Source organism: Kitasatospora sp. NPDC059648, assembly GCF_042734825.1.
GTDB lineage: Bacteria > Actinomycetota > Actinomycetes > Streptomycetales > Streptomycetaceae > Kitasatospora.
This window is the reverse complement of record NZ_JBHWDU010000069.1, coordinates 1-43,719: the sequence shown is the minus strand read 5'-3', so window position 1 is coordinate 43,719 and position 43,719 is coordinate 1. Positions and strand designations below refer to the sequence as shown.

The 43,719-nt window shown below is 71.8% G+C and carries 42 protein-coding genes; 20 read left to right on the top strand and 22 right to left on the bottom strand.

The annotated features are described in order from the left end of the window. Positions 1 to 498: 498 nt before the first annotated feature. The 5 genes from ACFV1W_RS30380 to ACFV1W_RS30360 all read right to left on the bottom strand — a co-directional run bounded on the left by ACFV1W_RS30380 (position 499) and on the right by ACFV1W_RS30360 (position 4,663). Positions 499 to 1,407 (bottom strand): hypothetical protein, encoded by a 909-nt coding sequence (locus ACFV1W_RS30380; RefSeq protein WP_380420467.1) that lies wholly within the window; start codon positions 1,405 to 1,407, stop codon positions 499 to 501. A gap of 128 nt (positions 1,408 to 1,535) precedes the next feature. Continuing rightward, positions 1,536 to 2,069, bottom strand: coding sequence for an ATPase (locus ACFV1W_RS30375; RefSeq protein ID WP_380420466.1), 534 nt, complete (start codon positions 2,067 to 2,069; stop codon positions 1,536 to 1,538). A 34-nt stretch (positions 2,070 to 2,103) separates the two neighbouring features. Beyond that, a complete protein-coding gene (locus tag ACFV1W_RS30370) occupies positions 2,104 to 2,619 on the bottom strand; it encodes a hypothetical protein (RefSeq protein WP_380420465.1) in 516 nt (171 codons plus the stop codon). After that, positions 2,616 to 3,446 carry a hypothetical protein gene (locus tag ACFV1W_RS30365; RefSeq protein ID WP_380420464.1) on the bottom strand — a complete coding sequence of 277 codons (831 nt, stop codon included), beginning with the start codon at positions 3,444 to 3,446 and terminating at the stop codon, positions 2,616 to 2,618. Before ACFV1W_RS30365 ends, ACFV1W_RS30370 begins: the two co-directional genes overlap by 4 nt. Continuing rightward, positions 3,443 to 4,663: a hypothetical protein gene (locus ACFV1W_RS30360; RefSeq protein ID WP_380420463.1), complete on the bottom strand. Its 1,221-nt coding sequence runs from the start codon at positions 4,661 to 4,663 to the stop codon at positions 3,443 to 3,445. The genes ACFV1W_RS30365 and ACFV1W_RS30360 overlap by 4 nt, the downstream gene beginning before the upstream one ends. Positions 4,664 to 4,839: 176 nt before the next feature. Between ACFV1W_RS30360 and ACFV1W_RS30355 the strand changes: the two genes are divergently transcribed. The 4 genes from ACFV1W_RS30355 to ACFV1W_RS30340 all read left to right on the top strand — a co-directional run bounded on the left by ACFV1W_RS30355 (position 4,840) and on the right by ACFV1W_RS30340 (position 8,106). Beyond that, positions 4,840 to 5,568, top strand: coding sequence for a hypothetical protein (locus ACFV1W_RS30355; RefSeq protein WP_380420462.1), 729 nt, complete (start codon positions 4,840 to 4,842; stop codon positions 5,566 to 5,568). A 545-nt stretch (positions 5,569 to 6,113) separates the two neighbouring features. Further along, complete coding sequence (locus ACFV1W_RS30350) at positions 6,114 to 7,337, top strand: helix-turn-helix domain-containing protein (protein ID WP_380420461.1); 1,224 nt, start codon at positions 6,114 to 6,116, stop codon at positions 7,335 to 7,337. Positions 7,338 to 7,408: 71 nt separating this feature from the next. Further along, positions 7,409 to 7,795: a hypothetical protein gene (locus ACFV1W_RS30345; protein ID WP_380420460.1), complete on the top strand. Its 387-nt coding sequence runs from the start codon at positions 7,409 to 7,411 to the stop codon at positions 7,793 to 7,795. A 56-nt stretch (positions 7,796 to 7,851) separates the two neighbouring features. After that, the gene (locus ACFV1W_RS30340) at positions 7,852 to 8,106 is read left to right on the top strand and encodes a hypothetical protein (protein WP_380420459.1); all 255 of its coding nucleotides are present in this window, start codon (positions 7,852 to 7,854) and stop codon (positions 8,104 to 8,106) included. 1,599 nt (positions 8,107 to 9,705) lie between these two features. Here the strand turns inward: ACFV1W_RS30340 and ACFV1W_RS30335 are convergent. Genes ACFV1W_RS30335 through ACFV1W_RS30325 form a run of 3 tightly spaced genes read right to left on the bottom strand, consistent with a single transcriptional unit; the run spans position 9,706 to position 12,700 of the window. After that, positions 9,706 to 10,290, bottom strand: a complete 585-nt coding sequence (locus ACFV1W_RS30335) for a hypothetical protein (protein ID WP_380420458.1) — start codon at positions 10,288 to 10,290, stop codon at positions 9,706 to 9,708. After that, positions 10,287 to 11,480, bottom strand: coding sequence for a hypothetical protein (locus tag ACFV1W_RS30330; protein ID WP_380420457.1), 1,194 nt, complete (start codon positions 11,478 to 11,480; stop codon positions 10,287 to 10,289). The genes ACFV1W_RS30335 and ACFV1W_RS30330 overlap by 4 nt, the downstream gene beginning before the upstream one ends. Before the next feature lie 32 nt (positions 11,481 to 11,512). Continuing rightward, a complete protein-coding gene (locus tag ACFV1W_RS30325) occupies positions 11,513 to 12,700 on the bottom strand; it encodes a DUF6884 domain-containing protein (protein ID WP_380420456.1) in 1,188 nt (395 codons plus the stop codon). A gap of 785 nt (positions 12,701 to 13,485) precedes the next feature. Here ACFV1W_RS30325 and ACFV1W_RS30320 point away from each other — a divergent pair. The 5 genes from ACFV1W_RS30320 (at position 13,486) to ACFV1W_RS30300 (ending at position 15,978) form a co-directional block, all read left to right on the top strand. Continuing rightward, positions 13,486 to 14,052 carry a hypothetical protein gene (locus ACFV1W_RS30320; protein ID WP_380420455.1) on the top strand — a complete coding sequence of 189 codons (567 nt, stop codon included), beginning with the start codon at positions 13,486 to 13,488 and terminating at the stop codon, positions 14,050 to 14,052. Between the two features lie 159 nt (positions 14,053 to 14,211). Further along, the gene (locus ACFV1W_RS30315) at positions 14,212 to 14,361 is read left to right on the top strand and encodes a hypothetical protein (protein WP_380420454.1); all 150 of its coding nucleotides are present in this window, start codon (positions 14,212 to 14,214) and stop codon (positions 14,359 to 14,361) included. Further along, the gene (locus ACFV1W_RS30310; RefSeq protein WP_380420453.1) at positions 14,349 to 14,873 is read left to right on the top strand and encodes an exonuclease domain-containing protein; all 525 of its coding nucleotides are present in this window, start codon (positions 14,349 to 14,351) and stop codon (positions 14,871 to 14,873) included. Before ACFV1W_RS30315 ends, ACFV1W_RS30310 begins: the two co-directional genes overlap by 13 nt. A gap of 35 nt (positions 14,874 to 14,908) precedes the next feature. After that, a complete protein-coding gene (locus ACFV1W_RS30305) occupies positions 14,909 to 15,454 on the top strand; it encodes a hypothetical protein (protein ID WP_380420452.1) in 546 nt (181 codons plus the stop codon). A 20-nt stretch (positions 15,455 to 15,474) separates the two neighbouring features. After that, a complete protein-coding gene (locus ACFV1W_RS30300) occupies positions 15,475 to 15,978 on the top strand; it encodes a hypothetical protein (RefSeq protein ID WP_380420451.1) in 504 nt (167 codons plus the stop codon). Positions 15,979 to 16,038: 60 nt separating this feature from the next. Here the strand turns inward: ACFV1W_RS30300 and ACFV1W_RS30295 are convergent, their stop codons facing one another. The 3 genes from ACFV1W_RS30295 to ACFV1W_RS30285 form a co-directional block, all read right to left on the bottom strand. Then, complete coding sequence (locus ACFV1W_RS30295; RefSeq protein ID WP_380420450.1) at positions 16,039 to 16,611, bottom strand: hypothetical protein; 573 nt, start codon at positions 16,609 to 16,611, stop codon at positions 16,039 to 16,041. Positions 16,612 to 16,971: 360 nt separating this feature from the next. Further along, entirely contained in the window at positions 16,972 to 17,553 is a 582-nt protein-coding gene (locus ACFV1W_RS30290) for a hypothetical protein (RefSeq protein ID WP_380420449.1), read from the bottom strand. Next, positions 17,550 to 18,569 carry an NlpC/P60 family protein gene (locus ACFV1W_RS30285; protein ID WP_380420448.1) on the bottom strand — a complete coding sequence of 340 codons (1,020 nt, stop codon included), beginning with the start codon at positions 18,567 to 18,569 and terminating at the stop codon, positions 17,550 to 17,552. Before ACFV1W_RS30285 ends, ACFV1W_RS30290 begins: the two co-directional genes overlap by 4 nt. A gap of 454 nt (positions 18,570 to 19,023) precedes the next feature. Here ACFV1W_RS30285 and ACFV1W_RS30280 point away from each other — a divergent pair, with 454 nt between their 5' ends. The 6 genes from ACFV1W_RS30280 to ACFV1W_RS30255 all read left to right on the top strand — a co-directional run bounded on the left by ACFV1W_RS30280 (position 19,024) and on the right by ACFV1W_RS30255 (position 26,099). Next, complete coding sequence (locus ACFV1W_RS30280; RefSeq protein WP_380420447.1) at positions 19,024 to 19,908, top strand: hypothetical protein; 885 nt, start codon at positions 19,024 to 19,026, stop codon at positions 19,906 to 19,908. Then, complete coding sequence (locus ACFV1W_RS30275) at positions 19,905 to 20,264, top strand: hypothetical protein (protein ID WP_380420446.1); 360 nt, start codon at positions 19,905 to 19,907, stop codon at positions 20,262 to 20,264. Before ACFV1W_RS30280 ends, ACFV1W_RS30275 begins: the two co-directional genes overlap by 4 nt. Before the next feature lies 1 nt (position 20,265). Continuing rightward, positions 20,266 to 21,039 (top strand): hypothetical protein, encoded by a 774-nt coding sequence (locus tag ACFV1W_RS30270; RefSeq protein WP_380420445.1) that lies wholly within the window; start codon positions 20,266 to 20,268, stop codon positions 21,037 to 21,039. Then, positions 21,032 to 23,029: a hypothetical protein gene (locus tag ACFV1W_RS30265; RefSeq protein WP_380420444.1), complete on the top strand. Its 1,998-nt coding sequence runs from the start codon at positions 21,032 to 21,034 to the stop codon at positions 23,027 to 23,029. Before ACFV1W_RS30270 ends, ACFV1W_RS30265 begins: the two co-directional genes overlap by 8 nt. A 2-nt stretch (positions 23,030 to 23,031) precedes the next feature. Continuing rightward, the gene (locus ACFV1W_RS30260; RefSeq protein WP_380420443.1) at positions 23,032 to 24,552 is read left to right on the top strand and encodes an SCO6880 family protein; all 1,521 of its coding nucleotides are present in this window, start codon (positions 23,032 to 23,034) and stop codon (positions 24,550 to 24,552) included. A gap of 152 nt (positions 24,553 to 24,704) precedes the next feature. Continuing rightward, positions 24,705 to 26,099, top strand: a complete 1,395-nt coding sequence (locus tag ACFV1W_RS30255; RefSeq protein ID WP_380420468.1) for a type VI secretion protein — start codon at positions 24,705 to 24,707, stop codon at positions 26,097 to 26,099. A gap of 64 nt (positions 26,100 to 26,163) precedes the next feature. Here ACFV1W_RS30255 and ACFV1W_RS30250 read toward each other — a convergent pair whose 3' ends face one another. From ACFV1W_RS30250 to ACFV1W_RS30210, 9 genes are read right to left on the bottom strand one after another with little or no spacing between them, the layout of a single operon-like run. Then, complete coding sequence (locus tag ACFV1W_RS30250; RefSeq protein ID WP_380420442.1) at positions 26,164 to 26,943, bottom strand: hypothetical protein; 780 nt, start codon at positions 26,941 to 26,943, stop codon at positions 26,164 to 26,166. Beyond that, positions 26,940 to 27,725 (bottom strand): hypothetical protein, encoded by a 786-nt coding sequence (locus ACFV1W_RS30245; protein ID WP_380420441.1) that lies wholly within the window; start codon positions 27,723 to 27,725, stop codon positions 26,940 to 26,942. The genes ACFV1W_RS30250 and ACFV1W_RS30245 overlap by 4 nt, the downstream gene beginning before the upstream one ends. Then, the gene (locus ACFV1W_RS30240; RefSeq protein ID WP_380420440.1) at positions 27,722 to 28,204 is read right to left on the bottom strand and encodes a hypothetical protein; all 483 of its coding nucleotides are present in this window, start codon (positions 28,202 to 28,204) and stop codon (positions 27,722 to 27,724) included. The genes ACFV1W_RS30245 and ACFV1W_RS30240 overlap by 4 nt, the downstream gene beginning before the upstream one ends. Positions 28,205 to 28,237: 33 nt before the next feature. Then, positions 28,238 to 28,933, bottom strand: a complete 696-nt coding sequence (locus ACFV1W_RS30235) for a hypothetical protein (RefSeq protein WP_380420439.1) — start codon at positions 28,931 to 28,933, stop codon at positions 28,238 to 28,240. After that, positions 28,930 to 29,394 (bottom strand): hypothetical protein, encoded by a 465-nt coding sequence (locus ACFV1W_RS30230; protein WP_380420438.1) that lies wholly within the window; start codon positions 29,392 to 29,394, stop codon positions 28,930 to 28,932. Before ACFV1W_RS30230 ends, ACFV1W_RS30235 begins: the two co-directional genes overlap by 4 nt. Before the next feature lie 41 nt (positions 29,395 to 29,435). After that, positions 29,436 to 29,624, bottom strand: coding sequence for a hypothetical protein (locus tag ACFV1W_RS30225; protein WP_380420437.1), 189 nt, complete (start codon positions 29,622 to 29,624; stop codon positions 29,436 to 29,438). Next, positions 29,621 to 29,932, bottom strand: a complete 312-nt coding sequence (locus tag ACFV1W_RS30220; protein ID WP_380420436.1) for a hypothetical protein — start codon at positions 29,930 to 29,932, stop codon at positions 29,621 to 29,623. Before ACFV1W_RS30220 ends, ACFV1W_RS30225 begins: the two co-directional genes overlap by 4 nt. Before the next feature lie 58 nt (positions 29,933 to 29,990). Then, on the bottom strand, positions 29,991 to 30,182 hold the full coding sequence (locus ACFV1W_RS30215) for a hypothetical protein (protein WP_380420435.1): 192 nt from the start codon (positions 30,180 to 30,182) through the stop codon (positions 29,991 to 29,993). After that, positions 30,179 to 30,418, bottom strand: coding sequence for a hypothetical protein (locus tag ACFV1W_RS30210; RefSeq protein ID WP_380420434.1), 240 nt, complete (start codon positions 30,416 to 30,418; stop codon positions 30,179 to 30,181). Before ACFV1W_RS30210 ends, ACFV1W_RS30215 begins: the two co-directional genes overlap by 4 nt. 254 nt (positions 30,419 to 30,672) lie before the next feature. Between ACFV1W_RS30210 and ACFV1W_RS30205 the strand changes: the two genes are divergently transcribed. The 5 genes from ACFV1W_RS30205 (at position 30,673) to ACFV1W_RS30185 (ending at position 37,207) form a co-directional block, all read left to right on the top strand. After that, a complete protein-coding gene (locus tag ACFV1W_RS30205; protein ID WP_380420433.1) occupies positions 30,673 to 31,377 on the top strand; it encodes a hypothetical protein in 705 nt (234 codons plus the stop codon). Next, a complete protein-coding gene (locus ACFV1W_RS30200; protein ID WP_380420432.1) occupies positions 31,374 to 31,832 on the top strand; it encodes a hypothetical protein in 459 nt (152 codons plus the stop codon). The genes ACFV1W_RS30205 and ACFV1W_RS30200 overlap by 4 nt, the downstream gene beginning before the upstream one ends. A gap of 158 nt (positions 31,833 to 31,990) precedes the next feature. Next, positions 31,991 to 34,060 carry a hypothetical protein gene (locus tag ACFV1W_RS30195; RefSeq protein ID WP_380420431.1) on the top strand — a complete coding sequence of 690 codons (2,070 nt, stop codon included), beginning with the start codon at positions 31,991 to 31,993 and terminating at the stop codon, positions 34,058 to 34,060. Between the two features lie 351 nt (positions 34,061 to 34,411). Then, a complete protein-coding gene (locus ACFV1W_RS30190) occupies positions 34,412 to 36,487 on the top strand; it encodes a type IV secretory system conjugative DNA transfer family protein (protein ID WP_380420430.1) in 2,076 nt (691 codons plus the stop codon). A 30-nt stretch (positions 36,488 to 36,517) separates the two neighbouring features. After that, on the top strand, positions 36,518 to 37,207 hold the full coding sequence (locus ACFV1W_RS30185) for a hypothetical protein (RefSeq protein ID WP_380420429.1): 690 nt from the start codon (positions 36,518 to 36,520) through the stop codon (positions 37,205 to 37,207). Positions 37,208 to 37,271: 64 nt separating this feature from the next. Here the strand turns inward: ACFV1W_RS30185 and ACFV1W_RS30180 are convergent, their stop codons facing one another. Next, positions 37,272 to 37,820, bottom strand: coding sequence for a hypothetical protein (locus ACFV1W_RS30180; RefSeq protein ID WP_380420428.1), 549 nt, complete (start codon positions 37,818 to 37,820; stop codon positions 37,272 to 37,274). Between the two features lie 82 nt (positions 37,821 to 37,902). Next, entirely contained in the window at positions 37,903 to 43,104 is a 5,202-nt protein-coding gene (gene mobF, locus ACFV1W_RS30175) for a MobF family relaxase (protein WP_380420427.1), read from the bottom strand. Positions 43,105 to 43,719 lie beyond the last annotated feature (615 nt).

Here is a 43,719-nt window from a genome sequence, read left to right as displayed (position 1 = left end):
CCGGCCGCCGACCCCGCCCTGCCCCCGCCCCCCCCCGATGGGCGGTTCCCCCGCTGAACCCACCGAAACCCCCCCCAACCCCGGTCGCGCCCGCCGGCCCCGCGACCACCCCAGCATGGACACGGTGAGAACGCGCCCGCCCGGCTGCGCCCCGCCTGCCGAGGCGCGCAATCAAGGTTGATTGTTGGCAGCGGGCTCGGCCACCGGCTTGCCCGCCACGGTCTCCAGCATGGACACGGTGAGAACGCGCCGGGGCCCCGCCCCCGCGCGGCCGCGGGAACGGGGCCCCAACCCCAGCATGGACACGCTGAGAAGGTGTCCACCCGGCTGCGCCCCGAGGCCTCTACAGGCTCAGCATGGACACAGTGGGACAGTGGTCGGCCTGGCTGCGCCCCGCCCGCCACGGTCTCCAGCATGGACACGGTGAGAACACACCGGGGCCCCGCCCCCGCGCGGCCGCGGGAACGGGGCCCCAACCCCAGCATGGACACGGTGAGACTAGTAGGGCTCGGCCCCCTCGGGCTCGGGCTCGGACATGTCCCACTCCGGCTCCACCTCGACCGGCGCCGAGGCCTCCGGCGCCCGGGCGGCCGGCACCGCCACGGGGACGTCCTGCTGCTCTCCCTCGGCGGCCGGCTGCGGCTCGTAGGAATCGAACGCCTCGGCGGCCTCGGGGGTGGCCGGCTCGAACTCCGACTCACAGAAGCTGCACCAAATCCCGCCGCGCTGATCCTTCTTCGGGCAGTACACCTTGGGCGTCACCTGCATCCGGCGGGGCTCCTCGCACCTGCACTGGATCGGGTACCGCTTCCCGCTGCTGCCCTTCTTCGGCTCCGTGGGCTCCTCCCCCTCGGCGGCCTCCTCCTCCCCGCCGGCGCCCTCGCCTTCGAGGTGCGGCAGGCGGGCGGCCTCCAGCTTCCGGATCGCGGCCCCGTACGCGGCCGCGGTCTGAGGCTTCAGCAGGGTCTCGCAGTACCCGATCGTCTTCGCCGCCTTCGCCGGGGGCTCCAGCCCCACCTCGCCGGCCAGCGCGGCAAACTTCCGGTTGTGCCACCGGCCCCCGTCGCTGCTGCGGTCCCGGATTCCGCGGGTCACCGCGATGCCGTGGGCGGCCTCGTGCAGCATCGTCTCCAGCACGGCGGCGCCGCCCTTGTCCAACAACTCCCCCGCCACGAACAGCTCGGGGCGGCGGCCGGCGGCCTCGGCGTCCACCCACCGGTCCGGATCGAGGTTCCCGAACTTCTGGTACGCCGCGCGGCGGGCCTTGCTGGTCTTCTTCGGCATGCCGCTGCCGGTGATCACCACCACGTCCGGCACGTCCGGGTGGCGGGCCTGGATGGCGGCCCACATGGTCTCCAGCGCGGTAACGATCCGCGCGCCCTCGCGGGTTCGTGAGTCTGTCGGCATGCTCAAAATCCTACCGTGTCCATGCTGTGATCCTGGGTCAAGTGCGCCGGTCTGCAGGCCTTCCGGGAGTAACAGTGCGACCCCCCGGCACTGCTCGCCGGGGGGTCGCACTGTTACAAGGGTGGCGGTTAGTACCCGGCGTTGACCAGCGCCATGGCGGCGTTCTCCGCGGCCACGCTGACGTCCAGCTCGTCCACGTCCCCGCCCATGTCGTCCAGCAGCTGGTCCAGCGCGTTCTCGATGACGTCGGCGTACGCCTCGGTGCGGCTGGCGTCCCGGCCGTCCTCCACCACGGGCTTGTCCAGGTCCCGGTGCTGAACGCGCGCCCGGAGTCCGTGCGGGGCCAGCGCCTCGGCCAGCGCCTCGGCGACGGCGGCGGCCCGGTGGCGGCCGCCGGCGCAACCCACCGCGACGCGGAACGGCGTCAGCTCGGCCTGCGGGCCCATCGCGTAGGCCTGGGCGACGGCGACGGCGGCGGCCACCAGCTCGGGGATGCCCGGGGTGCTCAGCACGGCCTCGCGGACCTCGGGGTCCTTGGCAGTCTTGTGCCGGAGTTCGGTGCGCACGTGGGGATCGCGGAAGTGCCGGCGCAAGTCCAGCACCACCTCGGCCTCCGGGACGGGGCCGTGCAGGTGTCCAAAGCTGGTGATCTCAACTCGCATGGTGTGTTCCCCTCCTGCGGCCTGATGGCCTGGGTTAGAAAAGGGTGTCTTGGGTTGCGCCGCCGGGCTGGCCCGCGAGGATCGCCCGGCGGATCGCCTCTTCGACGTCGGCCGGCGTCGCCTGCAGGATCGCCTCCCGGATCGCGACGGCTCGGCCGGCGGGCCCGCGGGTGTCGGCCAGCGGGTGCCCGGCCAGTCGGCTGCGGCTCGCGTAGTCCAGTACGTTGTCCTGCCGGGTGCCGAGCAGCCAGTGCCCGGGGTACTGGCAGCTCGGGCTGTCGCACGTGTGCCGGATCAACGTGTGCTCAATCAACTTGACCTCGGCCAGCGCCTGGGCGCCGTGCTCGATCCCGTACCCGAGCACGTGGGCGGTCACGATCCGGGAGGCCTCCCCGCTGCCCGCCCGGAGCTTGCCGTGGCCGCTGGAGCTGATCGCGCCGAGCCAGTACGCGCACTTCTCGGGGCCGCGCCGATGCACCTTCGCCTCGTACCGCTCGCGCGTCGGGGCGTGGTCGATCAACGCGGCCCACTCGTCCGGGGTAAGGCTCACGGTTCTTCCGAGCAGCTGCAGGCGGGGGTGAGCATCCGCACGCCCTGCTCGTCGCGCCTGAAGTGGGGGCCGTTGCCGGGGCGGCCGCTGCCTCCGCAGCTTGTGCACGAGGCGTCGGCGGCGGGGTCCAGCCCCCACTCCCGCCCGCACGCCCGGCACCGCGCGCAGTCGGCGTAGTCGTCGTGGGTGGTGGGGATCGGCTCGCCGTACTCCTCAACGTCCGTGCTGCTGCAGTACGGGCAGGTGATGGTGTACTGCCGGTGCCCGGCCACCAGCTGGGGCCGGCCGCGGTCGCACGCCATGCACGTCCGGTCGGTGATCGCGTTCACGGTCTCACACGCCACGCACCGCCAGTGCTGGCCGTCCGCGTGCCCGGGCTGCAGCTCTGAGCGGGCGCCGGCGTCGGCCTGCTCGGCGCCGTACGGGCCGGCCACCCGGTGCGCGCACCCCTCGCACACCCACCACCCCAACTCCTGGGCCTGGTCGGCGGGCAGATCCGGACTCTGCCACCAGCGCATCCGCTCCTGGCAGTTCGGGCACTCCCGGCTCTCGTCGGCCCGGCCCTGGCCGTGGCAGTGCGCGCAGATGCCCGGCTGGTCGGGGTGCTGCTGCTTGAAGTTCTGCCGGAGTCGGACGAGGGCCTGCCGGATGGCGGCGGACTCCTCCAGCCGGAGCTCCACGGTCAGCCGCGGGTGGCCGAGGCCACCGGTCAACGTCACCATGACGGCGCCCCTTCCGTCCCCACCCATCGGGTACTCGTCCACCAGCTGCTCCAACTCGGCGGCCAGCGCCTCAACCTCGTGCCGCTCGTCCTTGAAGAAGCTCATGCCGCGCTCGCCTTCTCGTCGTCGTCGTTGTCGTCCGCGTCAAACAGCTGGTCAACGGCCTGCCGGGACATCCTGGCGGCCCGCCCCAACTCCGCATTGTTGTCGTACCGGGGGTCACCCCACCCATTGATCTGCAGCAGCGTGGCCTTCACGAGGGCGCGCGCGGCCGCGGCCTGCTTGATCGCCTTCTCGCGCGCCTCGCCCTGCTCGGGCAGCAGTTGCTCCACGATCACCGCCCGGGCGCGGTCGCGCTCCGCGCGCAGAGCGTCCAGCGTGTTGCCGACCAGCGCCACGTCCTCCTCGGCGGCCGCCCGCTCCTCGGCCTCGGCCAGCTGCTGCAGCCCGGCCTCGTCCAGATCCGGACTCACCCGGCCCTCGATCGCACGGCCCGGCCGCTGGAACCACCGCGAGACGTCCGTCACGGTCCGCTCACGGGCCCGCCGCTGCCGGTACCCGTACAGCCACGCGCGGGTGCCCACCACCTCGAAGCGGTGCGACTCGGCCGGCGTGACGCCGAGCAGTGTCGGCAGAACCCCGTGGCTGTGGACACCGAGGCGGCGGGTCAGCCACCCGGCGTCCCAATCCAGATCCTCGTCCCCCTTGAACGCCCACCCGGGGTCCACGATCTCCGGCAGGGCGGCAACGGCGTCGCCCATGTCCACCGCGGTCTTGCCCCGGAAGTCCGAGGGATCGCGCTGCACCTGGCGCTCGATCTCGTACGCGGCCCGGACGGCGGCCGCGGTCCAATCCCACTCGTCGGTGCCCGGCACCGGCTGCAGGTTCGTGGCCAGCTGCTCGGCGAGCGGCAGCAGGCGCCGCGCCAGCGCGTTGCCCTGCGCGGCGTTCAGGTACGGCAGCTGGATCACTCCGGAGTCGATCACCCAATACAGCTGCGTGGGTACGAACTTCCAGTCGTTCCAGCTGGGGATGAGGGAGGCGGTCCCCCGCTCGCGGGTCCGGGTCGCCTCCTCCTGCGGCCAGTTCGCGCAGTAGAACCCGAACTCCCCGGTCACCAAGTCCAGCTGCAAGCGCTGGTAGTGGCCCGCGCCCATGCCGGGCGGCGGGGTGCTGCTCGCTGCCAGTCGGGGATTCCGGTCGGCGGCGTCCAGCCACGCCCGGATCGCGTCCTTGTCGGGGATCGGGGGCAGTTCCTCGTCCGTCGTCTCGGCCACCCACAACTCGGGGGCCGGCGAGTGCGTCAGCTGCTTCAGCTCCATGTCAACCAGCTTGACGTCACTCTGAGTTCGCGTCAAGCCACTTGACGCATCTCCCAAAAGTCGTACAAGCGGCTCCGCATCGGGAAACGGGAAACTCGCGGCTGCCCCTGCAGACCGGGTACGTCTAGGCCTACGGTGCGTCAGGAACCGGTGACGGCAGATGGAGGTATGGGCAGATGGTGGGCTGGCTCCGGCGGTGGCTGCGCTGGCCGACTCCGGCACCGGGCTCCCGCCGTGCGGCCCGCGCCCGGGCGGTCGCCTACCTACAGCAGCAAGGGATGGCCGGCCCTGGCTGGCGGGACGCGCTGCCCGGCGTCGCGCTGGTCCTGGCCCTGCTCGCACTGCCGTTGCTCGGGGTGTACCTGCTCGTCGTCGCGCTCGGCGTCGGCGGGCTCCTCGTCGTCCTGGCCGTCCTCGGCGCGCTCGCGGCCGCGGTGGTCCGCCGGCGGGCGGTGGTCGCCCGGCGGCGGGCCGGCCGCTACACCGAGGCAGAGCTGCAGCAGCTGGCCGACCCGCACGCCGTGGCCCGGGCCACGGCCCGGATGCTCCGGCGTGACGGCTGGCGGGTGCGCTCGATCCCGTGGCAGGGCACCCCCCGGCTGATGGCCCGCGACCAGCACGGCCGGCTCCTGGAGGTGACCGTGCGTCCGGTGGACTCCGCGGGCGACGCGACCCCAGCCCCCGCGCCACTTCGCCGGGTCGGCACGACGGTCAACGGTGGTGTCCTGCGGCTGGTCGTCAGCCTGGGCCGGTACTCCCGGCAGGACGTCCTGTGGGCCAGCCGGCAGGGCGGGGTGTTCCTCCTCGACGGCCAGCAGCTGGCGGCCTGGGGCGCCGGCACCACGCTCTCCCACCTCCTCGGCCCCTTCCCGCTGCCGGACGCCGAGGCGAGCGACGTCGGTTAAGGGGCCGGCCTCGACGGTTGGCAGCTCGGCCGCTTCGCCTCCCGGCAAGCCGGTGCCAACAATCAACCTTGATTTTTCACCCGGCTTCAGCTGCGGCCGAATCTCCCTGCTCCACCTGCTCGTTGGGCAGGGCATGCAACCAGCACGTACTCCTCGACCTGCAGGCGGGCCGACGTCGGCCCCCTCTCGTGGCGGCCACCTGTCGGCGGTGCCGGCCGTCTGCCACCTGTGTTGGCGGTCGCCCGTCCCTGCAGACGACGGTCCCCCCGTCCTGCTGCGGCCGGCGCTCGGCCTGCCCCGCCGCGTTGGCCTCTGCTCCGACTGCAGGGCCGGCCGTCCGGGCAGGGCCTGGGACGAACTGGTGGGTCCGGACTGGATCTGGCGGGGGGCCGAGTGGTGGCCCGCGCCGGCGGACGGCCCGCACGATCCGCGGCTGCCCGGGCCTGTCTACGACGGGCCGCTGCCGGGTGCACCCGATCCCGCTCGGCGGCCTGGACGGCGGCCGTACCCTGAGCGCACACCTGGGCAGTAGGGAGGCAGAGCTGATGACAGCACTACCCGCAGACCTGACGATCGGCCAGCGAATCAAGCGGATCCGGGAGGCCCGGGGGATCACCCGGAAGGTGCTCGCGGGGCTGCTGGGCCGCTCCGAGGGCTGGCTGAAGGCGGTGGAGAAAGGGAGGCTGCAGCCCCCTCGGCTGCCGATGCTCGTCCGGATCGCCGAACTCCTGCAGGTCACTGACCTGTCGGAGCTGACCGGTTCGGCGGTCTCCATCCCGCTGGCGCTCTTCTCCGCCGAGGCCCACCCGGCGCTCGCCGTGGTCCGCCGGGCCGTCGATTCCGCTTCGCTCGGCCTGGCCGGCGGCGGCCGCGTCCCGGACCTGGACCACGTGGCGGCCGCGCTCGCGGCGGGCTGGGCGGCCCGGGCGAACCGCGGGGACCACCGCACGGCGCTCGCCGAGCTCCTGCCCGGTCTCGTCACCTCGGCGGCCGCGGCCGCTGGCCACCCGGAGGTGGCCGACCAGCGCCGGGCGGCGGCGCTGTACGCCGGGGCCCTCAACCTGGTGCAGATGTACGTCTCGTACCAGGGGGACGGCCACCTGCTGTGGCGCACGACCGAGCGGGCCCTGGCAACGGCGCGGGCCTCCGGCTCGGCGGCCGCGGTCGGCCAAGCGGCCTGGTTCACCGTGGAAGCCCTGCGGGCCGGCGGACAGTGGGAGTCCGCGCAGCTGCTCGGGGAGGAAGCGCTGAGGCTGCTAACGCCGGTGCGGCAGGACTCGCCGGAGCTGGCGGCCGCGTGGGCGGCCATGGCCTGGCAGGTGGCCACCACCCACGCCCGGGCCGGTGAAGGGGGCAACGCCTGGCACTGGGTGGACCGGGCCGAGGCGGTGGCGCGCACGCTGCCGGACGGCTGGTGGTCGGCTCCCACCTCGGCCTCGGCGGCGGCCTCGGTTATGCACGCGGTCACCGTGGCGGTGGAACTGCGCCAGCCCGCTACCGCCCTCAACTGGGCCTCCCGGCTCGCGCCTTCGGCGATTCCCTCGCGGCCGCGCCGGGCCCGGCACCTGATCGAGGTGGCCCGGGCCCACCAGCTGCAGCGCCAACCGGAGCGCACGGTGGAGGCGCTGACCGAGGCGGCCGCGACGGCGGCGGAGACGGTGCGGTGGAACGGGGAGGCTCACGGCCTCGTCCGTGAACTGCTGGACGGGCCGGCCTCGGTCCGCCCGGCCGCACGACAGCTGGCCGAGGTGGCGGGGATCGCTGCGTAATCCGTCACGGATGGTCGAACATACGTGACACAATGTGACGTCAGCCGTCGGCTGGCAGGTAGGAGGTTCCGTTGGACGACCTGGTGGTGCCCAGCGACGACGGGGACCGATCGGCGAACCCGCTCGACGGCCTACGGTCAGTACTGGACCCCCGCGGTCGCTGGCCCGGACACGAATTCACCGCCCGCCTCTTCGCCCGCGCTGCAGCGGTCGCGGTCACCATGGCGGTGCTGGTTCGCTGGGACCTAGCGGCAATGCCCGTGCTCGGTGGCATCATCCTGCACCTCTACGGTCCGATCGTGGCCAGCGTCATCTACCTGATGCTGGCCCACGGGCTCGGCTGGTGGGCGCACGCCGCCGTGATGGTCGGCACCGACCTGGCCCGGGGCATCAACCCCGTCAATCGCTGGCGCGCCGGAACCGGCGAACCGTCGCAAGGTCGCCCCGACGCCGCGTAATCAAGGGGGTACAGTCTGTGCCCCTTGCCCTCTGGCGTGCGGCCTACCGTGCGCCGATGGACTATCAGCACCACCAGCCCGGCGCCCACGCCGAGGCCTACCGCCTGGCCATCATCGCCTCCGAACGGCTCCGGGCCGTGCTGCAGTTGCACGGCCTGGAGCTGGGAGGCCTCCGTGGCGTCTACCCCTCGGCGTCCGGTGAGCCCATGGTGGAGACCGGGAAGACCAGCGCCACCGTGGTCCACGCCCTGGCCTCCCTCCTGGAGAAGGTGCCCCCCGCCCCGCCCGCTGCATCGGAGGTGGCACCGTGAGCTGGAGCCCGGCCGGCCGGACGGTGGAAGAGCACGTGGCACACCCCCGGGACGGCGAGCATGCCCTGGACAGCGCCACCGGGCAGGTGGGGATCATCTGCGGGCAGGTGATCAAGAGGCTGGCCGAGACGGAAGACGTGGTGGGGCGGAGGGTCTGGCTTCGGCCGGCGCGTGGGGGGTTCCAGTGGGACACCGATCCTGGCTGTCTCAGTCCAGTAGGTCAGAGCGAAAGCAGAACGCCCGTTCGGGCGGCAAAGGGCCCGGCAAAGCCGGGGCTGTGATCCGCTGTGCGGCCCGATCCGGCCACTTCTCTGCCCAAGGTGTCTCGACGTCCGGCAGGGCCGGATCGGGCCGCACAGCGGCGGATAAGGGCCCTTCGGGACTGCCTTTTTAAGGAACCGCTCCCCCGGCCTCTTGCTCTTTGCAGTTGCCTTTCCGGCCTCCGGGTGCCCCGAGTCCGGGGGAGCGGTGACCCCCCCTGACGAACAAGACAGAGATCCCCAAGGGGTTCTGCCTGCTCGTCAGAGGGGGTCGTTTCGCGTCGTTCTGCTGAGGTCGTGCCGTCTCCGGTACGCCCGTCACCGTCTTCGCATCAGACCGGGCTGCGGGAATTACTCGCGCCCTGGGACCGGGATGTGCTGGCAGCTCGGGAGGTCGCGTCTCCGCCCGGTCTGCCCGGGCTTCGGCTGGGGTCCACCTTGTTCGCCCCGCGGTTACCCACGAGGCAAGGCCGAACTGGCTGTCAGCTCCATTTGCCTGTTGCTCCGCCGGCGCTCTCCCTCCGCTCAGGGGGTGGGGTGAGCTTCCTCCGCCGTGCCTTCTCTACCGCCCGGGGGCTACCGGGGTCGGACCTTGTTAACGCGGGCCGTTCTCTACCGCGGACTGTCCGGACTCCCCGCCTTCGTCAGGTGCGGGGCCACGGGCCGGTTTCCGGGGACCGGTCTCCCCTGGGCATGTCGCCTTCTCCCCCTGCCACGGTGGAGCGCGTCCTGCTGCGACGTGGGCAGGCAGAACGGGCGGTCCCCGCTGGGGGTAGACCTCAACGGCCACGGGCCGGAGGAGATGAATTCTGCAGGTCTGGCCGATAACCGGCGTGTCGCCACGCGGGCATGGTGGGCAGACCGAGCGACGGACAGCTATAGTCGTCTCCCGGTAGCAGGTACGCCAAAGGCGCACCGGTCCAAGCTCCCGACCCGATCCCGAAAAGGTTGGTCGCCCTGGTAGGCGGGTCTAGAGCTTCAACAGCGAATATGTAGTTGGCGGTCTGAGCCTCGATCACCCCGGTTGGCCCCGGGTCGGTCTGAGGCTCTTTTCGCGTTCCCTCGTCCGGCGTCTCCAAGATCACGGTGTGCAAGCCAACTGGGAGTTTTTCACACGGATGACGTTTCGTGCTGGCCTTGACACGCCCGGCTGGAAAGTCGTACGTATTGCCCCGATTTGCCCCTGGTTTGAATCTGAGGGATCGGGAGAGTCGGCCCGCTCGCGGCCTGCTGACGGGGTGTCCGCCGACCGCATTGGGTGATCGACTCAGGAACGATCATACCCCCTGAGTCTTGAAGTTCAAGACTCAGGGGGTATGGGTGTTGCAGGTGTTGCGACTCAGAACGGGGCCGGCGGTTCGACGCCGAGGGCAACCTGCGGGGCCTCGACCACGGGCGCCGGAGCGGGCGCCACCTCCGGGGCCCGGGCCGTGATGGCGCCGGCGGCGCCCTGGGCGGCCTCGACCGCGGCCCCCAACTGATCCGCGGTCACCGCCGGCTCGGCGGACGGCGCCGCGATGTTCCCCGCCTCCGGCTCGGCGGCCGCGGCGGGGGCCTCCGGCACTGCGGCCGCCTGCTCGGCCCCGTCCAGCTGGGCCAGATCCCGCGCGTGCTCCTCGACCGCGGGGGCCTCAGCGGACGGGGGTTCGGGCTCGGGGTACGGGTCGTGGGTGGGGTATCCATGCTCGGTGGCCCACTCGTTGAGCTTGGCCACCTCCGCCTCGTACTCCTGCTGCGTCAGCTCGCCCTCCACGTAGTCCCACGCCAGATCCTGATAGGCCTGCTCGTGGTTCAGCCGGTCGCGCCGGTCCAGTTCCTCGGCCGGCACCCTCTCCTCGTAGCTGATCCAGTCCTCGGACAGCCCGGGGTCGTACTCGCGGGACTGGCGGCCGTCGCGGTATGGGTCGGTGTCGTACTCACTCACTCGGTGGCCCCCTGCCTGGTGAGCTGCTGCTGCAGCTCGGTGATCTGGTCGGCGGCGGTTCGGGCGTCCCGCTCGGCCTTCCCCTGGATGGTCCGGACGGTCTCCTGCAGGCCGTCCACCGTGGACCGGAGTTCCTTGATCGTCCCCTCCATCTCCCGCACGGTCTGCCGGTGGTCTTCCCGGTCGGTCTCGGCCCGCTGCTGCAGCGCGGTGATGGTTTCGGCCCGGGCCTCGGCGGTGGCCTCGGCCTTGGCCACCTCGACGGCGGCCCGCTGCTCGATCGTCTGGGCCTTCGCCTTCGCCTCGTCGCGCTCGGCCTCGGCAGCGGCCTGCTTCTGCGCGGCCTCCTCGACCTTGGCCGAGGCCTCGCCCTGGACGCGCTCCACCTCGGCCTGCGCCGCCTCGACCCGCCGCTGTGCGTTGTCGAGTACGGCCTGGGTCGCCTCCTTCTCCTGGGCCCGGGCCTTGTCCAGCTCCGCCTTCTTCGCCTGCAGCTCGTCCGCGGCCCGCTGGATCGCCTCGTCCGCGCGGCGCTCGGCCGCGGCAATCTGGCGGCCGGCCGAGGACTCGGCCTCTTGCACGCGCTCGTCCGCGGCCTGCTGGATCGCCTGCACCTTGGCCTCGTGTTCGGCGGTGCGGGTCTCCAGCGTCGTCATGGCCAGCTGGGCGGCGTCGGTGGCCTCCTCCATGGCCTCCTGCAGCGCTCGGATCTGCTCCTCGATGGCCAGCCGCTGGGCGCGCTCGTCGGCGGCCTCGCCCTCCGCCTTGGCAATGGCGGCGGCAGCCTGGGAGGTCACGCTGATGGCCTGGGCGGCGGCGGCCTCGGGGTCGGCCATGGTCCGCAGCTCTGCCACGTACTGCTCCAACTTCGGGGCCAGCTGCTCAATCGCGCTGACCACCTCGCCCCGCAGATCGGTCGCGACGGCGGCCGCCAGCGCCACGGGGCGGTCCTGCAGGTCCTGGTGGTCCGGCACCTTGCTGCCGCTCGAACCGCCGGCCGCCGGCTTCTTCGGGTTCTTCGCCCGCCACGCGGTCAGGGGGTTGTGTCCCGCGTCGTCGCAGTACTTGGGCTTCGCGCCAGCCTTGTCCCCCTCCTTCGCCGCGGGCGGCCTGGTGCACCCGGGGTAGCGGCAGGTGGGAGTCGTCGGCTCGGCGGGCGCCTGCGGCGCGGGCGCGTCTGGGGTGGTCATGGGGCTGATCCTCTCGTATCTGGCGGAGCGTCTTAGGCGGCGACGGCGTACTGCTCGGGGTGCCGGCGCATCTCGGTCAACCGGCCGCGCTGCTGGCCGATCCCAAGGTGAGCCAACGGAGTTCGGGCGTGCGGCCAGACCGCGGCCGCGCGCCGGGTGTATTGGCTGGGCGTCAGCAGCACCACCTCGGCGGCGTCGGCCAGCCCAAGCTCGGCGGCCTGCTCGCGCAGCTGGTCCTCGCTGATGCTGCCGGGGTCGGTCCATCGGTGGTTGTACGGCTGGATCACCTGGTCCAGCGTCAGCAGCCCGTGCAGGGCGGAGAGGATCAGCACCGTTCCGCCGGCGGCCGCGGTGAGCGCGTCGGCCGTCTTCCGGGCGTGGGTGTGCAGGGCGCCGGTGTAGATGCGGCCGGCCTCGGCGGGGGTGGGCAGCTTCGCCCCGGAGCACGGGATGACCACCACGACCGGAGCGGCGGCGGGCTGCGGCGCCTCGTCGGCCTGCTCGGAGAACGGGAGGGCCAGCTGCTCGGCGGCCTCGGCGGGCGACTCGACCCACGCCGCGGCGGCCAGCAGCTCGCGGACGTCGGCCGGATCGTAGGCCTCCCGGACGTCCACCCACCCGTACCGTGCGATGCCGCCTGCGATGGCCTCCACCTGCTGCCACGGGGCACGCTCGGGCTGGACGTCGGCGCCAGCGGCGGAGTCCTCGGCGGCGGCCAGAACCTCGACCACGGCGGGGAAGGCCTGCGCGCGGAACTGCCGGGCCCGGGCCCGGCGGTCGCGCTCGTCCAGCCACTCCAGATGCTCCTCGGCGGCCGCCGAGCGGGCCCACCTGCCGTAGGTCCGGGCGCACTGGGTGGCCAGCTGCTCGGCGTAGTCCAGCACCCGGGGCAGAGCGGCCACGAAGCGGGCCACGGCCTGGGCGTCGCCGTGCACGGCCAGCGCCCGGGCCTTGCGAACGGCTTCGACGCCGAACGCCTCGGCGACGGCGGCCGCGGCGTCCGCGTGGGCGGCGCCCTTCGCGCCGGCGGCCTGGACCTGCAGCCGGGCCTCGGCGTGGCCGCGCTCGTCCAGCAGCAGCCGGGAGGCCGAGACGTAGGCGCCGAGGCGGCGCGCGCGCCGGGCGGCCCGCTCGGCGCCCCACCCCTCATCCCACAGCGGCCGCACCTGCCGGGCGCCGTCGCCCCGGCCGATCCACCGGTCTGCGCTCTGCCGCTCCATCGCTGCCCCCTCCGTCGCGTCCCTGCTGAGCCTTCATTCTATTTCATTTCATTTCCTCTCGTCAATACATTTCGTTGCGCGAGATGAAATGAAACGAAACGTTTTCGGGGCATTGTCGGCCGGCCCCGGCGGCGCCTGCCGCACTTCCCTTCCCGGCTCGGGGTGGTCCCCTCGGCGGGCGGCACTCACGGTGGGGACGCGCCCTGGTGGGGGGCCAGGGACCGGGCGCCGCCGGGCGCCCGGCCCTGGGGGGAGTTTCTGGTGGTCGTCGCCCCCCCGGGCGGCGGCCGGCAGAAAGTCCTCCCAGGGTTGCCCTGGGCCTCCGCCGGGGTGTGTCAGGGTGCGGAGGGCCGTTCGCCGAGGGGGCCGCACCGAGCCACCCCCACCAGCCCCACCAGCAACGGCGGGTAAGTCCCGGCAGGGCCCCCGGGTCCTCTTGGTTGGGTGGCCCGCCGGAGGCCTCGCCTTGACCTGTATCGCGGGCAGCTCCTTCGGGTACGGCACGGGCCCGGGGGTAGGGCACACTGACCGGGTGACGAACCATCAGCACGACCGGCGGCCGCTGTGGGCTGCGCCGCTGAAGCCGAGCGGCGAACCCTCGGCCGAGGCCCGGGCCCCACGGCCTGATCCCTGGGAGGGCCTGGTGCCTCCTCCCATAGCTCCGCCTCGCCCGACCAGCGGTCGGCGTCCGCTCGCACGGCGGGACGACCCCACTCCGGGTTGACGGGCGAAAGCTGCCCCGCCAGCCCGGCGCCAACAATCACCCTTGATAGATAGGAAAAGCGGTGGAATACAGCAATCTTTCGGTCAGCATTACCGCCCGCCAAGCGGCGCAGATGAAACTCCGGACCAAGCGCCAGAAAGCCGAGCGGGAGGAATACCAGAAGCAGCTTCTACGGGAAGGCATGTCCGTGCGGCAGATGCGCTTGGAAATCGCGCGGGTCCGCGGCGACTATTGGCCGACGCTGGACGCACTGGTGGCCGGATGCCTGCGCCGGCGCCTGGCCGAGGACGATCTGGCGGGGCCGTGGGAGCCGCTGACGGAAGAGGAGAAGCTGGGCATGTCGCTCTCCGGCCGCTGGCCCGGCCCGAATCTCGGCGTCGGCCTCACTCCTCGCTCGTTCATCCTCCCCTCCGACCTGTTCGAGCAGCTGCGCACGGCGTCCTGGCGGGTGAGCGAGAAGCCGCTGGCGGAACTCGGGGACCGCCGGCTGACCCACCGCGGGCACCTGTCCGAGCAGCAGCGCGCAGAACGGGAACGCCTGGCCGGCCTCGTCCACTCCCCCTCCCGGATCGTGCGGGACGCCCTGGACCGCTACGCGCGCGCCGAGGCGGAGCCCGAGGACGAGTGACCGGCCCCGCCGGTGATTTCAATCAAGGTTGATTGTCGGTATTCGGCCATGAAATCTATTTCGGGCCCGCGTTCGATTTACTGCCTATTGCTTGCTTTTCGGCGGCTTCTACGCTATTTCTGGATGCGTTGCGGATTACCTGCAGAAAGGGGATTGAAAGTGCTGGACTTGGACGCCGAGCGGGCACAGGAGTTGGCGAACGTCCGGGACTGGGCCGCGGCCGCGCTGGACGAGGAAACCGCCGTGGTCCTGGACACGGAGACGACCGGCAGGGAGAGTCGGCGCGGGTGGTGGAGGTGGCGGTACTGACCGTGGGCGGGGAGGTCCTACTGGAGACGCTGGTCAACCCGGGCATCCCGATCCCGCCGGCGGCCACGGCCGTCCACGGGATCACGGACGAGATGGTGCGCGACGCTCCGGCCTTCGGGGACGTCCTGGTGAAGCTGACCGGCGCCCTGATGTACCGCCGGGGCGGCAACGTCGGCCCGTCCCACCTCGTGCCGCGTCGCGTCCTCGTCTACAACGCGGACTTCGACACGGCCCGGTTGCGGTTCGAGCTGCTGCAGCACTACCGGGCGGCCGGCCACGCCGATCCGGGGGCCTCGGCGGACAGCTGGCTGCAGATGGTCCTGTGGGACGACGTGATGGGCCCGTACGCGGTCCACGTCGGCGAACGGCGGACGGATGGCACCTACAAGTGGCCCCGCCTCGGGGGCGGGCACCGGGCGGCGGGCGACTGCCGGACGGTGCTGGACCGACTCCGGGAGATTGCGGACCGTGTGGCGGCCGAGGACCGGGCCCTGCTCCTGAACGCGCAGTGAGTGGAACCGATCAACATGAAGGAGATCACGGTGGGATGGATGATCGCGGACCGGAAGCGGACCGAGGCAGCGGCCACCGAGGGGGTGCGCTGAAGATGGTGCAGCTGCGGCTGATGACGGATGACAAGGCGCTGGGTGAGAGGGTGCTGGAGCTGCTGCTGCCGGTGCTGGAGGATGCGGTGCAGCTGCAGGCGAGCGAGCCGACCGTGCTCACCCACCGCGCGGGCGGCTTCCGGGCGGTCCTCGACGTCCGGCCCGCGACGGCGGACGAGGAACTGACGACGGCCCTGCGCTTGCGGCGTGAGCGGCACCTGGACAGCCTGCTGTACGAGGTCGGGGACGAGGTGGAGCTGAAGATCCGCCAGAGCGGCTACTGGGTGCACGAGGGCCTGGAGGACGAGGGGGAGGACGCCCGGATTCACTACGACGTGCCCGCCGGCACACGCGGCCGCGTAGTCAAGGTCCGGAACTACCCGAGCCCGAACCCGTACGTCGTGCTGTGGGAGGTCCACGGCCACCCGGAGATCGGGGTGGCACAGCATGACCTGTGCCGGGCCTCGACGCGGAGCGCGGCCCGGTGAGCGGGGGAGGGGAGATCCGGGTGACCACGCTGACCTTCTCCGCCGGGGAGCCGGTGCCTTGGGATGCGCCGCGGTCCTGGCGCTGCCACCAGTGCGGGGCCACCGGCACCGACGTGGCGGGCACGGACGGGGCGGACGCCGTGCTGGCGGATGGCGTGACCTACCTGCAGCCGCACTGCCCGGCCTGCCTGCCCCAACCGGCCACGGAGGAGCGCCCGGCCGGCTGGCGGTTCGGCGACCCCCGGCCCCCGGAGTGGGTGGAGTACCGGGCCGAAAGCATGGCCCGCGGCCGCGCCCTGGTGGACGCCGTACGGCAGCGGGTGGTGGACGGCACCCTGCTGGACCTGTACCGCTGTTCGGTGTGCGGCGGCGCCTGGAGCATCGGGCCGCGGGTGGTCCTGCCCTGCGGCGTGCTGTACGACCGGAGTACGGACCTGTTCGAGCACCCTTGCACCCGGTGCGTGAACAAGCTGACCTCGGAGGAACTGGCGGCCGCGCACTTCAAGCGCTCCCGCGAACTGTAGGAGACAGCAGCAGGGCCCGGTCCGTCGTCTTCGGACCGGGCCCTGCTGCTTGCGGGTTGACTACCGCACTCCGTCACGAATTTGGTAGATCCGCTGGCGGCTCATCTCGGTGAGTACGGCCAGCCGCTCGACCGGAACCTTGGCCTCGATCATCCGGCGAACGAGGTAGTCACGCGCTCGCTCCTCACTCACCACGCCCTGGCGGGCGTTGGCAATCCGGAACTGGGCCAACCGAAGCGCGGGGCCGGCAGTCTCCTCGGTGCAGGGCTCGCCTTCCTCCGGCCCAAAGTTGGTGTTCAAGTACTTGGTGCCCTCATCGCGCATGATCTCAACGCTGTTGTACTGGGGGTCATTGGGCGTGTACGTGCCGATGACGTCACCCAACCAGATAGCTCCGGTGTCCGGGGCACCCGCGGTCTTCAGCAGCTCGCCGCTGTCATAGAGGGTGCCTCGGACGTACTCCCAGTGCGTTTCGAGGGCCTTGCTGTCGGTGCTGTCGAGCAGGGAGAGAAGCACCTTCCTCTGGCGGCGGTGCTCGGTGGGCTCGATAGCCCAGATGACGGCTGCTCCCCGGATGCTCCAGCTGCCAGTGCGGAACGAGGCCGCGGTGATGGTGCCCGGCTTGAGGTTCATGACGTCCTTCCCGGTGCGCTTGTCTAGCGCGCTTGACATTAAGGATGGCATCCTCACTCCAGAAATGTCAAGCGTGCTAGACAAATGGGGTTCTCGTCGTCAACCACAGCAGGGTCACCCCCGGCCGGCCGAGGCCTTCGGCAGCACGAAAGCGGAGAGGGCAGAGCCGACCGGCGCCCCGCGCCGGGTGGCGGCCCCGGCTGATCGATCCACCACGCCTCTCCTTCCTCGTCACGGCGGGTCACCCCCATGCCTGCCCCGCCGGGTAGTTGCTTGTCTACGGTGCCGCGGTGTTCGGCACGGGCGGTCGGCGCGGCTGCGGGCTCTAACCGGCGTCAGACAGGGGCAGGGCCTTGCAGGTCACCGCGGGCGCTGGCCCACCACGGCCTGCACGTCCTTGACCGGCCGGGAGGCTCGGCCGGTGACGGCCTGCAGCATCGGCAGGATTTCCACCCCCACCGCGGCGCGCTCGGCCGGCTCCCGGATCGCCTTCCACATGGCGTACGTCCGCTGGGCGGTGGCCTTGGTCTGCGGGTGGTCCACCGCAGTTGCCTGGGCCTGTAGCCCGGTGGTGTGCAGGTGCCACCGGGCGGCCGTGGCATGGTCGCCCTGCAGGTGAGCGATCCACCCGCGCAACTCCCGCGCGTTGATGGTGTGCTGGTGCCCGGGCCCGTACGCCGCGGTGATCTCCTCGTCCAGCCGCTGGGCCTCGGCCTGCGCCATCAGCAGCGCCACCCCGGTCTGCGGGGTGGACAGCGTGGCCATCAGCTGGGTGATCCGCTCGCGGAACGCCTCCGGCATCGCGGCCGGCTCCGCCGAGGCCTCGACGGCGGCCGGCTGCTCGGGCGCCGGGGGCACGGGCCGTGCCCAGAACTCCGGTGTCACCGTTCCCCACGGGCCGGCCAGCTGCTGCTCGTGCACGTCGTCTTCTCCCGTCCTCACCAGTTCACCACCCGCACCACGGCCGTGATCCGCGTGGTGGCCTTCGTCGCCTGCCTCCAGCTGGAGTACGGGACGACCCTGGTCTGCGCCCCGGTGTGCGGGGCCTCCACGATCATCCCCTGGCCCACGTACATGCCCACGTGCCCGGGGCTGTCGTCGGACCCGTCAGACCCCGGGTTGAACACGAGGTCACCGGGCTTGGGACTGTCCATGTCCACCCTGGTGCCGACCTTGACCTGCTCGAACGTCGTCCGGGGCAGCGTGATGCCGGCCTTGGCGTACGCCTGCTGCATGAGTGAGCTGCAGTCGCAATGCCCTTGGGGGTTACTGCCGAGCGGGTCTGTGCAGTCGCCACCCCACTGGTACCAGCCGCCCCGCTGGGCTAGTGCCCACGCCACGGCCGTCTTGACCTCCTGCGGGGTGTCGGCGGGAAGCTGGTAGTCCGGGGGCAGCTCGGTGGGCCCGGCCTCGGCCGGCGCCGTGAACTTCGAGACGCTGGCCATGATGTTCTTCACGTAGTTGTACGTCTCGCCCTTGGCGAAGCTGACCGGGGGCACGCCGCGGAACTCGTCCACCCGGCCCCACCCGGCGTTATACCCGGCCAGTGCCAGCTCGGTGGGTGATCCGGCGTAGTCGGGGTGCTTCTTCGCCGTCCTCAGCAGGTCGCACATCATCGCGCCCTGAGCGGGGATCGCGTCCGCCGGATTCCAGACGTCTTTGATCCCGTCGTGGTCTCCGTCCACGCCCTGGGAGCGCCACGTGTCCGGGGTGAACTGGGCGATTCCCTGGGCCAGTCCGGAATCGGCGCGCGGGTCAAACCCGGACTCCTGGCTCAGCTGGGCGGCCAGCACTCCGGCGGACAAGCCCTGGTCACAGCTGGCGGCGGCGTCCTGGATCATCTTGGCGTACCGCTCGGGGACGGCGCCCGGGCCGATCCGAAGCGTGCCGGAGCTGACCAGCACGGCGCCGCCCCCGCCGGCCTTGTCCTCGTCGTCGAACGTGGCGACCAACAGCACCAACCCGATCCCCAGCACAAGAGGGCTCGCTGCAATGGCCGAACCTGCTACCAACAACCCCCGCTTGATTTGCAATTAGGTCCCCCTAAGTCATAGACCAGCCTTGGCGGGCGCCTGCCGCATCACCCGGACAACGAGACTCCGGGGGGGATGGCGGCCCATTCTTCCCCCGCCCCGCGACACGCCCGGGCCGTGGAAGGCTGCAGCTCACGCGGCGTATCCGTCCAGCGGCGTACCAATCTGCCCAAACTCTCGTTAACCCGGTCAAACCACCTGTACGGCTGCGTACCGCCGGTTAGTTGACGGTTCATCAGCAAGTTTTACTCTCGGGACTTCTGTTCGAGGACGAGATTAGACTGCCAGCCGTGACAGCAGGCGACGCGATTTCCTGGTCGGGAATCGCCAAATTGCCTTGCACTTCGGGGGAACGTTGGCTAGAAGAACTGAGCCGGCGGTGCAGCTGCCAGCGCACGGCCGGATCGTCGTACCCGTCCTGTCCGCGGTCGGCGGCAGCGGCCGCTCCACGACGGCGGGCCTGATCGCGGCGGCCCTTGCCCCTTCGGGGTCGGGGGTCGTCCTCGACCTGGCGCCGCGTCTCGCCTCGCCCTGGCCGGCCTGGTCGCCGGAGTCTGCTCCGGGCCTGGCCTCCCTGCCTCCGCACCTACCGCTCACACGGCAGCAGGTGCAGCAGGCGGCCGCGGCCTTCCCGGCAGCGGGCGGACAGTGGGCGGTGCTGACCGACCACCAGAGTTGGCAGGCACCCGTGTTGGACCTGCCGGACGCTCCGGCGGCTTGGTACCAGCTTGCTGCGATCGGCGGCTGGCAGACGGTGGTCGCTGACACGGCCTATCCGGTGGCGCACGACGTCCTCTCGGCCCGGCATGCGGGCCGCTCGGGGACCACGGCGGCGTGGTGCAGCCTGCCCTTCTCCGTGCCCGTCCTCGTGGCGGCCGCGACCGGATCGGGCATGCACGCCCTGCAGACCGCGGTCATGGCGGCCAGTGCCGAGGGCCTGCCCCTGGCCCGGATGGTCGTGGCGGTCATCTGCACCGGGGACGGTCGGCCTCCGCCGGCCGTGCGCGCCGGCGAGACCATGCTGGAGCCGAGGGTGGCGGCGGTGGTCCGCGTCCCCTTCGACTCCCAACTGCGGGCCGGTGGCCTGCGGGAGGCCTCCCGGCTCGGCGCCCGGACTCTGCAGGCGGCCGCCGAACTGGGCCGCGCGGTCCTCGACTCCGCCCGCACGTCCTGGGGTGATCCCCTTCCCCCGGCGCCGGTCCCGGCGCCGTACTCCCCTGTCCCGTCAGATCAGCACAACTTGAACGAGGTGGCGCCAGTATGAGCCAGACCCTGCACGTCCTCACCGCCATCATGGGTGACCCGCACGTCCACATCCTGGCGGACAACCCCACGCCCGGCCCGGTGGAGAACCCGGTGCCGGACTTCAAGCCGACGCTGCCGGACAGCGTGAAGTCGCCGACGCAGACGATTCTCGGCTGGACCGCCGGCGCGGGCCTGGCCCTGGCCGTCCTCGGCGGCCTCGTCGGCTGGGCGCTCGTCGGCATCGGTTCCTCGACCGAGCGCGCTGCCCTCGCGGCCCGCGGCAAGCAGGCGGTGGTGGCCTCACTGTTCGCCGGCGTCGGCATCGGCGTGACGGCCGGTCTGATCTTCGCCGCCTACAAGATGACGCAGGGCTGACATGGACGGACACCTGCGCAAAGCACGGCGGGCCCAGCTGCGGCTCGCCGGACTGGGGGTCCTGGTCGCTGGTGTCCTCGTCGGCGGGGGATACGTCGCAGTCACCCACTTCGCCGACGACCACGGGGGCGGCCAGCACGCGCTCCCGCCGGTCACCAGCTCGGCCTCGCCCGGCCCGGCAACGTCGCCGAGCGCCAGCCAGTCCCTACTCCCTCCGAGCAAGGCCAAGCCGGTCCACCTGCCCAAGCCGAGCGGGCAGCGGGACGGCGCCAGCGTGGGCTTCCCGCGCTTCGGCTACGGGCCGATGGCGGCGGCGGTCTACCACCTGGACGAGTTGTCGGTGCTGGATGACGACATGGCCCGGCGGCAGCTCACTGCCACCACGGCGAAGGGAAGCGAAGCGAGCATCGACCAGGGGGTGAGCGAGGTACGCAAGTTGCGCGAGCAGGTAGGGCTCCCGCCCTCCGGGGGGACCCCGGCTGGCCTGACCATCTCCACCAACGTGGATGCGGCACAGGCGTGGGCGCTGAACGATGACGGCTCCGTGGTCAACGTCTGGATGCACTACAGCCGAACTGCCACGCTGCCCAAGGGGGGCCCGGACGACAGCCCGCTGAAGAACCAGCTGGCGGACGTCATCCTGATCTGGGAGGACGGGGACTGGAAGGTCACCACGGACCCCAAGTGGGTGGCGAAGAAGTTCACGCCGGCGCCCTACAACCCGGACTCCGTGACGTCCCGCAAAGACGGCTGGCAGGTGGTGATCCGTGACTAACCGGAAACTCCTCCGCCTGCTGACGCTCGTGCTTGCAGCGCTGATGACGGTAGGAGTTGCGGCGGCCCCGGCCGCTATCGCGGACACCCCGACCAGCGAACAAAAGGCACATGCCCCCAATGGCCCGCCGGACGATCCGGACAAAGAGTGGCTGAAGCAGTGGAACGATCGTGGGCCGGAAAACATCGGCGTGGACACGAGCAACCACTGGTGCATGATGCCGGAAGCCAACAACTGCTCTTTCTACAAGAAGCCTGACACCTACGACTCGTGCGAAGAACACAACGTAGGCTGCGACGATCCGGCCATCACCGAGGCGCGCAAGCAGCGGGAACTCGCCAAGCTGAAGGACTGGGAGGCCACCACCGACCACGGTGCCGAGGGCTACCAGAAGATGGACGATGCGATCCGGAAATGCATCGAAGGGGGGATGAATTTCCACGACTGCCAGCAAAAGAATGCGGGCTTGATGATTCCCTCCGGAGGAATCGGAGACTGGATCGCGGGCAAAATCTCGAAACTGGCATCTGACGCACTGAAGGAAGCGGCGGGACAGATCGGGCAGTCCGTTGTCTGGCTCCTGAAACAGTTCGCCGAGGCATTCAATAGCGTCTCCACCATCAACCTGGCACAGACCGGCATCGGTCAAGTGGTCGGGATGATGACCGTAGTGTCCGTCCTGCTCGCGGCCTTCCTGATGCTGATTCAGTTCGGCAAGCTGGCGGTGAGCCAGAGCGGCGCCCCCGCGGCAACCGTGATCACCGGACTGGTGAAGTGGGCGTTCATCCTCGGGTGCTACGCCTTCGCCACTCAGGTGGCGCTGAACTGGTCGGACGCCCTGTCCACCTGGATCATCAACACCAGCTTTGAGGGCGGCGGCTCCGGTTCGGACGACGCGACCAAGGCCATGCAGCAGCAGCTCGGCGGCATGTTCGCCGGCCTGGTGGCGGGCGGCGGCGGTGCGTCCGGCGGCGCCGCACTCGTCACCGGGGGCGGCGTCCTGAGCCAAGCGGTCGGCGTGGTGATCGTGCTCGGCATCCTGTGCATTCTGGCCATCGGTGCGCTGTGGGTGGAGATGCTGGTACGGCAGGCGGGGATCATGATCCTGGTGTCCACCATGCCGGTGGTGCTGGCCGGTCAGCTCTCCGACGGCACGAAGGAGTGGTGGCCCAAGGCGCGCAACGCGCTGATCACCCTGGTGGTGATGAAACCGGTGATCGTGACCTGCTTTGCCATCGGCTTCTCGGCCATGGCGCGGGCGGACGGCATCCGTAACGTGATCGTCGGACTGATCATCTTCCTGGTGTCCGCGTTCGCGTGGCCGGTCGTCGGCCGGTTCTTCGTCTTCAGCGGCAGCAACGGCAACGGGGTCGGCTCGGCGCTTCTCTCGTCGGTCGGCTCCGGGCTCGGCGCGATGTTCGGCGGGGCGGCCGGCGCCGCGGCCGGTGCCGGCGCGGTCGGCGGCGGCAGCGGCTACACCCGGGCCCTGGAGTCGGAGAACGAGGGGGCCGCGGACAGCGGCGGCGGCCGCGGCTTCTGGTCCAAGACCCTCAAGGGCAGCGGGTCCTTCGGCGGCGGCGTCGCTGCCGGTGTCGGCCTCGGCCTGCAGGCGGCGGCCGCCGGCGCCGGAATGGTGGAAGGCGCCATGGGCAACGCGGCCGCGCACGCCGGACTCGGCGCCCCCGCGCACGGCGGCGGCACGGTCGTCCCGCCCCGCCGGGCCCGGGACTCCGCCTCCGGCAGCGGCCCGGCCTCGACCGGCTCGGGGCAGGACTCCGGCACCGGACCCAACTCCGGTCCGGCAGCGGGTGGAACGGCTGAGGCCTCGACGCCACCGGCTCCTCCGGCCGCCAGCCCGGCCGCCACGGTCGAGCAGCCCCCGCCGGCTGCAGCAGCACCACCTCCGCCGGCCGCACCGGTGGCGCCCACGCAGAACGGGCCGATCACGCTCGGCCCGGTGAAGCCTCGTAAGGGAGAGGGGGACAAGTAGACATGTCGGAACCGGCAACGTACAGCGGCTGGCAGTCCGAACGCTCCGGCTGGATGGGAGACCTGTCCGGCTCGGGCTTCGCCCTGATGGTGGCGGCCTGCGTCTTCGCGCTCATCCCCATCTATCAGCACAGCTGGGGGGCCGCGCTCGTCTGCGTGCCCGTCGCCCTGGTCCTCCTCCTCCTGGCCTTCGGGCGGGTGATGGGCCTGTCCGCACAGGAGTGGATCGTTCTAGCAGTTAGGCATCAAATCGCCGTGGCCACCGGTCGTAACCTCTTCCTCTCCGGGCTGTTCGCCCCTGCCACCAAGCGGGGAGAGCAGCCGATGGACCTGCCCGGCCGGCTCGCCCGGGTACGGATTCTCTCCGCCCCGGACGGCCTGGGCGGGCAGGTGGGCATCGCCCACAACCCGGTGGAGGACACCTACACCCTGGTGTGCCGGGTGACCTACCCCGGGCTGGCGCTCGTGGACACCGACAAGCAGAACCAGCGCGTTCAGGCCTGGGGCGCCTTCCTCAAGTACCACTGCAAGGAAGACGGCCCGATCACGCGGATTCAGGTCCACCAGCGCAGCCTCCCGGACGACGGGGAGGCCTTGCGCTCGTGGACCGAGCGGCACACGTCCCCGACCGCGCCACCGGCCGCGGTGGAGGCGCTGACGGAGCTGATGGAGAGCGCGGGGCCGGCGGCCACGATCCGCGAGACGTACCTCTCCGTCACGCTCTCCGCCGGACGGGCCCGGCTCGCTATCCGGGGCGCCGGCGGCGGGCAGGTCGGCGCCGCGGCCGTCCTCGTGCGGGAGTGGAGCGCCATGCAGGGCGCGCTGAGCACGGCGGGCCTGCAGGTGTTGGAGCTGCTGTCCCCGCGCCGGCTGGCGGCCGTCGTCCGCGTCGCCTACGACCCCGAGGAACAGCAGGCACTCGCGGCCCGCGATGCGGCGGCCGAGGCGCCCGGCTGGACGGGCGTGGACGCCGGGGTGGACCCTGCGGTGGCCGGACCGGCGGCGACAGAAACCAGCTGGACGACATACCGCCATGACGGGGCCTGGACCGTGGCGTTTCAGATCCGCGGCCTGCCCCAGTCGGACGTCTTCCCCACCTTCCTGCAGCCCCTTCTTCGGCCGAGGCAGAACGCCCGGCGTTCCCTCTCCCTGCTGTTCGAGCCGATCGGCCCGGCCCGCGCACGCCAGGAACTGTCCCGGGAGAAGACCAAGCGCGAGACGGCCCGCAAGCTGCGGGCCCGCACCGGGCGGGCGGAGTCCGAGGACGAACGGCGGGAGTCGGCTACGGCACACGCCCAAGACGTCGCGCGGGCCTCGGGCCACGGCGTTGTCCGCTTTCAGGGCGTCGTGGCCGTCACCGTGACCCACCTGGATCAGCTGGAGACGGCGGTGGCGGAGCTGAAGGCGGACGCCAGCCAGGCGGGGCTCGTCCTGCGCCGGGCCTGGGGTGCGCAAGACGACGCTTTCGCCTCCGCATGCCTGCCGCTCGGCGTCGGCCTGCCGAACAAGCGGGTGGGCCTGTGAACCTCCTCCGCCGCCGGCGCCCGGACAGTGACCTGGAATCGGTGCCGCTCGCCGAACTGGTCGGCACCCGGGAGTCCCTGCTGCCGGAGCAACGGGCCCTGTCCGCGCGGGAACTGCGGCGGGCCCGGCTCCTGGAAGACCCGGAGACCGCGATGCGGGTTGCCCCGCGCAAGGGCTGGAACCAGCCCCTCGCGGGGCGCTCGGCCTCCCTTGCCAAGGGGGAGGTGTTCAGGGCCGACACCGGGCGGGCGGCTGGCGTCTATCCGTTCCTCCACGCCGGCTCCCTGCCCCCGCTCGGCGTGTACATGGGCTGGAACACGCTGACCATGCAGGCCTTCAGCGCACACCCTGCGCTGTGGGTGAGGGAAGGGCTGTGCACCAATCCCAACGTGATCTTGACCGGTATCCCCGGCAGCGGGAAGTCCGCGCACGTCAAGGCGCTGTGCTTCCGGCTGATGGTCACCGGGCAAAGGACCTTGATCGCGGGCGACGTCAAGGGCGAGTACGCCGGGCTGTGCCGGCACCTCGGGGTGGAGCCGGTGCGGCTCGGCCCCGGGCTCTCCGGGCGGCTGAACCCTCTGGACGCCGGGCCGCTGGGCTCCGACCTGCACCTGATCAAGGACCGGACGGAGCTGCAGGCCCGGCTCACGGAGATTCACCGCCGGCGCCTTACCCTGCTGAAGGCACTGCTGGAGCTGCAGCTGCGGCGAACCCTCCTCCCGCAAGAGGAGGAGTCCCTGGACGTTGCGATCCGGGAGGTGACCGGCCAGCTCGGCGGCGCCGGCGAAACCCGGATGGACACACCCACGCTCCCCCTGGTGTACGAGGTGCTGCGCGACCCGACCGAAGACATGGCGCGTGAACTGCGCGTCCGCGGCGGCGATATCCAGCTGGCCCGCGAACAAATGGCCTCGATCCGCTCGGCGCTCGGCAGCATGGTGCAGGGCCATCTCGGTGGCCTCTTCGACCAGAAGACGTCCATGGGCCTGGACTGGGACGCGCCGATCCAGTCGGTGGACATCAGCGCGCTGGAACAGTACGGGGATGAGGTGGTGGCCATGGTGCTGACCTGTGTCTCTTCGTGGGCGCAAGCGGCCATCGACCGGCCCGGGCGCCCGTGGATCGTGGTCCGGGACGAACTGTGGCGGCAGATGCGATCGGGCGGCGCCGCCATGGTCCGCAAGATCGACGCTGACCTGCGGCTGTCCCGTGCTACCGGCACGATCCAGCTGCTGGCCACCCACCGCCTGTCCGACTTCGAGGGCGTGGGCGCCGCGGGGTCCGAGGCGGTGGCCATCGCGCGGGACCTGATCGCGTCCTGCGAAACCCGCATCCAACTCGCCCAAGACACCCGCCCGCTGAAGATGACCAGGGAGGCCATCGGCCTGACTGACGCCGAGTGCGACCTGATCGGCAGCTGGGGCGCCGGCCAGCGCGGGCGCGCGTTGTGGAAGGTGGGCAGGGGCGGCGGATCGCACGCCGTGCAGCTGATGCTCTCCCACCTGGAGCGCCGGCTGTTCGAGACGGACGAGAAGATGGTGGTGTGAGTCGAGCGCGCGCGAAGGGGCCCGGACACCGTGGTGGTGTCCGAGCCCCTTCGGGTCTGCGGGCTTACCGGTGCCGGCCGCCGGGTTCCAGCGTCTCCAGCACGGCCTCCACGATCGCGGCCTGGGCGTCGGCGGGCCAGTCCACGACGTCCCGGGGCCCGCTCACCACCTGGTCCCGCTCGTCCCACCCGGTGCAGTGGGCACGCACGGCGCCGTCCTCCACGCCACGGGTGGTGATCTGCCACGTCGGCCAGCTGTCCCGCGGGCCCGGCTCGATCGACAGCACGGTGTACTCGTACCCCGTGTAGGTGCGGTACCGGCCCCCCACCTCGCGGGGGCCAATCTTCTCGGCCACCCACTCCTCGTAGGTCGGCTCCGGCCCGCAGATCGCGCACTGCGGGTCGTCGCAGAACTCGGGGTCGTGGCACGGCGCGCACGCCCTGTCGTTGCAGGCCTGGGGGTCGTGGGGCGGCTCGGGGTCCAGCCCCCAGTGCTCCCGGCACCCGCGGCACTGCTCGCCCGGCCCGCCTCCCTCGCCGTGGTGCGGGCACATCCACCAGCCCTCCGGCGGCATGCCGGCTCCGTCCCACTCCTGGTGCTCGTTCTCGTGCATGGGCTCCTCCTGGTCGTCGTCGTCCGGCTGAGCCGAACCGGTCAGCCTAGTGGGGAAGTTGAGCACCCGGGCCTCGATCGGCTCGGCCGGTCGGCAGCTGGCGTAGTGGCCGGCGTGCCACCGGGCGGCGGCCTCGACGTCCACCAGATCGCCCTTCCCGGCCTTGCAGCGGCGGCAGACCGCCATGCCGGCGTCCGCGTACCACGCGAACGGGCGGTCCAGTGCGCTCACTGGGCGCCGCCGAACAGCGCGGCCACCCGCGCCCACAACCGGGACCACCAACCGCCGGCCTCCGTCTGCTCGGCGGCCTGCTCGGCTTCCTGGCGCTCGTGCTCGGCGACGGCGGCGGCGCGCTCGGCTTCCACCCGTTCCCGCTCGGCGTCGGCCTCGGCGGCGCGTCGGCGCTCGGCGGCCAGCTCGCTGACAGCGGCCAGCACGCGCCCGTACTCGTGGCTCATGCTGCCCGGCCAGTCGGCCGGATCGACCGGCAGCAGCTCCACAATCTTGAACCAGCCTCGGGCCTGGACGGTCGCCGGGGCGTCGTCCTCGTGCCCCGCGGCGCGGGCGTCGAAGCACTCCACGAAGGTGCCCGGGGCCAGCCCCACCGCGACGGTGTACCGCTGCCGGTCGCGGTCGATCTCGACCTGCCACCCCTGGCCCCGCCACACGGCGAAATGCTGGTCGTTCTGCCAGCCGCTGTGCTCCCGTAGCCAATAGTCCACGGTGGTGCGGCACCACGCGACGGCGGCGCCCTCGCTGGGGAAGCGCACCCACTGGCTGGCCTGGTCACCGAACCAGGTCTCCCGGAGCACCCCGAACCTGGTCATCCGGGGGAAGGGGCCGCCCTCGGTGTTCACCACCTGGGTGATCTCGCCCCGGTACGGCAGCTCGTACACCACGGTGCCGGCGTTGATGGCGGTGGCCAGCTCGGGGGCCTGGCGGAAGCGGCCGTGGCGGGTGCCCTGCAGGTAGGGCCTGGTCTCCTGCTGGTCGGTGTCGTCCTGGACGGTCACTGGGCGGTCCTCTCGGCTCCGGCACGCCACGCGGCGTACTCCTGACGGACGTACAGGCGGCCGCCGCGGGGCTGGTCCCACTCGATCGAGTGGGGCCCGTACGGTCCGGCCTGACTGTCGTAGATGTGGTCATGGGCCTGCAGCAGGTAGGCGGCCGCGGCGGCGCCGGTCCCGGCCAGCGCGTCCTCCAGCGCCAGCCGGTCCCAGACCGCGGCCCACCGCAGCAGCTGCTCGCGGTGCTCGGCGGCCCCGTACTCGGCACCAGGCTCCGCCTCGGCGGCCTGCGCGACCCACAGCGCGGCCAGCTCGTCCCCGATACCGGGGGCGTCGGCGTACGCGGCCGCCGGGGTGAGGGGCGCCGAGGCCAGCACGGACTCGGCGACGGTGGGCTGATCCTGCGGCCGGCGGCGGTACACCCGCAGCTGCCACAGTGCGGCGACGGCCACCACGGCAACGATCGCGGTCCCCCACGGGCTCATCGGCTGTCCTCCCTTCCTCATGATGACGGCCCGTCAGCCTCGGCCGAGGGCCTTCGGCTCCACCGCGTCCAGCAAGCTGACGCCCTCGGCGCCGCCCTGCTGCTCGATCACGTCCAGCGCGCGCCGAGCGATCCACGCCTGCTCCAACTGGCCGAGGGTGTGCGCAACCTCGACGGCGCCGGTCACCCGCATGGCGGTGGTGGTCACCTCGGTCTGGGAGTGCAGTGCGGCCAGCCGGTACTCGGCCTGGTGGGCGGTCCGGGCCTCCTTCGCCCGGCGCCAGTGCGGGGCGGCCAGCGCATACACCCCGATGGTGGCCAGCAGGTACATCAGCAGTGCCAGCGGCCAGTCCGGGGTGTACGCGGCGACGGCCACCAGCGCGAACGAGGCGGCGGCGCCGTAGCCGGTGGCGGTGATCTCGCTGTGCCCGTGCTGGCCGAGGGCGGAGACGGTGCCGGCGGCCGCGCTCGCGGCGGCCAGCACGATCATCAGGGCGGCGTCGCCCACGTTCTGGGCGGCGCCCTGGGCGTTCCAGATCCGCGCGAGGATCAGCACGGTGGTGGTGGTCAGCCCGGGCAGGATGCGGGCGCTGTGGTGGACCATCAGCCACCGGCCGGCGCTCATGATCTGGGGCAGCTCGGGCTCGGGGGGCGGCAGCGGGAGCGGCCGGCGGGCCTGGGCCAACAGCCAGTCCGGGATGCCGCTGGTGGTGGGCTCGTTGGGGTTCATCGGCTGATCTCCAGTTCGGTCTCGATGCTCGGCGGTTGGATTCCGGGCTGCTCGGCCCGGGTGCGTTCGTCGGTCTCCTGTTGCTGCCGGTTGGCCAGCTGGGTGGCGGCGGCCTGCAGCTCGTCCACGCTGGCCTGCAGGTCCGGCACGGGCGGCGGGGCTGGCCCGGGCACCGGCTGGTCGCCCACCCGGGCCCCCGGCCACACGGGGCCGTTGGGCCCGTGCACGATCACCTCGCCGGGGTTGGCAGTGCCGGCGGGAGGGGGCGCCAGCTCCGCGACCAGCCGGCCGCGGTAGACCACGCCTCCGTCCGGGGTGACCTGGACGGTTCGGGAGCGCTTGGGGTCCTCGCTCGGCTTCACCGCGGTCTCCGGGCCGAGCGGCGTCCGGCAGATCCGCTGCCCGTCGATCGCCAGCCCGTGCCGGTCCACCACCACCTCGTGGCCGTGACGCTCGATCACCAGCCGCGGCTCCTCACCGCGGCCGCGCGGCGGGAGGCTGGTCACCGCTGCCCCTCGTCGGGCAGGGCCAGAATCAGGCAGCGCGGTCCGCGGTCCCGGCGCGGGCCGCGGGGCTTCGGCTCCGGGTCGGCCTCGACGGCGGGCGGCGCGTCGGGCAGCTCCAGCTCCAACTCCAGCTGATCGCCCCGGAAGGGCTCGAATCCGGCGGCCGGTCGGCGACGGCGGCTCACCTGGCCACCTGCCAGTCCGCCAGCAGCGGCCACTCGGCGGCGCCGCGCACGGCCTCCCTGCAGGCCTTCATACGCTTCTCGGCGGCCGCGGCGTCGTCGCCCTGGTAGGAGGTGACCACCAGCTGCATGCGGTAGGTCTCGGGGTACGTCCACACGAGGTAGCGCACGAGGGCCCGGGCCGTCTCGCGGGACGTCTGCCCGATCTCCTCGGTGCTCTGAGCGGCGCTGAACAGCGCGGTGGCGGCCCACCGCTCGATCGCCTCGGCGTCCGGCAGCGCCAGCTCCCGGAAGGCGGTAAGGGTCTTCATGGGTGTCTCCAGCCGTGGGAGTGCCCGGGCCCGACTGCTCGGGCCCGGGCAGGGGTGGTCAGTACCGCTGGCCGACACCGGCGGCGGAGTTCGGCGCCCACGAACCGGCGTTCTCCGAACCGTGGGAGATCGCGCCGGCCAGCTGGCCGGTGCACGCGGTCTGGCGCTCGGTGGCGTTCGCCTGGTGGTTTGCGTAGTCCTGGGCGGCCTGGTTGAGCAGCTGCTGGGCCTCGGGGCTGGGGGCGCTCATCGGGCCATCACCTGGGCCTCGGGGGCGTCCACGGCGGACAGCGAGCAGACCGGGCAGGCGACGCTGACCAGCTGGCCGGCCCGGCGGACGGTCGCCCGGCCGAAGTCGTGGCAGTTCGGGCAGACGGTGCCGGCGGGCCGGATGCGGCCCACGATCAGCACGCCGCGGCCGGCCTCGTGCGGGCGGGGGTTGACCACCCGGAGGTGGCGCTGGGGGGTCCTGAGAGACTGGGACATGACTGGTCCTCCATGCGGGATCGGTCCATGCCGGGGAAGCGGTCGCACGCTGGCCCCGGTGGAGAGGACCGGGGTTGGCGCCCCGGTCCTCTCGCTGTTCCACAACCATAGACCCACAGAGTCTTGAAGTTCAAGACTCTGTGGGTATGATTGTTTCTGAGGTTGGGAGGCTCGGACTCCTGATGATCTCGGCTCCGGGACCTGCAGAGTCCTAAGCTCGGGGGGCCCGTGAGTACGAGAGAAGGGAGTGGGAGATGGCGAAGGAACATCCCCCTTGGGATGGGCCGCCGACCGTGATTGCGGTGTTCGGCGGTAAGGGCGGCATCGGGAAATCCACGCTGGCGTTCCTGATCGCGTGGCTGCTGGGCCTGCTCGGGCGGACGTTGCTGATCGACGCGGACAAGCGGCAGGAAGACGGCTCCTCCGCGGAGCTGTACAACCTGCTGCAGGTCACGCCCTCCTTTGACCTCGCGTTGGAGGAGGACCCGCAGACCCTCGGCAAGCTGAAGAAGCTGCGGGGCTACCGGTGGGTGGTCATCGACAACGCGCCGCACCGGGACGAAAAGCTCAAGGCCACCTGTGCCGGGGACCTGATCGTGGTTCCGCTGACGCTGGACTACCTGGAGGCCCGGGCTGTCATGTCGTCGCTGCGAGCGATCGTGCTTCCGTCCGGCCGGCCGTACCGCGTCGTCCTGAGCAAGGTTGCCTCTCAGCACAAGGCGAAGGCCATGCGGACGCAGGAAAGCCTCGACGTGGTGGGCATCAACTCCTGTCGCACCCACATGCGGAAGCTGGTGGCCCACCAGACCGCCGGCCAGCTCGGCATCCCCATCACGGAGGGGACGGACAAGACCTGGCGGGAACCGGCGAACGATGCCCGGGACCTGGTGGACGAACTGCTGGAGGCTCTGGGCGAAGACGTCCGGGTGCCCCGGCCTGAGAAAGCGGTGGCGCGATGACCAGCGAGAAGTCTAAGAAGCCGGTGGACCTCTCGCAGGTCATCCGCGACAGCGCACCGACAAAGGGGGACAAGACGAACACCACGACGCGCCGGCGCTCTACGACGCTCAGTCAGGCAGCGGCGGCCGCAAGGAAGACGCTCAGCCCTAAATATGTCCAGCTCAGGGGCGATCAGCAGATCGAGTTGGACGTGCTGGCCCGTGAGCTGCAGGCCAGCCGCACGGTGAAGGTGGAGCGCATCACCGCCAACACGGTCATCCGGGTGGCCACGGACTTCGTGCTGGGCCGCCGTGACGTCCTCGTGGGGGACACGGAGGAGGAGCTGCTGGCCTCCCTCGTCTCCTACGTCGGCGGCCTGGAGAAGGACCTGGAAGCCGCACGGTCCAAGCTTCGGGAACTGGAAGAAGCCCAGAGCGCCGGACTGCCGGACAGCGAGGAACCCGGAGACGGGTAGTCCGGAACTCCGGAAGATCAAGACTCCCAGACAGTAAGAGACCTCGGCGGGTGTCCTAAGCGCCGCCGAGGCCAAGACGCAGAGATCGGAGAATCAACGTGCGCCACGACCAGAGTACGGCCAGCGATATGCGCTGGTCAGCAGCGGGATCTAGCCAGATGGACAACCTGCTGAAGTCCGCGCGGCACCACCTGTCCACCCTTCCGGGGTGGGTGACGGCGCCGGCCATCGGCCTGGCTGTCCTCCTCGTCCTCGTGTTCCTCGTGCGTTTCCTGCGGGGCTCCAAGAACGAAGACGGACAGCGAAACGGCCTCCTGTCCTTCTTGGACCAGATGGGCCCGCAGGGCAAGGTGGCCCTGGCCGGCGTGACGGTCTCGGTGTACGGCCTGTGGGGGTTCGCTGCCGACACCGCGCACCTGCCCTGGCCCATCCGAATCGGGTTCATCGTGATGTTCGACATCACGGAGCTGACGATCTTCGGCATGTTGTACAAGAAGGCCGATCCGGACGTGGGGTGGACGCGCAACCTCAAGACCATGCACTACACGGCCTGGGGGCTGGTGTGCTTCAGCAGCTGGGCCAACATCGTCCACGCTCCGAACGCGGCGGCGGCCCCCTTCATGGCGGCCATGCCGGTGGCGGCGGCCTGGGTGGTGGAGCTGGAGCTGCGGGAGCGCATGGGCGGCAAGGACGCCGTGGTGGAGTCCTCCACCGGCCCGCTCCGGATGGTCCGGGCGCTGTGGGAGAAGCGGTGGGCCGACTGGTACGCGGACCTGGGGGTGGACCCCAACGGCTCCAGCCAGGACCTGGTGAAGGCCAGCGCGGCGAAGAAGGCGGCCACGGAGCTGTTCAAGCTGCGGGTGATGCTGGAGGCAACGGCGAAGTGGGCGAAGGACAACCGCGAGCAGACCCGCGCTCAACGACGGACGGCGGAGAAGGCGCTGGTGGAGCTGGAGGCACAGCGCGCGGCCACGCAGAAGGCAGTGGACCGGGCGGACTTCGGCAGGGACTCCCGGCAGGCGCTGGCCGTCATGCGGGGTCTGGCGGGCTGGACCCGCACCGATGACCTGGCCATGGTGGACACCTCCGAAGCAACCGAGGTGCGGGAGCTGATCGAGTCGGTGGCCATCATGCCGGCCGCCCACAAGATCGAATCCGGGGAGCACGCGGCCGCGGCCGAGGCTGCTCGGCAGGACGCCGAGCGCGCTCGGCAGGAAGCCGAGACTGCTCGGCAGGATGCGAAGAAGGCCAAGGCGGCGGCGGCCGAGGCAGAGAAGAAGGCCGAGCAGAAGGCGGCGGAGCTGCGGGAGCTGGGGGTGGCCACCAACCGCGCTCGGCAGGAAGCGGCCGACGCTCGGAAGGATGCGGACCGTGCTCGGCAGGATGCCGAGGCCGAAATGACCGAGTTGTCCGGCGAGTTGGACACGCTGCGTCAGCAGGTTGCCGAGGCGGCCGACCTGGTGGCCGAGGCGAAGGCCAAGCGGGAGGCGCTGGAGTCCGCCGGCCTCGACGCGGCGGGCCAGAAGGAGGAGCTGGACGGACAGATCAAGGCGGCTTCCGAGCACCTGGCAAAGCTGGAGGGCTCGGTGCGGTCGCTGACCGAGCAGCGGGAGGAAGCTCTGTCCAAGGCGACGGCGGCGTACGACAAGGCCGAGCAGCTGGAGGCGGAGCTGAAGACGCTGCAGGAGCGGGCCGAGGCCGAGCGGGAGGCGGTGGAACTGCAGGCAGCGGCCGCGGCCGAGGCCAGCCAGAAGACGGCGGCGGCCGAGCAGAAGGCGGGGGCCGCGGCCGCCCAGGCAACGGCCCTGGAGCTGGCGGTGCGGGAGGCGGAGCTGGTCCTGGACGATCTGCGCGGCGCGGTGCGCGAGGAACTGCCGGAGGAACTGCTGGCCGGTCAGCTCCCCGCTGACGGGGTGTTCTTCCGGGGCTCCGAGGCCAAGCAGGCGGCATGGGAGGAGTACCTGCAGGCGGTCACCAGCAACGAGCCGACCCTGGACTACAAGGCGCTGGCGAAGCGGTATTCGATCTCGGAGAGTAACGCCCGGAACTGGCGCCTCGACTTCCGCCGGGTCCGGCAGCTGATGATCGCCAAGGCGGCGCCGAGCGCTGCCGAGCACGACGGCGCCGGGGCCGAGCAGGACGCCGAGACGGCCGAGCACGGCCCGTACGGGCCCCACGGCGCCGCGTCCATGGCCTCGTACCTCGGAGTCCAGCGCACCGGTTCCTGACCCACCTGCAGACGGGGCCCGCCCCCCGGCCGAGCACACGCCGAGCGCGTGCCGAGCGGCCGAGGGCCGGGCCCTTCGCATTGCCGAGCACGGCCCCTGAGCTGCCGAGCAGACGCCGAGCAGTCTTGGACTCTTGCCGAGCAGAACATCCAAACAGCCGAGCACACGCACCCTTGAATCCTTGAAGTTCAAGACTTCAAGCGATACGATCGGATCGCGTGGAAAGTCCCTGCCTGGTGTCACGGGTGGGGCGTACCGTGACCAGTCCGGCCACTGGTACTCATGCGCCCCGGGCGGCGCTTGGTCCCGACGCCCGGGGCTCCGAGACGTCATGAGGAGAGTGCACCCCAGATGTTGTCCCGCAAGGAGAACCCTACCGACGCCACCGACACCACCGGCCCGGCGGAGAACGCCGGCACCCCCGGCGACCCCACCACCTGCTGCATCACCAAGCGCGCTGGCCTGGTGGCCCTCGGGATGGGCCCGCTGGTCCTCGGCACCGCGGTGCCCGCCGCGGCCGCCGAGCAGCCCCCCGCCGGACCGGCCGGCCCCAGCTTCAACGTGCTCGGCGGCCTCGGCGGCTTTGTGGACGCGCTGCCCGGGCACTGGGCGACGGCGGGCGTTCTCGCTGCTGGCGGCCTCGCCGCCGGGTACCTGAAGCTGAAGAAGACCCCGGCGGGCGCCGGCGCGCGCGTGCTGCGCGGCCCCAAGGGGGAGGGGTTCGCGAACAAGATGGAGCTGGCCAGCCTCTTCGGGGAGCGTCAGCTGCTGGCCCGTATCCCGGAGCTGCGGCCTTCCCTGCACAACGCCACCGGGCGGAAGCCGAGCGGTCTCGACGCCGGGCTGCGGCTGGGCACGGACGCGCTGTGGAAGCGTCAGCTGTGGATCAGCTGCGAAGACTCCGTGCTCATCTTCGCGCCGCCCCGCTCCGGTAAGTCCGCGTGGTTGATCGGCGCGGTGATCGACGCCGCGGGCGCCGCGGTCGTCACCTCCACCCGCGCGGACCTCTACCAGCTCACCCACCGGCTGCGGCGGGCCAACGGCCGGCCGGTGTGGGTGTTCAACGCGGACGTGGACGGCGTGGCCAACACGATCCGCTGGAACCCGGTGAAGGGCTGCGAAGACCCCAACGTGGCCATGCGGCGGGCCGGCTACATGCTGGCGGCCCACGCCAAGGGCGAATCCATGGCCAATCAGTCCTTCTGGGACAGCCACTCCATGCGGCTGCTGCGGGCGCTGATGATGGCGGCCGCGCTGAAGGGCGGCACGCTGATGGACGTGGCGGCCTGGTGCTCCGACCCGAACAACCCGGAACCGCTGAGGGTCATGGAGGCCAACGCCCACCGGGTACCCGAACTCTGGTACCGGGACCTGCGGCAGGAGATGGAAGCCCCCGACAAGACGGCGGCCGGCGTGTACATGAGCCTGTCGCCCACCCTGGAGTTCCTGTCCCTGCCCGGCACCGCGCAGATCGTCCTCCCCGCCCCCGGGGAGCGGGAGTTCTCGGCCGAGGAACTGCTGCAGCGGCAGGGCACCCTCTACCTGATGGGCGAAGACCGGGAGCACGGCAGCATCGCCCCGCTGTACTCCTGCCTCGTCGCAGAGATCTACGAGACGGCCAAGGCCATGGCCAAGCGCGCCGGCGGCCGCCTCGACCCGTACGGGCGCTTCATCTTGGACGAGGCCGCGGTGATCTGCCCGCTTCCGCTGCACCGCTGGTCGGCGGACGCCGGCGGGTGGAACATTCACCTCGTCATGTCGGTGCAGGGCCGTGCCCAGCTGGAGGACCGGTGGGGGCGGACCGGCGCGGACATTCTGTGGCAGAACATGAACAAGTTCGCGCTGGGTGGCTCCTCGGTGCCCGCTGACCTGGAAACCCTGTCCTCGCTGATCGGCGACAAGGACGAGACCGTGGTGACGGTCTCCAAGGACCGGGACGGCAAGCCGACCGAATCCCACTCCCTGCGGCGGGTGCGGATCATGTCGCCCTCGGAGATTCGCAAGATGAAGGTGGGCACGGGCTTGTACTTCCACCGCGCGGGCTCCCCGGTGCTGGTGAACTACACGCCGGGCTGGAAGCGCAAGGACGTCAAGCTGGCGCTGAAGGAGGAGAAGGCCGAGCAGAAGGCGGCGGAGAAGGCTGCCAAGGTGGCGGCCCGGCCGGGCATCGACCTGACCAAGCAGCAGCCCGTGGCGGCCCCTGCAGCGGCCTCCGAGGCGTTCCCGTGGGCGGCCGCCCCGCCGCCCTCTGCGGCGCCCCTGACGGCCGTTCAGCAGCCCGTGGCGGCCAACCCCTACAACGCGCCCCCCATGCCGAACGAGCCGCCCGTGGTGCCCGCGCAGCAGCCCGCGGCGGCCCCGGCGTCGGCGCCCGCCGAGGCCGAGGCCTCGCTGCCGCGGGCCTCGGGCGACAATCTGTCCTGGTAAACCGGCCTGTAGCGAAGGGAGACAGCAGGGATGACCGATGACTCCACGTCCAGCCCGCACCGCCTCACCCCCAGTCCGGCGACGCTGGTGAAGGCGGCCGAGGACCGGCTGACGAACATGCTCGGGGTGCTAACCGGCCGCGTGAAGGAGGTGCGGGAGAAGACCGACGCGACGGCCGCCCGCCTGGCCACGATCGAGGGCATGGACCTGCCCGGCAAGGTCGTGGAGATGTCCAACATCTTGCAGGGCCTGGCGCACCGGGACGGCAAGGAAACCCGGGTGTGGCACTGGGAGGGGATGGCGCCGGCCGAGACGTACGCCGCGCTGACACACCTGGTGAACTGGCGCGAGACGATCCTGCGGAAGTCCTGGCCGGCCACCTACCGCCGGTGCGTTCTGCCCTGCTGGCTGGAGCACGAGGACGTGGTGCAGCTGACCGGCAGCATGTGCCTGATGTGGCACTGGGCGCACACCGAGGCCGATTCCTCCCCGCTGCGGCAAGCGGAGTGGATGACGCGCTGGATGCCCGGGCTGGCCCGGGAGATCGAGGAACTGGTGACCCCCTGCAGGTCGGCCAAGTCCCACCAGCCCACCCCCGGGCCGCACGGGACGATCAACCTGGAGGCCGAGCAGGAACGGATCAACGCGCGCGTGCTGGCCCTGCAGGATGCCGTGGACGCCAAGACGGCGGCGCTCGCGGCCGCCGCGGCGGCCCCCTGACGCACCACGCAGGAGGGCCCCGGGAACCGATCGGTTCCCGGGGCCCTCCTGCGTGTTCTGCCTGCTACTGGGCGGAGATCGGCCGATCCCGCTCCTGGATGAACGACCACTCCAGCGCTCGGAGCACGCCGGCCGCGTACCACTCCGGCAGCTCCGGCCACGCCCGGCCGAACACCCGGTCTTCGGCGTGGATGCGCTCGCGCCCGATGGACCTGGTGGCCGGCAGCGGGCCGTCGTCCACCTCGGAGCTGATCGGCGCCGGCTCCCGCTCGCCGAGCAGCCACCGAACGGCGTTGAGAATCCCGCTCAGGGCCTGCCCGCGGTGCCGGGGGTCCAGCCACATCATCCGCCACGTCTCCTCGGTGGCGGCCAGCTCCTGCTCGGCGTCCGCGCGCAGTGCCTCCAGCTCGGCCCGGGTCCGCACCACCACCTCCGGCACCCCGGTGGGCACCGGCCTCGGCGCCGCGGCCGGCCTGGGCGGCACGCTCGCCCCGCCCGGCACGGTGTACGGCGCCACCGGGGGCGGGACGGGGACGGACACCCTGGACACAGAGTCCAGCCGCGGCACCTGGTGCTCTCCGCGGCCGTGGTTCGGCCAGCCGTTACTCGACATGGTTCGACCGTAGCCCGCTGAGCGCGCACGCAAACAGACCACGCCGGATCTGATCAGCCGTTGATCTCATGTTCCACCCGTCCTACTGCTGGATCTGGATCTGCGGGGCGGCCGCCGGCGCCGAGGGCGCCGGCACGGAAGCCTCGACCTGCGGGGCCTGGCGGCTGGCCTGCAGTGCCTCTATGGCGGCGCGGGCCTCGGCTACGGCGCGGTCCTGGATCGTCTGGCGCTCGTCCAGGATGCCGCGGGCGGCGCGGGCGTGGGCCAGCGCGCTGTCCAGCCCGGGCCCGGCCAGCGTCGTCTCGACCGCGGCGGGCTCGGCGACGGCGGCCCGAACCGCCTGGAACTGCTCGGCGTGCACCGGGGCCACCGGCTCGGCGGGCGCCTCGACCGCCGGCGCCGCCTCGACCACGGGGGCGGGCGCCTGCTCGGGCAGGACCGGCAGTTGCTCGGCCTCGGCCTGGGCCAGCACCATCTCCTCGATGTGCCGGCGCATCGCCTCGGACTGCTGCGGCACCTGCACCGCCTCCGGGGCGGGCTGCGGCTCGGCGACGGCCACGGGCTCGGGCAGGGCGGGCTCGTGCAGCTCGGGGGGCAGCGGCAGGAACTCCGCCGGCCAGTCCTCGATCTCGGCGCCCTCCGGCTCGGGCTCGCTCATGTCCCACTCGGCGTCCGGGATCGCGTGCTCGAACTCCTCCGGGGCGGGCTCGGCCATGTCCCACTCGGGGTCCACCTCGACGTCCGCGCGGCGGAGTTCCAGCTGCTCGGCGGCTGCCTGGGCGCGGGCCCGGGCCTCCTCGGTGTGCGCGTGCCACGCCTCGCGGACACCGTGGATCTCCTCCAGCTTGATGGCGCGCTCGGCGGCGTCGGCGGCCCGCTCGGCGGCCTCCTGCGAACGGCGCTGCAGCTCCTGCAGCTCGGCCTCGTCGCTCGTCTCCAGCATCTGGATCTCGCGCTGGGCCTGCTCGCGCGCCAGCTCCTGGGCCAGCACGTGGGCGGCCTTCAGCTCCGGGGCGACGTGGACCGGGGCCCACGCCTCCTCCCGCTGGTACGCCTCGACCAGCTCTCGCAGCTGGGCGTCCGTGGCCCCCACCAGCTCCATGCGCTCCTCGGGCTCCCCGAGGGCCATGAACGCCCGGTCCCAGTCGGCTCGGTAGTCCACCGCCCCGCGCGCCGGGCGCGGGCCGATCGCGGCCACCTCAGAGTCCCAGTCGTGCGCCTCCCTGTACGCGGCCACGGTGCCGGCCCGCTCGATCCACTGCTGGCGGCGCTCGGCCTGCTCTTCGCCCGGCACCGGGCCGAGGGACTGGGCCCACTGGGGCAGCTCCTCGGCCTCGGCCAGCTCACGGCCGAGCAGCAGACGCCGCTCGTCCATCAACTCGGCGGCCGCCCGCGCCACGTCGCCCTTCTCGCCCGGCAGTTCCGCGACGCGGGTCTGCCACCGGGCGCGTTCCTCGGCCTCGGCCCGGCGCTGGTCGGCCAGCTCCGAACGGCGCTGTTCCTCCTGGCCGGCGTGCAGCACGGCCACGGCAAGGTTCGTCTCCTGCAGCTGCTGCAGCCATGCGGCCTCGACGGCATCGTGCACCGCGGTGTCCACGGTGACCTCCACCCACCCGTGGGTGGCGTCCCAGACCTGGGCCGCGGCCGGCTCCTGCCCGTAGGCGGGCGCCTGCACCGCCTCGTCCAGCCCACGGGGGGCCGGAGGGGCAATCACCCAATCGTCGTGCTCGGCCTCGGGGGTTTGCTGGGCCCACCGGCCGGCCTCGTAGTCCCACCGGACGACCGGCGCCCCGAGGGCCTGCGCGTCCGGGTCGGCGTCGTCCCGCTGGACCCACGTGCCGGCGGCGGCGTCGTAGGTCATGACCAGCTCGGGGCGCTCGGCGACGACCGGCGCGAGACTGGCGGCGCCGACCACCGCGGGGACGGCCTGCTCCTGGGCCTCGACGTGCTCGCGCACGTCCCGCTCGTCCGCCCGGACCTTGGCCCGGTCGGCGGCCTCCAGCTGCTTCTCCAACCGGTCGTGCAGCACGCGGGCGGTGTGCCGGGCGTCGGACAGATCGCCCACCAGCGCCTTGCGCAGCAGCTCCTCCGGGTCGTGCCCGGCGGCCTCGACGGCGCGGGCCAGCCGGACAAGCGGGCCGAACGCGGCGTCGTCGCGCACGTCCCGGTAGACCGCGGCTCCAAGGGTGTCGTGGATGATCCGCCCGTACCGCTCCTGTGCGTGCTGGTCCTGCAGGTCGTCCAGGATGAACGACCAGCGCACCAGCGACACGGAGTCTTCGAGGTTCTGCCGGATCACGCCGAGGGCGGCCTGCTCGCTGCTGGTGGTCTCCAGCGCCTGGGCGAGAACTGCCAGCTTCTCGGTGGACACCGGATCGCCGTCCAGCTCGCTGACCTGCTGTTCCTCAACGACGTAAGCCCAGTTGCCGTGCTTGCCTCGGGTCAGGGCAACGTAGATCGACTCCCGGGTGTCCCCGCCCTCGACCAGCACGCGGCAGCGGTCCACGGTGCGGCCCTGGGCGGCGTGCACGGTGCCGGCGTAGGCCAGATCCACGTGCTGCTGCACGTAGGACGGGGGCAGCGTCATCAGCTCTCCGTCGTCGTAGGCCACGGTCAGCTCGCCCGTTTCGACGTCGCGCGCCACCACGGTGACCACGTCGCGGTTGACGGCGAACCGGTCCCCGCTGTGGCTGCGAACCTCGCGGTTGACCTCGCGGAGCTGGATCTGGTCGCCACAGCCGATGGTGATCCCGCGAAGGGCCAGCTGCACGCCCTCGGCCTCGACTCGGCCGAGGCGTACGAGGTCGGCGCGCGCCATGGCGGCCAGCTGGTCCGCCTGGGCCTGGGAGGCGGCAATCAGGATGGAGTCCTGGCCGGCCAGCGTGTCCGCAAGCCAGTCCTGGTACGCGGCCTGCACCATCGCGTCCCGGCCGCCGCCGAACAGCCGGCCGCGGTCCTCGTAGGCGGCCAGCACGTCCACGTCGCCCTCGCGCAGCTGCAGGGAGGCCTCGCGCTCCCACTCCGCGCTGAACCGCAGTACCTCGTCCAGCTGGTAGACCTGGACGCCGGAGTGCTGGGCCAGCTCAGCGAGCATCCCGCCGGCGCCCACCGCTGTCAGCTGGGCGTGGTCGCCAGCGTAAAGGATCTTCGCCCCGGCCTCGCGCGCCAGCTGCCGCACCTGGTCCAACATGTGCGTCTCGGACATGCCGACTTCATCGACAATGACCAGCTGGCCCGGCCGCAACCGGAACTTCTCCAGCTCAGGGGTGCTGCGGCCCTCGGCAAGCGCCTTGTTGGCGTTGACGAACATCTGCAGGTTGCCCACCTGCTCGACGCCTTCGCCGGCCAGCACCCGGGCGGCCCGCTCGGACGTGGTGAGACCGAGCACGGAGCGGCCGGTGGCCGTCCACGCATCGTGGATCGCCCCGGACACGTAGCTCTTGCCCGCGCCGGCGGGGCCGATCAGCACATCGGCCTGGCGGCCGCCGCCGAGGATGCCGCGAACCGCGGCCTCCTGGCCCTGGGTGAAGGTACGGCCAGCCAGCGCACGCTCGATCTGCTCGGGCGTCAGCGCCGGCCCGCCGGGCAGCGTGGCATCGGCCAGCAGCCGCTCCTCGCGCTCGATGTGGCCCTTCGTGGCGTACTGCTCGGCGCCGGGCACCTGGTAGATCGGCGTCCCGTCGGCCATCTGCAGACTGCGCGGCATCGGGATCAGCTCCGGCGCGGCCAGCGACACCAGCCCGGCCTCGCTGGGGTTGGTCAGAGCCACGTCCGTCAGCTCGGTGACCAGCGCGGTTACCTGGTCGGAGTCCAGACCGCCGAGGCAATCCGGCAGATGCTTGATGATCTGGACCTGCAGGTGGGCCCGGGTCCACGCCGAGCGCTCGGACTGCACGGCCTCGATCGCCTCCCGCACCACCTGGGCGGGGTCGAACGGCTCGGGCTCGGTGCCGCGCTCGGCGGCGGCCTGGGCGACGGCTTCCGGCACGCCGGCCAGCGACTCCCGGACCTCGGCGACGGCGGCGGCCTCCCACCGGGCCAGCAACTCCTCCCGGGTCGTCCCGTCGTGGCTCTTCTGCTTGCGCTCCTTCAGCACCACGAACTGGCTCATCTTCGCCAGCGTGTGCGCGCTCGGCCGGACGCCGTGCTTGGCCTCGTACGCCTCCGCCAGCTCCTTGACGCCAGCCTCGACGGTGCGGCGCCGGGACGAGTACTGGTCGCGCAGTTCCTGGGAGATGCCGACGACTTCCCGGGCCACTCCGTCCGGCCGCATCTCAAATCGAACACCGAGGCGTCGAACCAGCGCTTCCTCGGCCACCTTCTCGAAGATGTGGCCGGCGGCCTTGGCCTCCCGCAGCACCAGCTTGCCGTCCAGCGCACCCCACTTGGTGATCGTCTCGCCGGTCACCGGGTCCACGCTCTGGTACGCCACGCGGTTCCAAACCGCCGTGTGGATGTGCAGCTGCGGGTCCTCGTCGCGGGACAAGTGCTGGGCGAAACTCGCGGCGGTCCACTCGTGCGCATCGACCCGCCGGCCGGTCGTCGTGCTGTTCTTCTGGCCCTTCTTCGCGCCGGCGAATCGACCCTCCCGGGAGTACCCGGCGTGCTCCTGCATGTGGGCCAGACCGGCGGCCGCGCCCTCCTTCAGCGCCTCCCAAACCTGCTCCGCCTGGGCCTCGTACGCGGCGGCCTGCTCGGCGTTCCCGGCGGCCCGCGCGTTGGCCGCGGCAACCTGCAGACCCGCGTGGAGAAGTGACCACGACTTGGGGGCGGAGAACGTCACGTCCACGTAGGTCTTGGTGCTCTGCGCGTTGCGCCGAACCCCCATCTCCGCGGCCCGCATCTGCTCCGGCGTGGCCCCCTCGGGCAGGGCGGCCAGTGCCTCCTTGACCTTCGTCTCCGTTGACTTGGAGTAGTCACGGGGAGCGCTGCCCAACCGAAGCTCTGACCGAACCTCAGCACGGATAGCGGCCTTGGCAGCTCGGTACTCGTCCGTCCCGCGCTGCAGATCCGGGTGAGCCTTCCGGTAGGCGGCCCACCGCTCGGCGGTCACGCTCTGCAACTCCTCGAACCGCCGAGGGTCCGTGAAGTGTGTGTACATCTCCTTGAACAGCTCGGGGTCAACCTCACCCGACAGTCCCAGCATCTCGGCGCCGGCGCCGACCCAAACCCCGGGCGGCTCGCCGTCCTGCTCGATCGCCTGCATGTAGTAGTTCTCACGCGAACCACCGACCGACCCCAGCAAGTAGTCCGGGCTGCTCCCGAAGCTCACAGTGGCGGTCATGCGATCACGGTACGGGACCATCGGATCGTGATGCAAGGGTGTGTTGGCCTATGAGAGACGATCACAGCTAAACGGACGCAAGCCAGATGAGACGGGGAGTAAGGCACGGCAGGGCAGGACCGGGAAGAAGACCAGACACAGCACGCGGCAGCACGAGACGGACGGGCCGCTGGCAGCAACTCGACCAACCGTCAGCAACCGGCATGGACACAACAGCAGACGGACGCTCACGGCACCCTCGACCACGACCAGCACACACCCACCTGCAGCACCCCGAACGGCGCCCTCGACCACCCGCCACGCCGGGCCACTGTTACAACACGTGAGGGACCACCGGTCGGCCGGACGAACTGAAGCCCAGCATGGACACGGTGAGAACACGTCACCATGCCCACGGCGCGACAGCGCCGGCGCCGACCCCCGCCAGCCCCCGCCCCGCCCCGCTCGGCGGGTCACCCGCTTCACCCACCGCAACCACCTCCCACCCCCCGGGGGGGGGGCCCGGGGCGCCGCCCCCCCCCCCCCACACCGCGGCGGGGACAGCGTATGGTTATAAAAAAACCACCGACCCCACCGCAAAAAACAAAGAGGCCCAGGGGAGAGGGTGATACTGGG

Bases quoted from the DNA above. Each gene is read 5' to 3' on its own strand.
- ACFV1W_RS30380 (WP_380420467.1), bottom strand. From the start codon at position 1,407: ATGCCGACAGACTCACGAACCCGCGAGGGCGCGCGGATCGTTACCGCG.
- ACFV1W_RS30375 (WP_380420466.1), bottom strand. From the start codon at position 2,069: ATGCGAGTTGAGATCACCAGCTTTGGACACCTGCACGGCCCCGTCCCG.
- ACFV1W_RS30365 (WP_380420464.1), bottom strand. From the start codon at position 3,446: ATGAGCTTCTTCAAGGACGAGCGGCACGAGGTTGAGGCGCTGGCCGCC.
- ACFV1W_RS30360 (WP_380420463.1), bottom strand. From the start codon at position 4,663: ATGGAGCTGAAGCAGCTGACGCACTCGCCGGCCCCCGAGTTGTGGGTG.
- ACFV1W_RS30355 (WP_380420462.1), top strand. From the start codon at position 4,840: ATGGTGGGCTGGCTCCGGCGGTGGCTGCGCTGGCCGACTCCGGCACCG.
- ACFV1W_RS30350 (WP_380420461.1), top strand. From the start codon at position 6,114: ATGACAGCACTACCCGCAGACCTGACGATCGGCCAGCGAATCAAGCGG.
- ACFV1W_RS30340 (WP_380420459.1), top strand. From the start codon at position 7,852: ATGGACTATCAGCACCACCAGCCCGGCGCCCACGCCGAGGCCTACCGC.
- ACFV1W_RS30330 (WP_380420457.1), bottom strand. From the start codon at position 11,480: ATGACCACCCCAGACGCGCCCGCGCCGCAGGCGCCCGCCGAGCCGACG.
- ACFV1W_RS30325 (WP_380420456.1), bottom strand. From the start codon at position 12,700: ATGGAGCGGCAGAGCGCAGACCGGTGGATCGGCCGGGGCGACGGCGCC.
- ACFV1W_RS30305 (WP_380420452.1), top strand. From the start codon at position 14,909: ATGGATGATCGCGGACCGGAAGCGGACCGAGGCAGCGGCCACCGAGGG.
- ACFV1W_RS30295 (WP_380420450.1), bottom strand. From the start codon at position 16,611: ATGAACCTCAAGCCGGGCACCATCACCGCGGCCTCGTTCCGCACTGGC.
- ACFV1W_RS30275 (WP_380420446.1), top strand. From the start codon at position 19,905: ATGAGCCAGACCCTGCACGTCCTCACCGCCATCATGGGTGACCCGCAC.
- ACFV1W_RS30270 (WP_380420445.1), top strand. From the start codon at position 20,266: ATGGACGGACACCTGCGCAAAGCACGGCGGGCCCAGCTGCGGCTCGCC.
- ACFV1W_RS30260 (WP_380420443.1), top strand. From the start codon at position 23,032: ATGTCGGAACCGGCAACGTACAGCGGCTGGCAGTCCGAACGCTCCGGC.
- ACFV1W_RS30255 (WP_380420468.1), top strand. From the start codon at position 24,705: ATGCGGGTTGCCCCGCGCAAGGGCTGGAACCAGCCCCTCGCGGGGCGC.
- ACFV1W_RS30240 (WP_380420440.1), bottom strand. From the start codon at position 28,204: ATGAGCCCGTGGGGGACCGCGATCGTTGCCGTGGTGGCCGTCGCCGCA.
- ACFV1W_RS30235 (WP_380420439.1), bottom strand. From the start codon at position 28,933: ATGAACCCCAACGAGCCCACCACCAGCGGCATCCCGGACTGGCTGTTG.
- ACFV1W_RS30220 (WP_380420436.1), bottom strand. From the start codon at position 29,932: ATGAAGACCCTTACCGCCTTCCGGGAGCTGGCGCTGCCGGACGCCGAG.
- ACFV1W_RS30215 (WP_380420435.1), bottom strand. From the start codon at position 30,182: ATGAGCGCCCCCAGCCCCGAGGCCCAGCAGCTGCTCAACCAGGCCGCC.
- ACFV1W_RS30210 (WP_380420434.1), bottom strand. From the start codon at position 30,418: ATGTCCCAGTCTCTCAGGACCCCCCAGCGCCACCTCCGGGTGGTCAAC.
- ACFV1W_RS30205 (WP_380420433.1), top strand. From the start codon at position 30,673: ATGGCGAAGGAACATCCCCCTTGGGATGGGCCGCCGACCGTGATTGCG.
- ACFV1W_RS30200 (WP_380420432.1), top strand. From the start codon at position 31,374: ATGACCAGCGAGAAGTCTAAGAAGCCGGTGGACCTCTCGCAGGTCATC.
- ACFV1W_RS30195 (WP_380420431.1), top strand. From the start codon at position 31,991: ATGGACAACCTGCTGAAGTCCGCGCGGCACCACCTGTCCACCCTTCCG.
- ACFV1W_RS30190 (WP_380420430.1), top strand. From the start codon at position 34,412: ATGTTGTCCCGCAAGGAGAACCCTACCGACGCCACCGACACCACCGGC.
- ACFV1W_RS30185 (WP_380420429.1), top strand. From the start codon at position 36,518: ATGACCGATGACTCCACGTCCAGCCCGCACCGCCTCACCCCCAGTCCG.
- ACFV1W_RS30180 (WP_380420428.1), bottom strand. From the start codon at position 37,820: ATGTCGAGTAACGGCTGGCCGAACCACGGCCGCGGAGAGCACCAGGTG.
- mobF (WP_380420427.1), bottom strand. From the start codon at position 43,104: ATGACCGCCACTGTGAGCTTCGGGAGCAGCCCGGACTACTTGCTGGGG.